Here is a 45,967-nt window from a genome sequence, read left to right as displayed (position 1 = left end):
CCAGCGCGGCCGGCCAGCCCGGCGGCACAGGCGCCGCCGGCAACGCCGGCCAGCGCTATGGCATCCGCTGGAAGGCCACGGGACGCTACAACCAGGCCACCATCAACGCCACCGGCAAGGCCGGCACGGTGTTGAGCCTGCGCGACACCCAGGATCCCTTCCCCCTGCAGGCCGATGTGCGGGTGGGCAATACCCGCGCGGTCGTGGAAGGCACGCTGACCAACCCCGCCCACCTGGGCGCGCTCGACATGCACCTGCAGCTGTCGGGCGACAGTATGGCCAAGCTGTACGCACTGACCGGCATCGTGCTGCCGAGCACCCCGCCCTACGAGACCCGTGGCCGGCTCGTTGCCACATTGCGCAAGGGCGCGTCCGTGTACCGCTACGACAAGTTTTCCGGGCGCGTCGGCGGCAGCGACCTGAACGGCTCGCTCACCTACACGCAGCGCCAGCCGCGCCCCATGCTGTCGGGCGAACTGGAATCGAACCAGCTGCGCTTCGAGGACCTGGCCCCGCTGATTGGTGCGAACGCCAAGCCCGGGCAGGCGGCCCCCGACAGCACAGTGCGCCAGCCCGCCGACAAGGCGCTGCCGGTGGCGCCGTTCCGCACCGAGCGCTGGGACAGCATCGACGCCGACGTGAAGTTCACCGGCAAGCGCATCATCCGTACCGTCGACCTGCCGATCACCGACCTCGCCACCCATCTCAAGCTCGAGGATGGCGTGCTGACGCTGGACCCGCTGAATTTTGGCGTGGCCGGCGGCAACCTGACGTCTTCCCTGCAGCTCAATGGCAAGCGCGAGCCGCTGGCGGCCACCATCGACATGAAGGCACGCCACCTCAAGCTCAAGCAGCTGTTCCCGAAATTCGAGACGATGCGCGCCAGCGTCGGCGAGGTCAACGGCAGTGCCAAGCTGAGCGCCACCGGCAACTCGGTGGCGGCCTTGCTAGGCTCGTCCAATGGCGAAGCCAAGCTGCTGGTGGAAAACGGCACGGTCAGCAAGTTCCTGCTCGAGGCGATGGGCCTGAACGTGGGCAGCGTGGTGATCTCCAAGCTGTTCGGCGACAAGCCGGTGCAGATCAATTGCGGCGTCAGCGACTTCAGCTTCACCAACGGCGTGGCGCGCTCGCGCGTCTTCGTCATCGATACGCACGACGCCGTGATCGACACCAGCGGCGCCATCGACCTTGCCAGCGAGCGGCTTGCGCTCACCGTGCGGCCGGATTCCAAGGGCCTGCGCATCTTCTCGCTGCGCTCGCCGCTTTATGTAGGCGGCACGCTGAAAAAACCCTCGGTCAGCCCGGACATCGGCGTGCTGGCATTGCGCACCGGCGGCGTGGTGGCACTGGCGCTGGCAGCGCCGGTGGCCACGGCAGTCCTGCCCTTGATCGATCTCTCCGCTGCCCCCGACAGCCAGTGCGGCAAGCTGCTGGCGGAGATTCGCACGCGCCCGACCGCCCCGCCGCCCGGGCAGACCTACCGCGACCCGAAGACCGGCAAGACCAACCAGGCGGCCGGCCCCGCACCGTCGCCAGACGCGCAATCCGCGCCTGCGGCCGCGGCGCCGGTCAAGCCCGCTGAACCGTCGCGCCCCGCCACACCCGAGCGGCCGGCGCCGGGCAACTCGCTCTATCAGGGCGGCTGAAAAGACGGCTGAACGCCACCGCGCCAGCCCGGCAGCAACCTGCGACGTTGCTTGTTTGCGACACTCATCCTTTCGACGACGCAATTTCGCAACACTTTGGTGCATTGCAACGCAAGCCATCGTTGTGTATCGCCCACGTTCGATCGCATAATTAAACGGCCATTTACAACGAAGTTTTCAATACGTGGCATGAAGCGGATGTCCGGCTCCGATGCATTTCGAGGCTGGCGTCCTTCTCAGGGTGCGGTCTCGGCCGCACTTGTTTTCCCCGATTTTCCCTTCCAGCCCCCGACCCTGCATGACGCCGCTACACGCCACCGTCCCGCCGATCAGCTGCCTGATCGCGCTAACGGTGTGCAATCATGTAGCCTTCAATGCCAGCCGCGTGGTGGTTTCGCTGTTCGCCCTCTCGCTCAAAGCCTCGACCGTCACGCTCGGCATCCTGATGTCGCTCTATGCGCTGCTGCCGATGCTGCTGGCGATCCATGCGGGCAAGCGCATCGACGAGATCGGGCCGCGCAAGCCGATGACCGCGGGCTCGCTGATGGTGGTCGCGGGCACGCTGTTGCCGGCGGTGTGGCCGGGCATCGCAGCGCTCTATCTTTCCTGCGCGCTGATCGGCGTCGGCTTCATGCTGGTGCAGGTCGCCATGCAACTGCTGATCGGACAGATTTCCACCGATGGCACGCGGCTGCGCAACTACACGCTGCACGCGCTGGGATTGTCGTTCTCCGGCACGCTGGGCCCGGTGGTGATGGGCTATGTGATCGAACACGCTGGCTACCGGCCTGCTTTCTTCGTGCTGGTGGCGGTGGCCGCGGCCGGGCTGATCGGCCTGCATTTCGTGCGCGGGCGGCTGCCGGCGCAGGGCGGGCGGGCGGCGCGCAGCGCGATCGTGGACGGCACCCGCAACTCCACCCTTGGCTTGCTTGCCCACCCGGAACTGCGCGCGGTCTTTATCGCCAGCGCGGTCCTGTCCGCGGCCTGGGACCTGCACGCCTTCCTCATTCCCATCCAGGGCACCCGGGTCGGACTCTCGCCGTCGTCGATCGGCTGGGTGCTGGGCGCCTTCGCCATTGCCACCTTCGCCATCCGCGTGGCGATGCCGCTGGTCTCGCGCCGGCTCTCGGAGTGGAAGGTGATCCGGGTCGCGCTGCTGGTCGGGGCGGTGGCCTACCTGCTCTACCCCTTCGTGACCGAATTCTGGCTGATGTGCTGCCTGGCGTTCCTGCTGGGCCTGGCGCTCGGCAGCGCCCAGCCCAATGTCATGAACATCCTGCACACGGCTTCGCCCACCGGGCGCGCCGGCGAGGCGCTGGGATTGCGCTCGGCCGTGCTCAATACCAGCCAGGTGGTGTGGCCGCTGACCTTTGGCGTGGTCGGCACGGCGCTTGGCATGCTGCCGATTTTCCTGTCGATGGCAGGGGCAATGGGCGTGGCCGGCTATTACTCGCGCGGCCAGGCCCGCAAGCTGCCCCAGCCGCCGGCCTGAGGCGCCCACGGCATCGCGCATGGGTTGCGTGCGCGCAAATGCGGTCTGCTGCGCTTTCGCTATACTCAAATCAGACAGGCCGCCGGCGCCATGCATGCTTGCCCCGCGCGCGGCCTGCTGACTCGATACCTGATCCGACATGACCCAACTCGCCGACCTCCGCCGCACCTACGTACTCGGATCGCTGTCCGAATCCGATGTGGCGTCCGATCCCATCAGCCAGTTCCAGCGCTGGTTCGATGAAGCCATCCACGCCAAGCTCCCGGAACCCAATGCCATGACGCTGGCCACCGTCGACGCCGACGGCCAGCCTTCGGCACGCATCGTGCTGCTCAAGGGCATGGACGCCCAGGGCTTTACGTTTTTCACCAACTATGAAAGCCGCAAGGGCCTGGACCTTGCCGCCAACCCGCGCGCGGCGCTGCTGTTCCACTGGGTGCAGCTGGAGCGCCAGGTACGCGTGGAAGGACACGTTGAAAAAGTGACCGATAGCGAGAGCGATGCTTACTATGCGTCGCGCCCGCTGGGCTCGCGCCTCGGGGCGTGGGCCTCGGAGCAGAGCCGCGAGGTAGCGGACCGCACGGTGCTGGAGCAGCGCGAAGCGGATTTCCGCGCCAAGTTCGGCGATAACCCGCCGCGCCCGGCGCACTGGGGCGGCTACCGGCTGGTGCCGACCCGCATCGAGTTCTGGCAGGGACGCCCGTCGCGCCTGCACGACCGGATCGCCTACCGCCTGGCGCCGGATGGCAGCTGGCAGATCGTGCGCCTGTCGCCCTGAGTACCGTGAGCGCGGTGCCGCCGGCCGCCGAGGTCGCGCACTGCACAATATTAGGAATTGTCGTAAAGTAAGTCAGGGTCGCTTTCCAGTCTTGCGAGGAAGCGGCCATCAGGAGCAGGCCCCGCCTGCCCTGTGCTGTAGTTCGAGGAGTGTGCCGCAACCATCAGGAGGGAGGCCGCATGTTTTTCAAGCAAGCACTGGACAAGCAACTGGACCACTGGATCGCCGACCTGCGCGACCGGGCCAATCTCCCCGTGAGGTTGCGGCTATGGAACGGCAACGAGTATCCGCTCGGCCGTTTCGAGCAGCCAGCGGTGACCCTGACCGTACGCGAGGCGGGCGCCCTGCCCCTGTTGCTCACGCCCAGCCTGGACAACCTCGGCGAGGCCTATGTCCAGGAGAAGATCGACCTGGACGGCAAGCTCAGCGATATCATCGCCGTGGCTTACCGCTTCTCGGCTGCCGCCAGCGCGCAAGCCGGCGGCGCACTGGCACGCGTGGCCCAGCATTTCGCCCACACCAAGGCAGCGGACAAGGCCTCGATCCAGTATCACTACGACGTATCCAACGAGTTCTACCGGCTCTGGCTGGACCCGGGCATGGTGTACTCCTGCGCCTACTTCGAGCATGGCAATGAAGACCTTGCCACGGCCCAGCGCAAGAAGATCGACCACATCCTGACCAAGATCCGGCTGCAGCCCGGACAGACCTTGCTCGACATCGGCTGCGGCTGGGGCGCGCTGGTGATCCGTGCGGCGCAGAAGTTCGGCGCGCGCTGCGTCGGCATCACGCTGTCGCAGAACCAGTTCGACCTGGCGACGGAACGCGTCAGGCAGGCGGGCCTGTCCGACCGCATCGAGATCCGCCTGCAGGATTACCGCGACACCGCCGGCACCTTCGACCGCATCACCAGCGTCGGCATGTTCGAGCACGTCGGCAAGAACAACCTCGCCGCCTATTTCGGCCGCATGCGCGAGCTGCTGGCCGATGATGGCTTTGCCATGAACCACGGCATCACATCGCCGGACCCCGACAGCGGCGCCACGCCCATGGACGGCTCCGAGTTCATGGATCGATACGTGTTCCCGCAGGGCGAGCTGCCGCACATCGGCATGGTGCTCAACACCCTGCAACGCGGCGGCCTGGAGGCCACCGATGTGGAGCTGATGCGCGGTCACTACCGGCGCACGCTGCAGCATTGGGCGGACAACTTCGAAGCGCAGGGTGATACCATCCGCGCCATGGTGGGCGAAAAGAAATACCGCATCTGGCGCGTCTACCTGGCAGGCTGCGGCCATGCCTTCGATACCGACCAGATGTCGATCTACCAGGTGGTTTGCCACAAGGCCGGCCTCTCGTCGCAGAGCTTGCCCTGGTCGCGCCGCTACATCTACGACAAATCGCTTGACTGAAAATCGGCTTGACTGAAGACCTGTTCGGCGGCTTGCTGGAGCCGCCAGGGGTGGCCGCTGCCGGCAATGCCGCACCGCTTGCCGGAGCCACCCCGACCGAAGCCGCTGCCACCAAGCCGTCGCGCGGCAAGACCGTACTAGCGCCGCCCCCGGACCCCGCCCTGCTCGCGCTGGCGCAACGCCTGCCGGCCGGCCTGCATCTCGGCACATCGTCATGGTCCTACGGCGGCTGGAACGGGCTGGTCTACCAGGGCGAGTACACCGACAGCCTGCTCTCGCGCAAAGGCCTGGCCGCCTATTCGCAGCATCCCTTGCTGCGCGCCGCCGGCATCGATCGCGGGTTCTACGCGCCGATCCCGCTTGCCGACTACGTTGCCTACGCCGCCCAGGTGCCGGCGCATTTCCGCTTCCTGGTCAAGGCGCCCGCCAGCGTGTGCGATCCGTGGCTGCGCACCTCCGAAGGCGCCGGCCGGCTGGCCAACGCCAGCTTCCTCGATGCCGAGATCGCCGCGCGCGACTTCGTCGCGCCTGCCACTGCGGGCCTTGGCGCCAAATGCGGGCCGCTGCTGTTCCAGCTCTCCCCGCTAGGCGCGATGGCCGCCGATAGCGCCGGTTTTCTGTCGAGGCTCGACGCCTTCCTCGGCGCCTTGCCACCGCTCGACGCCGCCACCACGCCCGATGCCCGCTACGCGGTGGAACTGCGCGATGCCGCCTTGCTCACGCCGCGCTTCATCAAGCTGCTGCGCGCACGCGGCGTGCGCTTCTGCCTGTCCGCGCGCGAACGCATGCCGCCGGCCGAACGACAATTGCCGGCACAGGCATTGATGGATGGGGGTGCACCAGGCCCCCTGGTGCTGCGGTGGATGCTGCATGCGGGCTTTGCCTACGAGCAGGCCGAATCCCGCTACGCGCCGTTTGACCGGCTGATCGACGAAGACCCGCATACCCGCGCGGTGATCGCCGAGCAGGTGGTACGCACGCTGCGCGCGGGCCAGCCCGCCTACGTGATCGTCAGCAACAAGGCGGAAGGCTCCGCGCCGTTGACTTGCGTACGGCTGGCCGAGGCCATTGCCGAGCAGTTGGAAGCGAGCTGAGCGCAGGCCCGGCGCGTCAACGATTCAGGTGATGCGCGAACTTCTGCCGGAACTTGGCCAGCTTGGGTGAAATCACGAACGAGCAATAGCCCTGGTTCGGGTGGTTCTGGAAGTAGTTCTGATGGCTTTCCTCCGCGCGCCAGTAAGGTTGCGTGGGCTCGACCTGCGTCACCAGCGGCGCATCGTAGAGCTTGTGCTCCGCCACCTCTCGCATCACATACTCGGCCATGGCGCGCTGCGGCTCCGTGTTGGTGAAGATCACCGAGCGATACTGCGTGCCGACATCGTTGCCCTGCCGGTTGAGGGTGGTGGGATCGTGGATGGCAAAGAAGATCTCGAGGATCTCGCGGAACTTGATCACCGTGGGATCGAAGGTCACGCGCACCACTTCGGCGTGCCCGGTGTCGCCGCCGCACACCTGCTCGTAAGTCGGATGGTTCACGTGGCCGCCGGTATAGCCCGACTCCACGGCCCGTACGCCCTTGACTTGCTGGTACACCGCTTCCAGGCACCAAAAACAACCGCCACCCAGCGTGGCTACCTCATGCTCGTTGTCCATCTTGATCTCTCCGGCTCGTGACAATAGGTAGCATACTCGTTCGGCACCCGTCCCGCCGCCAGAGTCTGTCGAGGCCGCCGCGCAGCGCAGCCGCTCCGGCTAGCGGATCGGCAAGGCGACCGGCCGGATCGGTGCTGCGTCGGCCCCGCGGAACTTCAATGAGGCGCCAATAAAGGCGAACTGATAGACGCGGTCTCGCGACAAGGCCTCCAGGTTCACCAGTTCGATGATCGGTGCGCCCTGCTGCGCCAACAGATAGGTGTGTACGGGGAGGTAATTGTCGGGCACCTCCGCCGGGAACGCCTCGAAGCTCAGGTTATCGGCCCCCACCACCATGGCGCCCCCTTCCTCGACCAGGAACCTGGCCGCATCCAGGCCCAGGCCCGGCGGGTTGGCCATATAGGCCTGGGCGTTTTCATAGTGCTGCATGCGCCCGGTGCGGATCAGCACCACGTCGCCCTGCTGCAGCGCCACGCCCTGCTTGTCCAGCGCCTCACGCAGGTCCTGCCGGGTCACGCGGTAGTTGTCGGGCAGCATGTCCAGCCCCTTGGCCGCGGCCACGTCGATCAGCACGCCGCGGGCGACGATCGGCGGCAGCTTCTCCGCGCCGGTCACTTTCCAGCCGCGATCGCCCAGGTGCTCGGCGGCGGAGTATCCGTTCCAGATCTTGCCGTTCAGGCCGAAGTGGTTCAGCGCATCGATATGGGTGCCCATGTGCGCGTACATGGAGACCGCCGAGCCGCTGTAGCTGACATGCCGGTTCATCGCCTCGCCCACCTGCATGGAGTCGGCCACCAGGTTGCCGTGCGGGGTATGGGTCATCCACATCTGGTACGGCGGATCGCCGGCGGCCTGCCAGCTCGGCATGCCGATGAAATAGTCCACCGCCAGGTCGTAGGCCTGCGTGCCGGAAACCCGCGCCATGATGGCCGCGCGCGAGGCTGGGGTAATGAGGTTGAGGCGGCCGATCTCATCCTTGGGACCCCAGGGGCTGACGCCCACCTGGGGTGCTGCGCCGGCGGCAGCGCTCAGCAGCGCGAACAGCAGCGGCATGGAAAAGGCGGCCAGGCGGCGCGTGGTGCCGGCGGTAGGGGTAAGGCGCTGGAACATGGGGGACTCCTGACTGGATTGGCGCTTTCCACAGCAACGTGGAAGGCATGCTGCCATCCTATTAGGCATCCGATGGTAGATAATCTGCGAATTCGGACAAACATATTCAACTGACAGGAAAATATATGGATCTGCTCGCGGCGATGCGCACCTTCCGGCGCGTGGTGGAACGCGATAGCTTCAGCCAGGCTGCCGCCGATCTCGGGCAGTCGACCGCCGCGGTCAGCAAGCAGGTGCGCCAGCTGGAGGCACGCTTGGGCGCGCTGCTGATCCAGCGCACCACGCGCCGCATGCGCCTGTCGGAAACCGGCCGCGCCTACTTTGCCGAATGCTGCCGCCTGCTCGACGAGCTGGATGCGCTGGAACGCGCAACAGCCGCCGGCACGGACGAGATCAGCGGCCGCCTGCGCGTGAACGCGCCGCTGTCGTTCGGGCTAAAGGTGCTTTCGCCCTTGCTGGTGAGCTTCATGGCGCGCTACCCGCTGGTGCAGGTGGAACTGACCCTGGACGACCGTTTGCTGGACGTGGTGTCGGAGGGCTTCGACGTCTCGCTGCGCATCCGCTCGGCATTGACGGACTCGTCCCTCATCGCACGGCGGCTGGGTGAGGTAGAGCAAACCATCTGCGCCGCCCCCGCCTACCTGGCGGCGCGCGGCACGCCGCGCACCGTCGAGGACCTGCGCGGCCACGACTGCCTGGCCTACCAGCTGGCCGACTATCCCGGCAGCTGGCACCTGGAGGGGCCGCAAGGCACCACCAGCATCGAGGTACCGGCGCGCTTCTCGGCCAACAACAGCCTGCTGCTCAGCGATATGCTGCTGGCCGGGCTGGGCATCGGCGCGCTGCCCTCGTTTATCGCGCTGCCGTTGCTTGCGCGTGGCGAGCTGGTCAGGGTACTGCCGGAGCATGCACTGGCCGGCCGGAGCATCTACGCGCTCTATGCCAGCCACCGGCACCTGCAACGGAAGGTGGGCGCGTTCGTGGCGTTCCTGGCCGAGGCTCTGCAGGGCCGGCAGGATGCCGCGCAGGGACATGGCCGGCCGCACGCTAGCTCAACGACGCCGCCACCATCGCCCGCAACTGGGGCTTGAGCACCTTGCCAAGCGCGCTTTTGGGCAGGCTATCCACCAGCACAACCCGCTGCGGCAGCTTGAACCGCGCAATCGACAGCGCCAGCGTTTCACGCAGCGCCTCTGGCGCGAACGCGGCACGATCCGCGCCAGAGGCAGGGACCACGACGGCAATCGGCACCTCGCCCCAGCGCGCGTCTGGCAGCCCCACCACCGCGCAATCCAGCACCCCGGGCAAGCCCAGCAGCGCGTTCTCGATCTCGGCCGGATAGATGTTCTCCCCGCCCGAGATGATCATGTCCTTGCTGCGGCCCACCACCTCGATACAGCCATCGGCATTGCGATGCGCAAGGTCGCCCGAGCGGAACCAGCCATCGCGGAAATCCGCATGGTCCGGCTGCCGCCAGTAGCCCCGCATCAGGTTGGCACCCGCGAGCCAGAGCTCTCCCACTTCGCCATCGGCCACCTCCAAGCCTTGCGCATCGGCCAGGCGTACTTGCACCTCAGGCTGGGGCCAGCCGGCATAGCCAGGCCGCGCCATGGCCTGGTCCAGGCGCAGCACGACCGATACCGGGCCGGTCTCGGTGGCGCCGTAGACCTGCCCCAGCGGAATGCCGCGCGCGTGGAAGGCATCGATATACGCGCGCGGAATGGGCGAGGAGCCAGCCATCACGCCGCGCAGCGAAGTGAGATCCGCGCTTGGCCAGCCGGGATGCTCCAGCACGGCGCGCAGCGTGGCCGGCACCATCAGCGACAACGTGGCCCGCGTCTGCGCGCATGCGTCAAGCCAGCCCTGCGGAGCGAAGCGCTGGTGCAGCGTCACCTGCGCCCCGGCCAGCAATGCCGGCAGCGTCTGGATGCACAGGCCGCCCACATGGAACAACGGCAGCACGGACAGGATATGGTCGTCCCGCGTCATGCCATGTGCCCACCAGCTCGCGCGCGCGTTGGCCAGCAAGCCGGCCTGCGTATGCAGCGCGCCCTTGGGATGGCCGGTGGAGCCAGAGGTGTAGACCAGCAGCAGCGGCGCCTCGTCGGGCGGCTGCGATGGCCGTGGCAGGGGCGTGTCCAGCGGCGCCGGCCGGTCGATCAGGCTATCGATCGGCGCCTGCGCGGCGCGCTCCGGCAAGGCGGCTGCCACCGCCGCCGCGGCCTGCGCATGCGGCGCATCGTGGAACAGCACGCGAATGCCTGCATGCGCGGCAATGGCGCTCAGCTCCGGCACCGCCAGCCGAAAGTTCAGCGGCACGAAGATGGCCCCTAGCCTTGCGCACGCAAACAGCATGGCGAGCTGCAGATCGTGGTTCAGGCACAGCGTGGCCACGCGGTCACCCGGCTGCACGCCCCAGGTGCCGGCCAGATGCGCGCAGACGCGTTCCACGCGGCACCACAGCTTGCCGTAGCCGATGGTGTAGCCGAGGCTATGCAGCGCCGGGCGCAGCGGTGCGGCGCTGGCATGCGCATGCAGCGTGCGCAGCAGCGCGCCCGGCTCCGGCGTGCCGGTGAACAGCCGGTTGGCGCGCTCGCTCATTCGTCGCGCTCGCCCGACTCGTAAAGGGTCTCGCGGCCCATGCGGTCAAGGATCAGCTCGGCGGTCCAGGGCAGCATCAGCGCGCCGCAGCGCGAATCGCGATAGAGCCGCTCCAGCGGCAGGTCCTTGAGCATGGACTGCCCGCCGCAGGTGCGGATCGCCAGCCGGGCGATATCGTTGGCGCCTTCCATCACGCTGTAGTGCGCGGCGTACAGGCGCATGCGCGCATCCTTGGACGGACTGGCGCAGGCTTCATGAATCACGCGCCAGAAGATCGAGCGCATGTTCTCCAGCTGGATGCGCATTTGCGCCACCGCGATCTGCTTGGTGGGATACATGCGGCGCTTCACCGGCGGCTGGCCCGGCACTTCGCCGCGCAGGTACTGCACGGTGAAGTCGTACGCGGCCTGCGCCACGCCGAGATAGGTCGGCGAGAGCGTGAAGAACATCGCCGGCCAGGTCTGTGCGGCCTTGTAGTACACGCCGCGTGGCATCAGTTGCTCCTGGTCGGCGACGAACACATCCTTGAGCAGCAGCGTGCGCGACACCGTGCCACGCATGCCCATCGGGTCCCACTCGCCGGTCACGGTGAGGCCGTCTGCATTGCCCGGCACCGCGATGTAGAGCGTGTCGCGCATATCGGGCGAATGGTCCGCGCACTCCTCCGTGCAGAGGATCCCGTAGTAATCCGCCGCGCCCGACAGCGAGGCAAAGATCTTGCGGCCGTTGAGCACCCAGCCGCCTTCCACCTTGCGTGCGCTGGTGCCGAACGGCGCGCGCCCGGCGGCGGCGGCCGAGCCCTCCGAGAAGGGCTGGGCGTAGATCGCGCCGTCCCTGACCACCCGCGCGAAATGCAGTTCGCGCCGGGCCTCGTGCTCGGCGCGCTGCTCAGGCGTCATGGCGATGCCGTCGGACAGCATGCCGGTCCACATGGTGGAGCAGATATGCATGTTGTAGGTCAGCGCGGTGGCGCCGCAGAAGCGGCCGATCTCCGCGCCCACCATGCAGTACGTGGCGAAGTCAGCGCCCTCGCCGCCGAACTCGCGCGGCACGCACAAGGCCAGCAGGCCGGCCTCGCGCAGATCATCGTAGTTGGCAAAGGGGAAGCTGGCCTCGCGGTCCCACTGCGCCGCGCGCGGGGCAAAGCGCTCGCGGCCGAGCCGGTTGGCGAGCGTCAGCAGGCGCTCTTGCGCCTCGGTGAAATCGGCGCTGCCGACGGCGGGGATGAAATCCAGTGGCATGTTGGTGTCTCCCGGGCATCGGCCACACGCGTGGCGATGCCTCGATGTTTTTGTGGATTCAGTGCAGCGGGAAATGCCGCCCCAGGAAGCCGAGCACGGCGGCATTGAAATCCGCCGGGCGCTCCATGCAAGCCAGGTGGCCCACCGCGGGCTGGCACAGGTACTCGGCGCCGGCGATCTTCTGCGCCATGCGCTCCATCACGGCGGGCGCCGCGTTGGCGTCGTGCTCGCCGGACAGCGCCAGCACCGGCACCGTGATGCGCGCCAGCACTTCGCGCCGGTCGAAACGCACCAGCGCCTGCAGGGCGGCGCGATAGGTGCCGGGCGGCACGGCCGCCATCACGCTGGCGGCGAACGCCACCGCGTCGGGCTCGGCCTGCGGCGCGACCATGGCGCGCACCAACCCGCCCGCCATCTGCGCCATGGTCTTGCCGGCATCGAGCGGCGCCGTGCGCGCGGCGACGAAATCGCGCTGCCACTGGCCATCGGCCTTGCCGAATGCAGGCGACGTGCCGGACAGCACCATGCCGTCGATCAGTCCCGGCATGGCAGCGTAGGCTTCCTGCGCGACCATGCCGCCCATGCTGTGGCCTAGCAGCACGACACGCCGGCCGGCGTCGCGCTCGGCCTGCAGCACCGGCCGCAAGGCTTGCGCCAGTCCGGCGAAATCGTACGGCTCGATCATGGCGCTGTCGCCGTAGCCGGGCATGTCCCAGGCCACCGCGCGATAGCCCGCCTGCGCCAGCGCATCGAGCTGCGCCGGCCACGCGGCCTTGCCGCCGCCGATGCCATGCAGCATCACCACTGCCACGGGGCCGGTGCCCTGTGCGATGGTGGACATGCCATTGGCATGGGTCTGGGTCATGCCAGGGTTCACGTTTTCGTTCATGCGCTAGCCTTGTTGTTTGTCTGGGCCACGTCGGGCATTGCCGGGCCGGCGAGCCGGCCCGCGTCCACCTCGCTCACAGCGTCGAGCATGATCGTGCAGTTGCGCAGCGGCAGGTCGAAGTGGCCCAGCGTGTGGCGGCCTGCTACCTCATTGGCGCCGGTGGAATAGAGGAAGTTGCCAGCAAAGGCGCGCAGCTCCGTGCCGTTGCAGTCGCGCTTGTCGTAGAAGGTCATGGCATCCCAGCGCGCCTGCGGGTTCAGGCCCCAGCCCACATGCGAGACCGCATAGGCGTCGCGCGTGCCTTCGCGGTCGGCCCACGCTGCGTAGTAGCCGCGCATCATGTCCGCGTCCATGCCCTGCCCTTCGATGCCGACCATGTAGTCGTCCTCGATATGGCACACGATGGTGTCGCGCAGGTAGGTCTTGAAGGTCAGGTTGACGTCGCCCGGTGCGAGCACCAGGGTGCCGTTGACCTGACCGCCGGCGGGGAAGGCCAGGCACAGGCCGCCCGGCCAGTGGGCGACCTGGCCCGGCTTGTTGCAGTAGCCCCAGACGCCGCCGATGCGTGCGCTTGCGAGCCCGACGCGCAGCTCGGTGCCGGCGGCCGAATGCACGCGCATCTCGCGCGCGCCGCGCAGCCGCTTCATGGCCGCGCGCACGGTGCCCTCCAGCGCGGGATCGGGCAGGCAGCGCTCGAGGATTTCGGGATGTTCGTTGCTGACCATCAGCAGGCGCGGCACGATGCCGTCGGCGCCTTTGAGGATCAGCGGGAGTTCGGGCGCATGCAGCAGGCCCTCCACGGTGCAATCGATCACCAGGTGGCAGCGCTGCAAGGCGGCCACAACCGGGGCGAGTTGCTGCAAGGCATCACTGGCGCCGGTGGAACGCACGGGCGCGGGCGCGGCAAGCGCCGGGGACGGCACCCGGATGCGCACGGGCGTGGCGCCCAGCGCCTGCACCGCCAGTTCCGCCAACTCCACATTGACGCGTCGGGATTGGGACTCCGTTACAATCCCAACCACTTCCTGGGCGGACAGGGCGCACAGTTCAAGGGTGCGCCGAAAAGCCGCCAGCCAGCGGTGCTCGATTTGCTCGATGAGCATAGGTCTCCTCCTGGTGCGATCTGCCGCAGTCCTGGCAGGGTCCCGGGGAGGCGGCCTTGGTGCGCCAGCCCACCGATGCCTCCCGGCGGACGCATTAGCTTTGTGCTTGTGATTCTTGTCGCTAGCGCAAATAATATATGAAATTTCATGGATCCCAGTGGAGCCCGCGCTATGGGCATGCCTGAGGCCAAGCCAAGCATCATCGGCAAGGCCGCTTCTCCCGATTTCGATACGCTGCACTTCCGGCGCACGCTGTCCCAGTTCGCCACCGGCGTGACAGTGATCACGACCCGCGCTGGCCCCGGCTCGCCGCCGGGCGCGCCGTTCGTGGGCATTACCGCCAGCTCGTTCAACTCGGTATCGCTCGATCCGCCGCTGGTGCTGTGGAGCATGGCCACGCGCGCCAACAGCCTGCCGATGTTCCGCGACGGCTCGCACTACATCATCAATGTGCTGTCGGCCTCGCAACTGGACCTGTGCCAGCGCTTCGCCACGCTCAAGGGCGACCGCTTCGCCGGCGTCGACTACCGCCTGTCCGAGAACGGCCTGCCAATCCTGGCCAACGCGCTGGCCTGGTTCGAATGCCACAACCGCAGCCGCTACGACGAGGGCGATCACGTCATCTTCGTGGGCGAGGTGGAGCGCTGCGGCGTGCACGACGACGCGGGCAACCCGCTGGTGTTCCACGACGGCCGCTTTGCCACCACCGATCCGCTGACGGACTGACCTCCGGGCACGCAGCAGCCATGACGGATTCACCCAAACCCGCTCCGGTGGCCTCAGACGCTTTTGTAGACGGCTACCTGCCCTACCTGCTGGCGCGGGCCAGCCACCTTGTGTCGGGCGAGTTCCACCGGCAAGTCGAGGCGGCCGGGTTCTCCGTGCCCGAATGGCGCGTGCTGGCCACGCTGGCCGACCGGCCCGACTGCACCATCGGCGCGCTGGCCGATATCACGCTCACCAAGCAGCCCACGCTGACCAAGCTGATCGACCGCATGGCCGCCGACGGCCTCGTCACGCGGCGCAACGGCGCCCAGGACCGCCGCCATGCGCTGGTGTCGATCACCGCACGCGGGCGCACCCGCGCCCGCGCGCTGCTCGACCAGGCCGCCGCCCACGAGCAGCAGGTGCTGGACGACTTCGGTGCTGTGCAGGCCGACCAGCTCAAGGACACCTTGCGCCGCCTGATCGCGCTGCGCTCGCCGCGCTGAGCGCTGAACGCGCTCAGGCCCGCGGCTCGCCCTTGATGACCGCCAGCGGCGAGCCATCCGTCTTGATCCTCTGCAGCACGATGTTCGAGCGGATATCCATCACGCCCGGCGTGCGGTAGAGCCGGTTGACGATGAAATCGGAGTAGTGCTTCAGGTTGCGCGCCTGCACGGTCAGGATGTAATTGCTGTCGCCTGTGATGATGTAGGCCGACACCACTTCAGGCCAGGATTGCACCGCCGCGTTGAAGGTATCGTGCCAGCCCTCGGTTTCGGGGCGCATCGACACCTGCACGATCGCCTCCAGCTCCAGGCCAAGCCGCTCGGCGTCGAACCACGCCCGGTAGCCGCCGATCACCCCGTCCTCCTCCAGCAAACGCACCCGCCGCAGGCAGGCCGAAGGCGATAGCGCCACGCGGTCGGCCAGGTCCTGGTTGCTGATGCGCCCGTTCTCCTGGAGGCATGTCAGGATGCGCAAATCGATGGGATCGAGGTTCATTTCGCAGATTCTTCCAGGATTCTCTTCACAAATGAAATTCTATGCGAAAACCATGGGAATCCACTGACCATTTCGCAAGCCTCTTGCCCGTAATATTGACTATCATGCCGTCATCTGCTCCCCGATGAGCCTTGGAACGCCGCCCCCAGGCGTCAACCCCCGATGACGAACCGCCCCACCCCCGACACTCCGCGCCAGCTCTGGGACATCAGCCCCGCGCTCTCGCCCGACACGCCGGTATGGCCGGGCGATACGCCGTTCCAGCACGAGCGCAACTGGCAGATCGACGCGCACTGCCCGGTCAATGTCGGGCGCATCACCTTGTCGCCCCACACCGGCGCCCATGCCGATGCGCCGCTGCACTACGCCGCCGACGGCGCGCCTATCGGCGCGGTGGACCTGGCGCCCTACCTCGGCCCGTGCCGGGTGATCCATTGCATCGGCGCGGCCCCGCTGGTCGAGCCTCGCCACATTGAACATGCCCTGGCAGGCACGCCGCCGCGCGTGCTGCTGCGCACTTACCGGCAAGCACCGCTGGCAACGTGGGACCCCGATTTCTGCGCGGTCGCGCCGCAGACCATCGCCTTGCTCGCGGAGCACGGCGTCATGCTGGTCGGCATCGATACGCCCTCGTTGGACCCGCAGGAATCCAAGACCATGGACGCGCACAACATGGTGCGCCGGCATCGCCTGGCCATCCTCGAAGGCCTGGTGCTCGACGCCGTGGCCGAGGCCGACTACGAACTGATTGCCCTGCCGCTGCGCTTTGCCGGACTCGACGCGAGCCCGGTGCGCGCGGTGCTGCGCAGCCTGACCTGAACGACCCGAACCGCCCAACCTCCCCCCAGGAAACCTCTCACACATGACCGCACTGACTCGCGAGCAATGCCTCGCCCTCGACCAGCAAGATCCGCTGCGCCGCCTGCGCGACCAGTTCGCGCTCCCGCAAGGCGTGATCTACCTCGACGGCAACTCGCTGGGCGCGCGCCCGCGCAGCGCCGCGGCACGTGCCGCCGAAGTGGTGAGCGAAGAATGGGGCACGGGCCTGATCCGCAGCTGGAACACGGCCGGCTGGTTTGAACTGCCCCAGCGCCTGGGCAATATGCTGGCGCCGCTGATCGGCGCCGGCGAGGACGAAGTCGTGGTGACCGACACCACCTCCGCCAACCTGTTCAAGGTGCTGGCGGCAGCGCTGCGCGTACAGCAGACCCGCGACCCGAAGCGCAAGGTGATCGTATCGGAGGCCAGCAACTTCCCCACCGACCTCTACATCGCACAGGGGCTGGCCGACTTGCTGCAGCAAGGCTACTCGCTGCGCCTGGTGAATGCGCCCGAGGAGATCGATGCGGCGGTCGACGCCGACACCGCCGTGCTGATGCTGACCCACGTCAACTACAAGACCGGCGAGATGCTCGACATGGCCGGCGTGACCGAGATGGCCCACGCCCGCGGCGCGCTCACGGTGTGGGACCTGGCCCACTCGGCCGGCGCCGTGCCCGTGGCGCTCAACGCATCGGGCGCGGACTACGCGGTCGGCTGCACTTACAAGTACCTCAACGGCGGCCCCGGCTCGCCTGCCTTCCTGTGGGTCGCGCCCTCGCTGCGCGACGCCTTCTGGCAACCGCTGTCGGGCTGGTGGGGCCATGCCGCGCCGTTCGCGATGGAACCCGGCTACCGCCCGCGCGAAGGCGTGGCGCGTTTCCTCTGCGGCACCCAGCCCATCGCCTCGCTGGCCATGGTCGAATGCGGGCTCGATATCTACGCCCAGACCGACATGGCCACGCTGCGCGCCAAGTCGCTGATGCTGACAGACCTCTTTATCGCGCTGGTGGAAGCACGCTGCGCCGCGCACCCGCTCGAACTGGTGACCCCGCGCACCCATGCGCGCCGCGGCAGCCATGTGAGCTTTGCCCATCCGGACGGCTTTGCCGTGGTGCAAGCCCTGATCGAGCGCGGCGTGATCGGCGACTACCGCGAGCCACGCATTGCGCGCTTTGGCTTCACGCCGCTGTACACCAGCTTCACCGAAGTCTGGGATGCCGTGGAAATCCTGCGCGACGTGCTCGACAGCGGCACCTACAAGGCCGAGCGTCACCAGACCCGCGGCCTGGTGACCTGAGCAGGAGCACGCCATGAGCAACCACAAGGGATGCCCGATGTCGGGCGCGGGCGCCAGCGATGGCAGCGATGCCAGCTGGCACGACGCCCAGATGGATTTCGCCAAGGACATGAGCTACGGCGACTACCTGGCGCTGGACCAGATTCTCAACGCGCAGCATCCGCTCTCGCCCGAGCACAACGAGATGCTGTTCATCGTGCAGCATCAGACCAGCGAGCTGTGGATGAAGCTGGCGCTGCACGAGCTGCGCGCCGCGCGCGAATGCGTGCGCCAGGACCAGCTGCCGCCAGCCTTCAAGATGCTCACGCGGGTCTCGCGCATCATGGAGCAGCTGGTGCAGGCGTGGAGCGTGCTGGCCACGATGACGCCGCCGGAATACTCGGCGATGCGGCCCTACCTGGGGATGTCATCGGGCTTCCAGTCCTTCCAGTACCGCGAGATCGAGTTCATCCTCGGCAACAAGAACGCGGCCATGCTGCGCCCGCATGCGCACCAGCCGCAGCACCTGGCGCTGGTGGAAGAAGCCCTGCGCACGCCGTCGCTGTATGACGAAGCGATTCGCCTGATGGCGCGGCGCGGCTTTGCCATCGATGCGGCCTGCATCGAGCGGGACTGGACCCTGCCGGCCGGCGAGAACGCCTCGGTGGAGGCGGCATGGCTGGAGGTCTATCGCCAGCCCGAGGCGCACTGGGAACTGTATGAACTGGGCGAGAAGTTCGTCGACCTGGAAGATGCCTTCCGGCAGTGGCGTTTTCGCCACGTCACCACCGTGGAGCGCGTGATCGGCTTCAAGCGCGGCACCGGCGGCACCGAAGGCGTCAGCTACCTGCGCAAGATGCTCGACGTGGTGCTGTTCCCCGAGCTGTGGAAGCTGCGCACCGATCTGTAAGCGACAGCGTTGGCGGGGCGGTGCCGGGACGGCACCGCCCCGCCAACTTCAGAGCGCCGGGTCCGACAGCCGTGCCGCCAGCGCGCGCAAGGCCGGCGCCAGCTTGTCGTGGAACACCGCTTCCTCCACCGAGCCATAGGATGCGCTGCAGCTCAGCATGTGCAGCTCCTTTTCCCCCACCGGACGGAATGCCACCGCGCACGCGTGGATGGCCGGGTGCCAGTCGCGGAACGACGCCGCATAGCCCAGGGTAGACGCCTGCGCCACCGTGGCGCGCATGGCCGCCTCCTGGGTTTTCCACTGCTCGGGATAGGCCAGGGCAAATTCCGCCAGCACGCGTTCGCGCTTGGCCGCCGGCAAGGCAGCCAGGTAGGCGCGGCCCATCGAACTCGACACCAGCGAGAGCCGCGACCCCACTCCCAGCCCCAGCATCACCCCCGCATCGTTGCGGATCGACTCAAGATAGATCACCTCCATGCGCTCGCGCTTGCCCAGCGATACCGACACGCCGTAAGCCTGGGCGAACGCCAGCATATGCGGGCGCGCCAGCGTCACCACATTGGAAGCGGACAGGTAGGAATAGCCCAGCGCCAGCACGCCGGCATCGAGCGCGTACTTGCCCAGGCTATCGTCATAGCGCAGGTAGCCCAGTTGCACCAGCGTGCCGGCCAGCCGGCTCACGGTGGCTTTGGGAAAGCCCGTGCGGCGCACGAAATCCTGGTTGCCCAGCATCGACTCGCCGGTGCGGAAGCAACGCAGCAGTTCAAGGCCGCGCGCCAGCGCAGTAACAAAATTAGGATCGCTCTCGCGCGGTGTGACGCCGGCGGCATCCGCCGCAGGCGTGGCTTGCGATTCAGTGGCCAAAAGTGATCTCCGCGGATGGGATGAAGGCAGATGAAAGCGGCGCGCCCTATTGCACGGACCGCGCATTGCGATATACTACATCATCGGAACAGAGTTCCGCAATGCGGAACCGCAAAAGCACTTCGGCGGACCGCGGAATGCGCCGATACTTGCTGAATTCAGGGTTGGCCCGCGAGGCCGCCCATCCCGACCTGCACTAGACCTGCACTACCGAAGGAGACCTACATGGCTGCCAACGCCGAATTCCACTGGGCTGACCCGCTGTTGCTGGACGACCAGCTTAGCGCCGACGAGCGCATGGTGCGCGACGCCGCCCTGGCCTACTGCCAGGACAAGCTCGCCCCGCGCGTGCTGCAATCGTTCCGCAATGAGAAGACCGACATCGAGATCTTCCGCGAAATGGGCGAGCTCGGCCTGCTGGGCCCGACCATTCCCGAGGAATACGGCGGCCCCGGCCTGAACTACGTGGCCTACGGCCTGATCGCGCGTGAAGTGGAGCGGGTGGATTCGGGCTATCGCTCGATGATGAGCGTGCAGTCGTCGCTGGTGATGGTGCCGATCCACGAATTCGGCACCGAAGCGCAAAAGCAGAAATACCTGCCCAAGCTGGCCACCGGCGAATGGATTGGCTGCTTCGGCCTGACCGAGCCGAACCACGGCTCCGACCCGGGCTCCATGATCACGCGCGCCAAGAAGGTGGCGGGTGGCTATGAGCTGTCCGGCGCCAAGATGTGGATCACCAACTCGCCAATCGCCGACGTGTTCGTGGTGTGGGGCAAGCTGGTCGGCGACGACGGCAAGGAAGCCATCCGCGGCTTCATCCTGGAAAAGGGCTGGAAGGGCCTGTCGGCACCTGCCATCCATGGCAAGGTTGGCCTGCGCACCTCGATCACCGGCGAAATCGTCATGGACCAGGTGTTCGTGCCGGAAGAGAACCTGATGCCGGGCGTATCGGGCCTGAAGGGTCCCTTCACCTGCCTGAACTCGGCCCGCTACGGCATCGCCTGGGGCGCCCTGGGCGCCGCCGAGTTCTGCTGGCATACCGCCCGCCAGTACACGCTGGACCGCAAGCAGTTCGGCCGCCCGCTGGCCGCCAACCAGCTGATCCAGAAGAAGCTGGCCGACATGCAGACCGAGATCACGCTGGGCCTGCAAGGCTGCCTGCGCCTGGGCCGCATGAAGGACGAAGGCACCGCCGCGGTGGAAATCACCTCGATCATGAAGCGCAATTCCTGCGGCAAGTCGCTGGACGTCGCCCGCATGGCGCGCGACATGCTCGGCGGCAACGGCATCTCGGACGAGTTCGGCGTGATCCGTCACGTGGTCAACCTCGAAGTGGTCAACACCTACGAAGGTACCCATGACATCCACGCGCTGATCCTGGGCCGCGCCCAGACCGGCATCCAGGCATTCTTCTAAAGCGCCGCGGTCCGCAGACCGGGCTCTCCCACTCTCCCGCTAGAAATAAAAAGGCCCGGCTGCAAAGCCGGGCCAAGCACACTACCAAGGAGAGACGACGGGCGAGCCCATCGTTGTACAACACCGGTACGCCGGCCCGGCGCTACGCGCCCCGGCCGGCTTTCTGCTTTTCAGCTTACTTGTTGGGTTGCGGCGTCAGCCGCAGGTAGGGCCGAACGGCCTTGTATCCCTTCGGAAATTTCTGCCTTATCACGTCCTCGTCCTTCAGCGAGGGCACAATCACCACTTCCTCGCCGTCCTGCCAGTTGCCCGGCGTGGCAACGTTATGGTTGTCGGTGAGTTGCAGCGAATCGATCACCCGCAGGATCTCGTTGAAATTGCGCCCGGTGCTGGCCGGGTAGGTGATGATCAGCCGGACCTGTTTTTTCGGGTCGATCACAAACAGCGAGCGAACCGTCAGGGTCTGGTTGGCATTGGGGTGAATCATGTCGTACAGCTCGGAAACCTTGCGATCGCCATCGGCGATGATGGGGAAATTGACCGTGGTACCCTGGGTCGCGTTGATGTCCTTGATCCACTCGCGATGGGACTCGACAGGATCGACCGACAGCGCGATGACCTTGACATTGCGTTTGGCAAAATCGCCCTTGAGCTTCGCCGTCAACCCCAGTTCGGTCGTGCACACCGGCGTGAAATCGGCCGGGTGCGAAAACAATACGCCCCAGCTCTCGCCAAGCCATTGATGAAAGCGAATCGGGCCTTCACTGGAATCCTGCTCGAAATCGGGTGCGATGTCGCCAAGACGTAGTGTCATAAGTGTGTCCTCAAAGGGCAAATTCGGGTTGAACCAGTGTAGTGAGATTGCGATCCAACCCAAACGAATATAAAGTCACTACAAAATCACCTTTTTGTATCAAGACCTTTGTCCTGCGTCACTGTCCTACACGCTGTGTCGGACTCGTGGTGTTGAAACCACGGCGGTTCCCCGCATATGCTAGTAAAGAGGGCGAGAAGCTGCCCGACAACGTGCGAGGAAGGCAAAATGTCACAATCCGAAACCACCGCCCGCAAACAGGAGAAACTGATGAGCGATGTCAAGACCGTTTTGTCCGATGCCGAAGAACTGCTTAAGCAAGCGGCATCGACCACCGGCGAGAAAGCTGCCGAACTGCGCGAGCGCGGCATGGGCCTGCTGAAACAAGCCAAGGAGAAGGCCCAAGACCTCCAGGACGCCGTGGTCACCAAGAGCAAGGCGGCTGCACGTGCCACCGACGACTACGTCCATGACCATCCGTGGCGCGCTGTCGGCGTTGCCGCCGGCGTCGGCCTGCTGATCGGCCTGTTGCTGAACCGCAAGTAATTCGCCAGGCTTGCCGCCTCGCGCATGAACCCGAACGCCTTGCACCTGGGCCGCCACCCGTCGCGGCGCGGTGCCGGGCAACGCCCCGCCGGCAGTCAAGCACCGCTGGCGGGGCGTCCCGTCTGCAGCAGGTGCAGCGCTTCGCCGCTGCACGCCTTCGCCGGAATTGCATGAGCGACCCCACCTCTTCCCCCAAGTTTATGGATGCCCTGCGCAGCCTGGCAGGATCATTGGTGGCGATGGTGCAGACTCGCCTTGAACTGGCCAGTGTCGAACTCGCGGAAGAACGCTCCCGGCTGATGAAGATGGCCTTGCTGGCCTGTTTCGGCCTGGTGTTCTTTGGCCTGGCCATGGTGACGCTGACCGTACTGATCGCCATCGTGTTCTGGGACACCTACCGCTGGCAGGCCCTGGGCGTGCTGGTGGCGGTCTACCTGGCCGCCTGCGCGATCTGCCTCGCGGTTGCCCGCCATCTGGTGCGCAATGCCCCGCCCCTGTTCGAAGCCACGCTGGCCGAGATCGATAAAGACCGGGAGATCCTGCGCCGATGAGCACACCGCACACACCAGGCGAGCCGGCCGATCACGCGGCCGGCACCGCATCCACCTCCAACGCGCCTCGCTCGCACCAGCGCCCCGTGCGTTTCTCGCGCGAGGTGCGCCTGCCCCTTGCCATTCGCAAGGAGCTGCTGATCACGCGCGCCGCGCTGGAGCGCTACGACTGCGCCCAGGCGCTCCATCATGTCCGAGGCAGCGCGACCCGCCTCGGCCGATTCAGCACCTGGCTGCCGCGCATGACCCGGCCCGCCTCCTGGCTCAAGCTGCTCGGACTGGCCAAGGACTACCCGATGCTCAGCACGGCCGTGTCCCTGGCGCTGCCGTTGCTACGCAAGACGCCGGTGCTGCGCTGGACCTGGAAGCTGTCCAAGTTCGGCGCACTGGCCGCAGCCGGCTACTGGGCCTACGAGACTTTCCAGAAAAGCTCCGTCCAGGCTGCCCGCAAGCCCCCGTCCGACACCGTCGACACCGGGTTCCGCGACCCGCTGGTGCGTTAGCACGGCGTTTTCGCCATGCAAGGCCGCCGCCTGCGCCGGCCTTGCCTACCGAGGCCTGCCATACGGCAATGAAGGCAATGAGCGCCACGCGCCGCGGCGAGCCGCCGTACGCCACCATGGCGGCGCGCGCTCCAACGCTTTTTCGACGCAAGGTGACAGCGCAATGACCCAACGAGCGGATATGCAGCAAAAGTCGTTCTACCTGCTGCTGGCAGTAGTCTCGGTAGCCTTTTGCTTCGTCCTGTGGCCTTTCTCCGGCGCCGTGTTCTGGGGCGCCATCCTGGCCATCATCTTCACGCCGTCCAACAACTGGCTGACCCGGCGCATGGGCGGCCGGCGCAACCTGGCCTCGCTGACCACGCTGACGCTGTGCCTGCTGATCGTGGTGCTGCCGCTGATCTTTGTCACCGGCGCCCTGATCCAGGAAGGCAGCACCGTCTACCAGCAGATCAAGTCCGGCCAGATCAATTTCGGCGCCTACTTCCAGCAAGCCGTGCACGCCCTGCCGCCGTCGGTGACAAGGGTGCTGGACCGCTTCGGGCTGACCGATATCAGCGACCTCCAGCAAAAGCTCACCACGGGGGCTACCCAGGCCAGCCAGATCATCGCCACGCAGGCATTGAGCATCGGGCAGAACACGTTCCAGTTCATGGTCAGCTTTGGCGTGATGCTGTACCTGCTGTTCTTCCTGCTGCGCGATGGCCCGCAGATTTCCAAGCTCATCATGCGGGCGATCCCGCTGAGCGAGCCGCACAAGCAGCACCTGCTGCGCAAGTTCACCACCGTGGCCCGCGCCACCGTCAAGGGCAACATCGCCGTGGCTGCGGTGCAAGGCGCACTGGGCGGCCTGATCTTCTGGTTCCTCGGCATCCAGGGCTCGCTGCTGTGGGGCGTGCTGATGGGCTTCCTGTCGCTGCTGCCGGCGGTCGGCGCGGCGCTGATCTGGGGACCGGTGGCGATCTACTTCCTGCTGACCGGCGACGTGGGCAAGGGCTCCATCCTGATCGGCTTCTGCGCGGTGGTGATCGGCGCGGTGGACAACGTGCTGCGCCCCATCCTGGTCGGCAAGGACACCCGCATGCCCGACTGGGTGGTGCTGATCTCCACGCTGGGCGGCATGGCGCTGTTCGGGCTGAGCGGCTTCGTCATCGGCCCGCTGATCGCCGCGCTGTTTATCGCCAGCTGGGACCTATCCACGTCCACGCGCGAAGAAATCGAGCGCCGCGATGCCGCGCAGGACAAGGAGCCAAAGCCACCTGCGCCACCCGAAGGCAAAACCGGGCAAGCCGCGCGTACGGATTGAGCCCTGCCGCTGCTTGCCGGGACCGAACACACCAAGGAGTGAGCATTGCGTCAAGACAACCCAACATCCGGTGCAACATCGCCGGCAAAGGTAAAGCACTACAGCGTGCGCGAGCTGTTCCGCAAGCCGGACCGCTCGCAGTTCTCGATCTCGCCGGATGGCCGCCACCTGTCCTTCCTCGCCCGGCACCAAGGGCGCCAGAACGTCTTCGTGCAGGCCATCGACGCCGACGGCAACCTGCTGGGCGAAGCCCGGCCGCTGACCCGCGAGAGCGAGCGCGACCTGCCCTTCCACAGCTGGAAGGGCAACGCACACATCCTGTATGCGAAGGACTTTGGCGGCGACGAGAACTTCCATGTGCTGTCGGTGCCGATCGACGGCGGCGAGCCCGTCGACCTGACCCCGTACCCGGGCGTGCGCGCGGAGATCATCGACGATCTCGAGGACGATGACCGCCATGTCCTGCTGTCGCACAACAAGCGCGACCCGGAGGTATTCGACGTGCTGCGCGTCGACGTCGTCACGGGCGAGTCCGTGCAGATCGCGGAGAACCCCGGCAACGTGATGAGCTGGGGCACCGACCACGCTGGCCGCCTGCGGGTGGCAAGCGCCAGCGACGGCGTGAACACCACCCTGCTCTACCGCGATACCGAGGACGAGCCCTTCCGCCCGATCCTGACCACCGACTTCCGCGAGACGGTCTCGCCGCTGTTCTTCACCTTCGACGACAAGCAGCTGTACGTGCAGTCGAATCGCGGCCGCGACAAGACGGCGATCTTCGAGTTCGATCCGCAGACGGCCCGGGAAGGCCGCCTGGTCTTCGAGCACGACGAGGTGGATGTCGGCGGCCTGTCCCACTCGCGGCGTCGCCGCGTGCTGACCGCCGCCTGGTACACCGACTGGAAGACACACCGCCATTTCTTCGACGCCCACGCCGAGCAGATCCATGCCGACCTGGAGCGGCACCTGCCGGGCTACGAGCACCACGTCACCAGTATCACGCGCGACGAGACCCGCATGATCGTCTCCGCGTCGAGCGACAAGACCACCGGCACGCGCTACCTGTACGACAGCGGCACAAAAAAACTGGTCACGCTCGGCAAGGTGCAACCCTGGCTGGATGAAGCCGACATGGCCGGCATGCAGCCGATCCGCTTCACCTCGCGCGACGGCCTGCAGATCCACGGCTACCTGACGGTGCCGGTGGCCAGCGCGGGAGAGCCTGCACCGCAGGGCCTGCCTCTGGTGGTCAACCCGCACGGCGGCCCGTGGACGCGCGACGTATGGGGCTTCAACCCCGAGGTACAACTGCTCGCCAATCGCGGCTACGCGGTGCTGCAGATCAACTTCCGCGGCTCCACCGGCTACGGCCGCGCGTTCTGGGAGGCGAGCTTCAAGCAGTGGGGCAAGACGATGCAGCACGATATCGACGACGGCGTCGACTGGCTCGTCGCGCAAGGCATCGTGGACCCCAGGCGCATCGCGATCTACGGAGCAAGCTATGGCGGCTATGCGACGCTGGCAGGCGTGGCCTTCACGCCGGACCGCTATGCCGCGGCCATCGACTATGTCGGCGTATCGAACCTGTTCACGCTGCTGGAGACCATTCCCGCGTACTGGAAGCCGATGCTCGACATGCTGTACGAGATGGTCGGCAACCCCAACGTCGAAGCCGAGCGCCAGGCCCTGCACGATGCCTCGCCGGTGTTCTTCGCCGACAGGATCCGCACGCCGCTGCTGGTGGCGCAAGGCGCCAACGATCCGCGCGTCAAGCAGGCGGAGAGCGACCAGATCGTCCAGGTGCTACGCTCGCGCGGCGTGGATGTGGAATACCTGCTCAAGGAAAACGAGGGCCACGGCTTCCACAACGAGGAAAACACCTTCGACTTCTATGAAGCCATGGAAGCGTTTCTCGCCAGGCACCTGGCCAAGAAGGGTTGATCCAGGGGGGTGATCCGCGCCGAAATACTACGAAAGCCACGCGCGGGGCATGAAACAAAAAAGGCGTAGCGGTTGCCCGCTACGCCTTCTCGCAATGCTGGTGGGTCGTGCGTGACTCGAACACGCGACCAACGGATTAAAAGTCCGCTGCTCTACCGACTGAGCTAACGACCCGGAAAAACTGAAGCCGCGATTATAGGAATATCTTGGCGCTAAAGTCAACCTTTGAACGCGAACTACTCGTGCTAGATCATGCGCTCAAGCCGCCATATCTGGTAGCGGAAGCCCAGCACCGCGCCAACCAGGATGCCGGCCAGCGCGATAAAGGAGCCAATCGCCAGCGTGGATACGCCTGACAAGCCCTGCCCGATGGTGCAGCCCAGCGCGGTCACGCCGCCCGCGCCCATCAGGATGCCGCCCACCAGATGGTTGCCAACGTCCTCGGCGCTGCCAAAGCCTTCCCAGCGGAAGGTGCGGGTCACCAGCGCATACGCGGCGGCACCAGCCACCACGCCCAACACGCTGACGATGCCGATGGTCAGCACCTTGCTCTTGTCGCTGAACATCATCAGCCAGTCAAGCGTATAGGCGTAGGGGGCGACGAAGCTCAGGCTCTCCATGCGGCCGCTGTTGCTGGCGACGAACAGTTCGTCGAGCGTATTGGGATCTTCGGCGACATAGCCCAGGTGCCCGGATACGTACCACATGGCCACGATGATCAGGCCCACGGCCAGGCCGCCCAGCAGGTTATCGAAGGTACGGAAGCCGCGTCCGGCCAGCGCCCAGATCACCAGCGCCCCGCCCAGCACCAGCGCGATGCCGAGCTGCAGGGTGGCGCGCGCCATGCCGCTGGCCTGCGCCAGCACGGAGGGCAGGTCCTGCGTGGTGGGCAGCGAGAGGGCCACGGCATCGACGGTGTTCACGCGAATCACGCCAAACAGGCCGCGCAGCGTCATATAGGCCGACAGCCCCAGGAAGGCGAACACCACCAGCGACTTCAGGTTGCCGGCGCCGATGCGCACCAGCGTCTTGCTGCCGCAGCCCGAGGCCAGCACCATGCCGAAGCCGAACATCAGCCCGCCCACCAGGGCCGAGAGCCAGCTGAGCTTGCTGGCGGCATAGATGGTCTTGGTGGGATCGATGTAGCCGCCCGCGGCCAGCGCGGCGGTGCCGATCATGGCCACGCCGATGGCCAGCCCCCACATGCGCATGCGGGTCCAGTCGCCCATGTTGACGATGTCGGAGACCGCGCCCATGGTGCAGAAGTGCGTGCGCTGGAGCACCGCCCCAAAGGCGAAGGTCAGGATGAAGGTGCTCGCCAGTACGGTACGGCTGAGCGCGGCAATATCGATTTCGGGCATGGGTGTCCGGCGGGGGAAGCGCAAACGGGTGGGTGCGCGCAAGCGCGCTTGTGGCAACGGCAACCGTCAGGCGGCGCCCTGGTAGCGGGTGGGATCGGGCACGCCAGCGGCCTCGAAGCCCGCCCGGCGGATGCGGCAGGAGTCGCACACGCCACAGGCACGGCCGTCGTCGTCGGCCTTGTAGCACGACACCGTCATGCCGTAGTCCACCCCGAGCTTGACCCCAGCGCGGATGATCTCGCCCTTGGTCATGTCGATAATGGGCGCGTGCACGCGGATGCGCTCGCCTTCCACGCCGGCCTTGGTGGCCAGGTTGGCAAGCGCCTCGTAGGCGGACACATACTCGGGCCGGCAATCCGGATAGCCGGAGTAGTCGACCGCGTTGGCGCCGAAGAACAGGTCGCGGCCGCCAATGGCCTCGGCCCAGCCCAGGGCCAGCGACAGCATGATGGTATTGCGGGCCGGCACGTAGGTGACCGGAATGCCGCCGACGGCGCCGTCGGTGGGCACCTCAAGGCTATCGTCGGTCAGCGCGGAGCCGCCGAAGCGACGCAGGTCGAGGTCGATGATCTCGTGGCGCACCGCGCCCAGGGCGGCGGCCACGCGCTTGGCGGCTTCCAGTTCCGAGGAGTGGCGCTGGCCGTAGCGCATCGACAGCGCATAGGTCTCGAAGTCCTGCGCATTGGCCATGGCAAGGACGGTGGCGGAGTCCAGGCCGCCGGAAAGCAGGACGATAGCGCGTTTTTTCATGATGGCAGGGCGCGGCGCCTGGCGGCGCCACGCAAAATTCGAGGCGAATCATATATTTTAGCGCGGCCAGGACAAAGGGCCCGCGAAAAGCGGGCCCTTTGTCTTCTGCCTACCACCTGGGCCGCATGCCAGCGCCCCACCCTCCCGGGCGCCTACTTCAGCGTCTTGAGGCGATTGCTCGCCGCCTGCGCGCCCTCGGTGCCGGGGTATTTGGCCACCACCTGCTCCAGGGTCTTGCGGGCCGCGGGCTTCTGGCCCGATTCGATCTGGTTGTTGGCGATGGCGATCAGCGCATCCGGCACCTTGGGGTGATCCGGATAGGCCTGCACCATGTTCTGCAGCACCGACGTCGAGCCGCGGTAGTCCCGCTGCGCGTACAGCGAGTTACCTAGCCAGTACTGCGCCAGCGGCACGTACGGGCTTTGCGGGTACTTCTTGATGAAAGCCGAGAATACGTTGCCCGCGCCCTTGAAGTCCCCGGTCTGGAACTGCTTGAGCGCGGCGTCATACTCCGTCTTCTCGCCCGGTTGCGACAGCCCTTCGCGACCATCCACGGTGACCTGCTGCGGCTCGAATTTCTTCAGGCGCGCATCCAGGTCAGCGTAGTAGTCTTTCTGCTGCTTTTGCAGCGTCGTCACCTCGTTCTGCAGCATCTCGTTCTGGCCGCGCAGCCGCGCCACTTCCTGGCGCAGGCCCTCGAGCTGGTTCTGCATCTCGAGCTGCGCGCGGCTGTTCTGGTCGATACGCTGCGAAGCGGTCGCCTGGAAACCGTTGAACTGGTCGCGCATGTTCACGATGGCTTTGCGCGCCTCGTCATCGTCGAACACGCCGGCCCGCGCCTGTGCCAACGGCAGCAGGCTGGCGCAGGACATCGCAGTAAGCAATACCAACTTGGAGACGCGTGCTTTCATGAGATGGCTATCCGCAGATTAGTACGTGATGTCCGCGCGGCGGTTTTCCGCCCAGGCGGCTTCGTCGTGGCCGGTTGCCTTGGGCTTTTCCTTGCCCAGGCTGACGGCTTCCATCTGGCTTTCCGGCACGCCCAGCGAGGACAGCGAGCGGCGCACGGCTTCGGCGCGCTTCTGGCCCAGTGCCAGGTTGTATTCGCTGGTACCGCGCTCGTCGGTGTTGCCCTGGATCAGGATGCGGCGGCCCTTGTTGGCACCCAGGTACTTGGAGTGATCCGACAGCATGCCCTGGTAGTCAGGCTTGACGCTATAGCTGTCGAAGTCGAAGTACACGCTGCGCTTGGCCAGCGGGCTGTTCGGATCGTTCAGCGGATCGCGCGAGACGTCCACCGGCGCCACGGCGCGAGCGTCGGTCGAAGGCGTGCCCTTGCCGGCACCGGCGTTGGCGGTATCGTCCAGCTTGACGCCGGAGCTGCAAGCGCCGAGGGCCAGCAGAGCGGCGACGGCAAGGGTTTTGGTCATCATATTGGTCATGGCTAGGAACTCCTCGTTTATTGCATGAATGGTCCCCAGGACGGCTCGCGAACCTCGCCGGACTGGAGCGACAAAACCTGCCGGGTACGCCCGTCAGTGGACACTGCCGCCAACACCGAGCGACCTCCCACCCGGGTGGCATAAAGAATGTACTTGCCGTTGGCGGCGAAGCTTGGCGCTTCGTCGTTGGCGGTGTCGGTCAGCGACGTGACATCGCCGTTGCCGAGGTCCATCAACTGCAGCTTGAAGCCGCCGCTGCGGGTGATATAGGCCAGTTGCTTGCCATCCGGGGAAATGCGCGGGCTCACGTTGTAGCTGCCCTTGAAGGTGACGCGCTGAGCTGCGCCGCCCTCTTCACCGCCGGCCGGCATGCGGTAGATCTGCGGCGCGCCGCCGCGATCGCTGGTGAAGTAGATGCTGCGGCCGTCCGGCGCGTATTGCGGCTCGGTGTCGATGGCGCTGCTGCGTGTCAGGCGCTTGAGCCCGGAGCCATCGGCGCCGACCTGGTAGATCTGGGTATTGCCGTCGCGCGACAGCGCCACCGCCAGGCGCTGGCCATCCGGCGACCACGAAGGCGCGCTGTTGTTGCCCTTCTGGTTCGACACCAGCGTGCGCTTGCCGGTCGCCAGGTCGTGCACGTAGACCACCGGCTTCTTGGCCTCGAAGGACACGTAGGCAACCTTGCTGCCGTCAGGGGACCACGAAGGCGAGATGATTGGCTCGTTGCTGGTCAGCGCCACCTGGGAGTTCTGGCCGTCGGAGTCCGAGATCAGCAGCTGGAAGCGCCCGCCCACCCGCGAGACATAGGACAGCCGCGTGGCAAACACGCCGCGCTCGCCCAGCAGCTTCTCGTAGATGTAGTCGGCGATCTTGTGGCCGGTCACGCGCAGCTGGTTGCCGCTGACGGTGAAGGCGAGGCCACCCAGGCTGGTGCCCTTGACGGTGTCGTAGAGGCGGAAGCGCACGTCATACTGGCCGTTGCCGGTGGGTGTCACGCTGCCGGCCACGAAGGCATCGGCGCCGCGCGCCTTCCAGCTGCCAAGGTCGGCATTGGCGGACTCCGCCACGGTGGCGCCGCCCGGGTCGACATTGCGGAAGCGGCCGCTGCGCTGCAGGTCGCTGCGGATGATGGCTGTGAGATTTTGGGGGGCCTGTGCTTCGCCCTGGAAGTTGGCCGTGGCGATCGGGAGCTGGCTGGCGCCAACGCCGGTGATTTCAACGTTCAATTGCGCCTGCGCGCTGCCGGCCGAACAGGCCAGCACCACTGCCAGCCCGGCAAACAGGGCGTGCGCGCGGGTGCTGTGCCGCCGCGCGGCCAGCCAAAGGGGGGCCCAAAGCTTTCGCATGCTGCTCCTCAGTCGAGATCAATATTCATATCGAACGCGGCCGGCAAAGCTGGAGCCATGGTACGGGCAGGCAGACTGAAGGCATGTCGCATGCCTGTATCGGGTGCCCCGGGCACATTTGCCGGCTGCGTCAGGCAACCTGTCATCGTAGCGGTGGGACTACCGAGCATCGACGTAGGTTGCAATATGTTGCAATTCGAATTATCCCGTGCCGTTGCCATCACCGCACCCCTTAATCCTTAGGCTTGAAGGTGATGGTGAAGCTGGCCGGTGCCTTGCCGTTTTCGTCGCGGGGCAGCGGGTCCGAGCGCTCCACCGCGCGCAGCACGGCGTTGTCCCAGCCCGAATTGCCGCTGGACCTGGACAGCCGCGCGGACATCAGCGAGCCGTCCGGCGCCAGCTGAACGGACACCACCGCGGCCGGATTGCCAGGCACGTCTTCGGTGAACACGATATTCGGCTTGACGCGGCGCCGCACGCGATCCGGGTAGCCAGGCGAGGCCTTGCCGCCGGAACCGGCGCCACTGCCTGCGCTGCTGCCGACACCACCGCCGCCGCCGACTGCCGCCCCGCCACCCGCCAGGGCCTGCAGGCGTGCCAGCTCGCTGTGGCGCTGGGCATTGGCGGCCGCGTCGCGCTTGGCCTTGGCATCGGCATCGGCCTTGGCTTTCGCGTTGGCGGCGGCCTTGGCTTCGGCGTTGGCCTTGGCCTTGGCGTCCGCGCTCGCCTTCGCCTTCGCGTCTGCCTCGGCACGCGCCTTGGCATCGGCCTCGGCGCGGCTCTTGGCTTCGGCGCGGGCCTTGGCGTCGGCTTCCTTGCGCTCGCGCTCAGCCTGCTCCTTGCGCTGCTCCTGCAAGGCGGCCTGCTTGCGCGCGTCTTCCTTGCGCTGGGCTTCCTTCTTCAGGTCGTCCTTCTTCTGTTCCTCGCGGCGCTGCTCTTCGCGGCGCAAATCGTCCTTGCGCTGGGCGTCCTTGCGGGCGGCCTCCTTGCGTGCCGCTTCCTGCCGATCGGCTTCCTGGCGCGCGCGCAGGTCGGCCTGCTGGCGCGCCTCTTCGCGGGCGGCGGCCTCGGCCTGGCGGCGCTTTTGCTGCTGGAGGGCGATCTCGGCGTCCTCTTCCGCACGGGACCTCACCGCTGGCGGGGGGGGTGCGGGCCGGGCTTGTACGATAGGCTGGGGTTCGGGCGGCGGCGGGGGCGGGCGCGGGGCGGTAGTGGCCGGGACCTCATCCCAGAGCTCGGCTTCGGCGCCGACCGGGGTGCTGCTCTGCCAGTGCACACCGAAATACAGCACGATGCCCAGCAACAAATGCATGAAAACCGCAAGCAGGAAGGAACGCAGGGTTCCCCGCTCCGGGGCCGGCTGATAAGGATAGGCGGCGGTCTTCATCGCGTGGGGCGCTGCTTACTTGGGCTTGACCATCAGGCCGACGCGCTTCACGCCGTCGGCCTTGAGCACCGACATGACGTCGAGCACGGCCTCGTACCTGACCGAGCGGTCGGCGGCGATCACCACCGGCTGGTCGGGATTCTCGTTCTGGCGCTGATGCACGAAGTCGATCAGGCCCTGCTTGTCGAGCTTGCGCTCGAAGCTGTTGCCAGCGTTATCCTTGCCGCGCGCGGTCAGTGCGCCGTCCTCATGCACGGTCACGACGATGGGAGGCGCCTTTTGCTGCTGGGTGGCGTTGGCCACGCTGGGCAGGTCAACCACGGCGGGGTTCACGATCGGTGCTGCCACCATGAAAATGACGAGCAGCACCAGCATCACGTCGATGTAAGGCACGACGTTGATGTCGGCACTGGCCCGGCGGCGCGAGCCGCCACGGCGCTGTATCGCTGCCATTGCTGGTTCTCCTTGACCGAAGACGTTGGTGGCTTCGGCGCTTTAGCGGGTCTGCCGTTGCAGGATGTTCAGGAACTCTTCCATGAAGCTCTCGAAGCGGATGGCCAGGCGATCGACTTCGGTAGCGTAGCGGTTGTAGGCAATGACCGCCGGAATCGCCGCGAACAGGCCGATGGCGGTGGCGACCAGCGCCTCCGCAATGCCGGGCGCCACTGCGGCAAGCGTTGCCTGCTGCACATTGGACAAGCCGCGGAAGGCGTTCATGATCCCCCATACGGTGCCGAACAAGCCGATGTACGGGCTGACCGAACCCACCGAGGCCAGGAACGGAAGATGCGATTCCATCACATCCATCTCGCGCTGGTAGGCCGCGCGCATGGCGCGCCGCGCGGCGTCGAGCAGCGCGCCGGCGTCGTTGTTGCGCTCGCGCGCCTTCAGGTATTCGCCCATGCCGGACTCGAAGATCCGTTCCAGCGCGCCCGTGTTGTGACGGTTGTTGGCTGCGCTCTGGTAGAGGGCCTGCAGATCACCGCCGGCCCAGAAGTCGCGCTCGAAACCCTCGGTCTGGGTGCGCGCGGCGCGCAGGGAGAAATGCTTGCGGAAGATATATGTCCACGAGAACAGGGACATCACCAGCAGCAGGGCCATGACGGCCTGTGCCAGCACACTGGCGTGCAGCACCAGCGAAATGATCGACAGGTCTTGCGTGACGGTCACGGGATTCATCGAGCGGTCTTGATGGTTGCAAGGACGGGAGCGGGAATGGGAGTCGGGCGGAATGTGCTGCGATCAACACACCCGACCCGGATGGCGCCAGTAGCCAGCAATTGCTCACCACGCCAGGCTTCCTGGGCGAATTGGACCGACGCCGGGCCAACCCGTTCAATCTGTGTCCGGATCTCAAGCAGGTCGTCCAGACGGGCGGGGGCATTGTAGTCCACCGCCGTGCTTCTGACGATGAAGACGACGCCGGACTCATCGGCCAGCGCTTGCTGTTCGATGCCAAGCGAGCGCAGCCACTCGGTACGGGCGCGCTCGAAGAATTTGAGGTAATTGGCGTAGAACACCACGCCGCCCGCGTCGGTGTCTTCCCAATACACCCGCAAGGCCCACACATTGTTGCTCATGGCCGCGATTGTAGCGGAGAGCCGGCCCGACCCGGTGTAAACCCTTGTCCGACATTACAACACTTACATTGCCTGACAGACAAGGCATTGACTTTCGGCCCCGGGGCCCGCCACACCGTCTTGCAGCGAGCCAGCGCCTCGCGTTAAACTGCCGCCAACCATTCCATCTTGCGCGACTGGCGAAGTCAGTGGGCACTACCACGAGGAAGCGCAAAGTTCTCTGGCGCGATGTTTCAAGCGCCTGCCGCTCGCCTGGGCAGCGAATGGGAAGCAGGGTGCGCCCTGCGCCGGATAGCTAACGCGTCCGACGCCGGTCGCCTGTGCCTTCCCCGCGCGCCCTACCCCGAAGCCATTCGGAATTCCCCTTTTTTCAGACGAGTTTTCGCCATGTTCGAACGCAGCCGCTATACGATCGACCAGATCGACCCTGAGATTTTTGCCGCCATCCAGAAGGAAGACCAGCGCCAGGAAGAACACATCGAGCTGATCGCCTCGGAAAACTACACCTCGCCGGCCGTGATGGCCGCGCAAGGCTCGCAACTGACCAACAAGTACGCTGAAGGCTATCCCGGCAAGCGCTACTACGGTGGCTGCGAGTACGTCGACGTCGTCGAGCAGCTCGCCATCGACCGCGTCAAGCAACTGTTCGGCGCCGAAGCCGCCAACGTGCAGCCCAACTCCGGCTCGCAAGCCAACCAGGGCGTGTTCTTTGCCGCGCTGAAGCCGGGCGACACCATCATGGGCATGAGCCTGGCCGAAGGCGGCCACCTGACCCACGGCATGGCCCTCAACATGAGCGGCAAGTGGTTCAACGTCGTCAGCTACGGCCTGGACGCCAACGAAGACATCGACTACGACGCGCTGGAAAAGCTGGCCCAGGAAAAGAAGCCCAAGCTGATCATCGCCGGCGCCTCCGCCTTCGCCCTGCGCATCGACTTCGAACGCATCGCCAAGGTAGCCAAGTCCATCGGCGCCCTGTTCATGGTCGACATGGCCCACTACGCCGGCCTGATCGCCGCCGGCGAGTATCCCAACCCGGTACCGCACGCCGACTTCGTCACCACCACCACCCACAAGAGCCTGCGCGGCCCGCGCGGCGGCGTGATCCTGATGAAGGCCGAGCATGAGAAGGCCATCAACTCGGCCATCTTCCCCGGCATCCAGGGTGGTCCCCTGATGCACGTGATCGCCGGCAAGGCAGTCGCGTTCAAGGAAGCCCTGTCGCCCGAGTTCAAGGCCTACCAGCAACAAGTGGTCAAGAACGCCCGCGTGCTGGCCGAGACCCTGATCGAGCGCGGCCTGCGCATCGTCTCCGGCCGTACCGAAAGCCACGTGATGCTGGTCGACCTGCGCGCCATGCAGATCACCGGCAAGGAAGCCGAGAAGGTCCTGGGCGAGGCACACATCACCGTCAACAAGAACGCCATCCCCAACGACCCGGAAAAGCCGTTCGTCACCTCGGGCATCCGCCTGGGCTCGCCGGCCATGACCACCCGCGGCTTCAAGGAAGAAGAAGCCCGCCTGGTGGCCAACCTGGTCGCCGACGTGCTGGAAAACCCACACGACCTGGCCAACATCGCCAGCGTGCGCGAGCAAGTGGCGGCCCTGACCAAGCGTTTCCCGGTCTACGGCTGATGCCCCCTGCGCCACCCGCCCATGCGCGGGTGGCCGGCAGCCCGCCGCGGCCCGCCAGCGCCGCCGGCGGGCCTTGCCAACCCGGCCCGGCGCGACACAAAATGACAAGACGCTGCACGCGCAGCACGCGCCCCGGCTCAAACTTCGAGGTGGTCAGGCATGAAATGCCCCTTTTGCGCCCATTCCAACACCCAGGTCCTGGACACGCGCATGTCGGAAGAAGGCGATACTGTGCGCCGCCGCCGCCGCTGCGAATCCTGCGACCGCCGCTTCACCACCTATGAGCGGATCGAGCTGTTCTTCCCCGCCATCGTCAAGAAAAACGGCTCGCGCGCGGACTACACCCGTGACAAGCTGAAGGACTCGATGCGCCTGGCATTGCGCAAGCGCCCGGTCTCGGCTGAAGCTATCGACGCCTCCATCACCCGCATCGAAGAGAAACTGCTCGCCCTCGGCGAGAAAGAAATCCCCAGCAGCCAGGTCGGGGAACTGGTCATGCGCGAGCTGCGCCGGCTCGACAAGATTGCGTATATCCGGTTTGCTTCGGTGTATCGGAGCTTTGAGGACGTGTCGGAATTCCGCGACATGCTGGATGAGTTTTCGGCGTCTACCCCACGAAAGCAGTAGAAAAAGTAACGGGGACGTTGTTTAATTCTTCCCAAACTGGGTCCTAGGTGGCAATTCTTATATCTATACTTCCACCTGGGTTGCCGTTACAAAAAATAGAACGAAGCCAAAAGAACGTAGTCTTTTCGGACGAGGGTCAAGATGGGTCAGTCAAGCTGTCGGGGGACGGCCGGCTTCACCATGCTCGAAGCATTGGTGGCAATCGTCGTGCTCGCTATCGGCGTGCTCGGCGTGGCAAATCTTCTTATCAAATCATTCCGATTCTCCCAACAAGCGTCCTATGACACGCTGGCGCTGCAGCTCGCTAGCGATATGGCAGACCGCATGCGGGCTAACAGCGCCCAAATGCTCGCCAATAACAGCAGTTACTTCTTCGACACGAGCACCGGCGCCCCGGCGGTGCCGACGGGCGCCAATTTCTTTTCCACCCCCTGCGCATCCGGCAGCCCGGTTTGCGCAGCCAACATGGTCACATTCGATTTGGCCGAATGGACGCAACGCGTCCAGACGGCGTTGCCGGGTGGGCGCGCGGTAATCTGCCGCGACTCCAACATTTATTCCACCTCCGCCGGCTACACCTGGGCGTGCAACGCCACGGCCGGCGGCACGGGCCAAGCCAGCGATAGCCCGATCGTCATCAAGATGGGCTGGGTATCGCGATTCGCCGACAAGCCGGGAGTGGATGTCGCGACCGGTACAACCATGCCAGACACGCAAGCCGCCGACGGCTCGGCAACGCCACAGATCGTGATTGTGGCCAACCCGGGGGTCAGCAATTGAAAACGCTCATGGCCGGCTCCAGACAAACAACCCGGCGTCGCCTGCGAAGCTCAGGCTTCTCCATGGTTGAGCTGATGGTTGCACTGACGCTTGGCATGCTGGTGCTAGTTGCATCAACCTCCTTTTACTTACTGACCCGCAGCACCTATAGCAGCATCAATGACAGTGCCAGCCTCGAGGAGCGCGGTCAGTTCGCGATCGGCGTCGTTTCACGAATGCTGCGTCAGATTGCCTACACGCCGCCGGCCAGCGATGGTGGTTCAATGCAGATCAGCTCGCAGATGCTGATGGGACTGGACAACTGTTCAACCCCCTCGGACAGCGAGACGCTGGCTTGCGATGCTGGCACCGCCGTCAATGCCAGCGACGTGTTGCTGACTCGATTCTTCGGCGTCGGGACGGCGGCTGACCCGACGGTGAGCGATGGGTCCATGGTGGATTGCTCCGGACAGGCCGTCGCCGCGCCGTCCAGCATCGATAGTGCCGCAAGCCAACGCGGACTCTCGATTCTCTATGTGCAGAACGGCGCCGATGGCCTGCCATATCTGATGTGCAAGTACCGGCGGCGCGCAGCCGGCAAGGAGACCTCTACCTTCGTCGCACAGCAACTTGTTCCCGGCGTAGAGAACTTGCAGGTCCTCTACGGCATCTCCACGGATGACGACGAAGTGGCAGACAAGTTCGTTCCCGCCAGCCAGGTCGGCGCAACTGAATGGGCGCGAGTCTTTGCACTGAAGGTGGCTTTGGTCGTGCGCGGCGACAATGCAAGCGCAGACAGTCCCGGGCAGCCCACGATCCGGCTCTTCGGCCCCATGTACAACGGCGCCGATGGCACGTACACGCCGGCTCAAAACCCACAATCCGCGCGCCGCATGTTCACGGCGACGGTACAAGTGCGCAACTACCTGAGTTGCATGCAGGGAGACCCTTCGTGCCTCTAATCCATCCAGCCCTGAAATATCCAGCCCGCGGCTTTGCCCTGGTCACCGCGCTGATCATGCTGCTCGTCATATCCGTGCTGGCACTGGGTGGCGCAAGATTGGCGCTGGACTCAAAACGCACGACCCGCAATCAACGCGATTTCGAGATTGCATTCCAGGCAGCTGAGGCCGCCTTGCGCGATGCCGAGATGGACATCCAGAACACAACCGGCCCCAAGAGCCGCTCGGCAATTTTCCAGCCGACAGCGGCGACGGGCTTCACAGTCGAAGGTGGTTGCAATATCGGCACGACGGTGGCCGCCCCTTACCAGGGCCTGTGCAATACATTGGCAAATATCAACGCACAGATATGGAACACCGTTAGCTGGAGCGCTTCTGCCACCAACCCGCAGACGGTGGCCTACGGCACCTTTACGGGCCGGACATTCCCGACCGGGACGGGCCTGACTCCAAGCCAGAAGCCTCGCTACATCATCGAACTGCTTCCCGACCAATCCATTGGCGGCGCCGTTGGCAACACGCGTTATATGTATCGGGTGACAGCGGTTGGCTTTGGCCCCAACAGCGCCACCCAGGCAATGGTTCAGTCGCTGTACCGCAAGACCGACAACTAGAACAGCCAGCATCGAATCGGGAACGAATTCATGAAGACACTCCGACGCCTGTTGCCTCTGTGCGCGATGCTATGGGTTACCGCGCTTTGGGCAGCAAGCACGCCAAGCGTGCCAACCGTAGCCATTGCGCAGACGCCGCTATTCGGGCAATCGCAAAACATTCACCCCAACTTGATGATGACGCTCTCGGTAGAGTTCCCGACTACGGGCACTGCCTACCGCGGCCCCCTGAATTCGAAGAGCGTCGATACATCATATAACTACAATACAACTTACCTCGGTTACTTCAATGCAGCCAAGTGCTATACGTACGACAGCACCAATGGCTATTTTGTAAGTAGCGGCAACGCTTCCGGCAATGGAGGCCATGAATGTTCCAGCGCATTTAGCGGAAACTTCATGAACTGGGCCGCCTCGTCCTCGATCGACGAACTGCGGATGGCGATGACCGGCGGAGACCGCGTGCTGGACACCGCTACCCAGACGGTCTTGCAGCGCGCGGTGCTCCGAGCGGACTTTTTCCGCAGCAACAGTTACTTTCCGGTCAAGAGCGTCACGGCTGTCAACAACATCAGCAGCGCGCCGAGTGCGGTGACGCCATACTCATACAGCACGATTTATATCGCTTCGTGTGGCAACCACATTTTCTTTTCCGATGCGGACGATAGCAGCGGCAACTGCGGGAGCCCTGGGAAATATGCCGACGTTTACAAGAGCGGCAAGCTGACGGAACGACGCAGCTTCCGTGTGCAGGTTCAGGTTTGCGATAGCAACGAGGCAACTACACGCACCGACCTCTGCTACAACTATGGCAACAATTACAAGCCCGTCGGCCAGATGCAGAGAAATGCCGATCGCGTGCGCTTTGCGGCCTTCGGCTATCTGAACGACGGTACCAACGACTCCAGCAAAACGCCAAACGAACGCTATGGTGGCGTGCTGCGGGCGCCAATGAAGTATGTCGGCACTACTGCGGTGGACTCCAGCCTGAAAACGATCGCAAATACGGCAAAGGAATGGGATCCGGCAACTGGCGTGTTCTATCGGAACCCGCTCAACCGCACAGAAGGAATCAGCGGGGTTATCAACTATCTCAACCAGTTTGGCCGCACGAGCACGCAACTCAGTGGCAAGACAATGGGCGACCTTGGTGGCCCAACAGACAACCCGCTCGGCAACTACAAGACGTATGACCCGATCAGCGAACTGTTCTACGAGAGCATCCGCTACCTGCAATTTCACAAGGACGGCCCCACCCCACAAGCCATCAGCGGCCTTCCGAATACGACCTATGCAGACAACTTCCCCGTCTACACGACCTGGGATGCGGACCCGATGCTCAACAGTTGCCAGCGCAACTACGTAGTGACGATTGGCGACATCAATACCCACGAGGATCACTACATTCCAGGAAACGTCGACAGCTCGCACGGCGACCCTGCCCGGGCAGTGGACAGCTATAGCGGATTCGATGTGCGAGCCTGGACCAACAAGGTCGGAGCACTCGAAACCAATACGCCGGCGGCAGGCAATGCCACCCCCCTGCCGTCCTCATTCACGAATCTGGGCGACATCCTGCATCCGACCTCGAACTGGTCCACCTACTACATCGCAGGGGTCGCCTACTGGGCGCATACGTCGGCCTTTCGCCCCGACATGCCCTCTGCACGCGTCACGACGTTTGGCATCGACGTCAACGAAGCCGGGAACGGAACGGTCGGAGCGACCCAGCGTCAGAGCCAGATCTTTCTTGCGGCAAAGTACGGCGGATTCAAGGACGACAAGATCGACGGCGGCAACGCGGACGGCAATCCCTTCAAGGCTGCCGGCCAGGGCGGAACAACAGTGACCAACAATACGGAGTGGGAAGCCGCACCCACAGGATCAAACGTCCCGTCGAACTGGTTTCTGGCAAGCCAACCGCAGGCCATGATCGATGCCATCAAGAAGATCTTCGTGCAGATCACGAGTTCCGCGGGCACCCTCTCGGGCATCGCGCTCACTAGCAACCGCATCGTGCAGAATGGCTTTGTCTACACGCCCGGTTTCGACCAGAAATGGAATGGCCAGTTGTCCGCCTATGCCATTTCCAAAAGCGCCGACGGCACAGCCGTCACGATCGCGCAGACCAGAACGTGGGAGGCAGGGGCCCGGCTTGCCAGCAAGAGCCCAAGCACGCGCTCCATTTTCACCCTGAACTCGACCAGCGGCGGGGGAGTTCCCTTTCAGTTCACAGGAAACGCGATCTCGTCTGCCCAGCAGGCGCTGCTCAACCTTAACCCTGACTCTGGCTTAAGTGATGGCAACGGCCAAATTCGCCTCAACTATCTTCGTGGCGACAGGACACAGGAAAGCAATGGGCAAGGCGGCGGCGGTCCGTTTAGAGCCCGCACGACGGTATTCGGCGACATCATCGGGTCGGGCCCGGTATTTGTGGGCGACCCTGCCGCAACCCGTACCGACAGCGGCTACAGCAGCTTCCTGACTACCTATGCCGGCCGCACCCCGATGGTTTATGTCGGAGCCAACGACGGCATGTTGCACGGCTTCAACGCGAATACCGGCGACGAAGTCTTTGCCTATGTGCCCAATGCCATATTCAGCGCGCTTCCGCAGCTCACATCGCCGAGCTACTCGCACCGCCCTTACGTGGATGCCACGCCGCTGGTTGCGGAGGCACAGGTCAATGGCGCCTGGAAATCCGTGCTGGCTGGCGGTTTAGGTGGCGGCGCACAGGGTATCTACGCGCTGGATGTAACCGACCCTGACGGCGGCAAGAGCGCAACCCCTTTTAGCGGGGCTAACGTCCTTTGGGAGTTCACCGACAAGGATGATGCCGACATGGGCAATGTCATGGGCCCGCCGATCGTCGCCAAGCTGCAGACCGGTACGGATACCAGCGGCAACCCGGTCTATAAATGGTTTGTCGTGGTCGGCAATGGCCTGAATTCCAACCAGAGTGACGGCTATTCGAATGCCAATTCCCCATCTGCCTTGTTCTTGCTTTCACTGGACAAGACGGCCGGTACCGCGTGGACTCTGAACAGCAACTACTTCAAGATAGTCACGCCGGCGCCCGCGACAGTGCCGCCTTACGTTACGGCGAACGGCTTGAGCACACCAGCTTCGGTTGGCGCCCCGAATGGCCGTGTCACAAGCTTCTATGCCGGAGATCTGCAGGGCAATTTGTGGAAGTTCAATGTGGCCGGCACCCCAAGCACGTGGAATGGCAACGCTACCGCCGGTGCCCTGCCGGCTTTTGGCGGAACACCTGGCAAGCCGATGTTTATCGCCACCGACTCTCAAGGGCGGCGTCAGCCGATCACGGTTCAGCCGCAGGTGGTCTACGCGCCCGGCGGATATATGGTGCTGTTCGGCACGGGCAAATACTACGAACTGTCGGACACGTCCTCCACAGTTAGCCAGACCAATTCGTTCTATGGCATTTACGACGGTGGCGGCACCAACTACGTCCCGGACCGCAGCAAGCTTAATGTAGTAACGATGCAGGCGGCTGCCGACGGAAAGTCGTACACCTTCAATTCCTCATCTTACGCACCCGGCTATGCCGCGCCTCGCAAGCCTGGCTGGGTTCTGGACTTCCTGGACTCGACGGAGAGGCAAGTCACTTCCGTGGTTGCGCAGGACGGGATCGTGTACTTCAACTCCCTCTACACAGGCACGGACTCATGCGGCACCAGCGGCGGCAGCAGGAGCTACGCGCTTGGCGCGCTGACCGGCATGCCGGGCACTGGGGTATCGGGCTATCTGTCCAGCATCGGCCTGCTCGGCGCGCCGTCTGTGATCGTCATCAACGTCAAGAACGCGGATCGCAGCTCGGTCGGCGGCATCGTCGAAACCAAGACCACCCAGGTCATCTCATTTGGCGCATCCGGCACTGCATCTGTCGGAGCCAATGGCCAGAGCGGAAACTCGACCAATTCAAACATACGCAAGGCCCGCGCCGGATGGCGCGAGATTCGAAATTTCACGCTGAATTAGGATCGGAAGGGATTCGCTATGCAACGTGCCAATAGGAAATCCCAACGCGGCTTCACGTTGATTGAAGCCGTGATCACGGTGAGTATCATCGCCATTCTTTCCGCGATTGCCTACCCGAACTACTCGAGTTACGTCACGAAGGGCAAGCGCGCCGAAGCCAAGGCCGCCCTGCTCGAAGACATGCAACTTTTTGAGCGGCATTTTTCGCAGGTAAACAGCTACTACAGCGCGGGTACGACCACGCTCTGGACTGGCTACAAGACCTGGTCCGGAGATTCTCCCACTACCGGCAGCTACCAGATCCTGGCGGCCCAATGCGGTGCATCGAATGGACAGTGCGTGGAACTGCAAGCCAGCCCGATCAAACCGGACTCAACATGCGGCACCCTGGTCTATCGCAGTACCGGCGAAAAGTACAACATGCTTTCCAGCGGCGTGTATGCAACGACCGCAGGCTGCTGGTAAGCACAATGAAAAAGCTTCGGATCCAGCCCGGCCGTGCAAACGGATTCACGCTCATCGAATTGGTGATCACGATGACGATTGCCGCCATTCTGCTTGCCATGGCGACGCCCAGCATGAGCGACTTCCTACGGCGGCAGCGCCTCGTTTCGGCGGCCGACAGCTTCGCGTCTGCCATTGCGCAGGCGCGCTCCGGCGCAGCCGCGACCAACAGCTATGTCACCGTCGCTCCCATCGGTGCGGCGTGGAACAATGGCTGGCAGGTATTCTCCGAACACAGCACGCCTGACGGTGCTTTCACGACGAGTGACACGTTGCTCTCGCAATACGATCCGATCCCCAGCGATATCACCATCACCTTCAATACCAACCCCGATGCAACGGGATATGTCGCCTTTTCGCCGGTCGGTTATTCGATCACGGCGGCTACAAGATCTCAACTCACGGCGACTGCAACATTCACGCTGGGAACGCTGCAGCGCGTGGTGGAGATCAATGCGCTCGGCAGATCGAGAGTCTGTGACCCGTCGCGAGATACGACTTGCACCGCGAGTGCGCTCGCACCTCCCTGATCCATCTGACGCGGCAACCGGATGGATCGGATTGACGCCGCCCCGCGCACCGCCGCTGCGGGCACGCACAATTAACAAGCTGCCTCACAACCTCTACAGTCTGGAACATTTTCCGGCGCGCATCCTGGCTACTCTTGGGCACAACGCTTTCCAAGGGAGCTCTTCATGCAAATGCGAGCAGGACCGCGCATCCGTCAAGCTGCCTTTCCCCCATTTTGTAGAGGCGACCGCGGCTTCATCCTCATCGAATCGCTCACCGCCCTCGCCGTCCTCGGCGTCGGCCTGCTGCCGCTTGCCGCGCTGGCGCCGGTCGCGCTAGGCACGCTGCTCAGCTATGAGGCCCTCGGCCACGCTACAAGTGCCGCAGCAGAACTAGCGGAGTTGGGGGATCCGGGCCTCGCGCTGTCGCCCCTTCAAGCGCGCGGCGTGGGCCCGAATCACCTCCGGCTGTGCCAATCGCTTGCTTCGTCGGGGGACGAGCCCGGCCTGCCCGGGTGCTCGCCGGGACCAAGGCTGGCGGTCATCGGGCCGCTGCCCCTGGCTTCATCGGGACGCGCGAGCGGAGTGCAGGATGTGGCCGTGCTGCGCGTCGTTGCCCTCTGGATCCGGCCATGAGGGCCCGTCGCGCCCAGGGCTTCTCGCTGATCGAACTGATGGTTGGCCTGGCGCTCGGCCTGCTGGTCAGCGCGCTGGCTGCGTCGGCCTTCCATGCCGTCCAACTCGCTTACCGCGCCGCCGTTGACCTCGTGCTGCTGGAAGAACGCGGCCAGCGGGCGCTCGCCATCCTCACTCACCTGATCCGGCATAGCGGCTGGCAGCCGGTCGGTCAGGCCTTGCCGGCCAATGCGCCACCGGCGCTGTCGGGGCGCGACGATTGCGGCCAGCCGGGCATTGCCGCGCTGCCTACCTGCGCTCGCGGTGGCGTCAATGGCAGCGATGCGCTGCTGGTGCGATTCGGCGGCAGCGGGCGCGCACAGGATCCGACGCTGCCGGACCAGACCATGATCGATTGCAGCGGGTATGCGTTGCCGGCGATGAGCGTTGGCGGATCGGCTGGTGGCGCGGCCCGTGCATATGCGGGGGCCAGCTTGCTCTATATCGCCACCGGCGCGGATGGAGCCGCAATTGCTATGCCGCTATGCCAGCCGCCGTGACGGGCGGGTGCTGGAGGGAAGCTGGACATCCGGCGCCCTGGTGCGCGGCGTGGAGACCATGCAGCTGCGATACGGCATCGATACCGATGGCGATGGCAAGGCCGATGCGTTCCTGCGCGCCGAGGAACTGCGCGCCAGGGGCGACGCGGCCTGGCGCGAGGTACTGGTGGTGCAGGTGGCACTGGTACTGCGTGGTGAGCGCCCACTGGCGCTGGCGGCAGCGCCGGCCGTGCTCACCTTGTTCCCACCGGGCGCCCCGGGCGCACATGGCGGCGCCGGCCTCCATGCCGACGACCTCGTCTTCTCGCCGCGTGACCGACCTGCCTTGATACGCCGGGTCTTCTCGGCATCCGTGCGCCTGCGCAATGCCCGGCCCTGCACGGAGACACTATGCTGAGCGCCGCAGCTGCGCCTTGCCTGCTGCGCCGCGACCTGGCCAAAGGGAGCACCACGCTCCTGCTGACGGCCACGATGCTGCTGCTGGTGGCCGCCACAACCCTGGCTGGCCTGCAGTTCCTGCTCGCCAGCCGGCAAGTGACCACTTACCAGCTCGAGCAGGAGATCGCCTTTCGCGCAGCGGAGACGGCATTGCTCGACGCGGAAGGGGAGCTAATGGCAGCGCTCAGCAACGGCGCGTCCGGGGTGGATGCCCGCCTTGCTGCGTGGCCACCGCCGGGCCAATGCGGCTCTGGCCCGCAGCGGGGGCTTTGCCGGCCTGCCCCGAACATGCCGC

General features: G+C 65.3%; 47 protein-coding genes, 1 tRNA gene and 1 riboswitch (1 of these 49 running past the window's edge). Of the genes, 29 read left to right on the top strand and 19 right to left on the bottom strand.

The window, feature by feature from the left end:
* The 5 genes from ACGLHR_RS08980 to ACGLHR_RS08960 form a co-directional block, all read left to right on the top strand.
* Window positions 1-1,646 (top strand): AsmA family protein (locus ACGLHR_RS08980; protein ID WP_400093308.1); only part of this gene is annotated, 1,646 nt, incomplete at its 5' end.
* Window positions 1,647-1,944: 298 nt separating this feature from the next.
* Window positions 1,945-3,138 (top strand): MFS transporter, encoded by a 1,194-nt coding sequence (locus ACGLHR_RS08975; RefSeq protein WP_400093307.1) that lies wholly within the window; start codon window positions 1,945-1,947, stop codon window positions 3,136-3,138.
* A gap of 139 nt (window positions 3,139-3,277) precedes the next feature.
* Window positions 3,278-3,916: a pyridoxamine 5'-phosphate oxidase gene (gene pdxH / locus ACGLHR_RS08970; RefSeq protein ID WP_400093305.1), complete on the top strand. Its 639-nt coding sequence runs from the start codon at window positions 3,278-3,280 to the stop codon at window positions 3,914-3,916.
* 179 nt (window positions 3,917-4,095) lie between these two features.
* Complete coding sequence (locus ACGLHR_RS08965; RefSeq protein ID WP_400093303.1) at window positions 4,096-5,328, top strand: class I SAM-dependent methyltransferase; 1,233 nt, start codon at window positions 4,096-4,098, stop codon at window positions 5,326-5,328.
* A gap of 8 nt (window positions 5,329-5,336) precedes the next feature.
* Window positions 5,337-6,422, top strand: coding sequence for a DUF72 domain-containing protein (locus ACGLHR_RS08960; RefSeq protein ID WP_400093302.1), 1,086 nt, complete (start codon window positions 5,337-5,339; stop codon window positions 6,420-6,422).
* A gap of 16 nt (window positions 6,423-6,438) precedes the next feature.
* Here ACGLHR_RS08960 and msrA read toward each other — a convergent pair whose 3' ends face one another.
* Window positions 6,439-6,981 (bottom strand): peptide-methionine (S)-S-oxide reductase MsrA, encoded by a 543-nt coding sequence (gene msrA, locus ACGLHR_RS08955; RefSeq protein WP_267603974.1) that lies wholly within the window; start codon window positions 6,979-6,981, stop codon window positions 6,439-6,441.
* 99 nt (window positions 6,982-7,080) lie between these two features.
* Complete coding sequence (locus tag ACGLHR_RS08950) at window positions 7,081-8,034, bottom strand: cyclase family protein (protein ID WP_400093314.1); 954 nt, start codon at window positions 8,032-8,034, stop codon at window positions 7,081-7,083.
* A 182-nt stretch (window positions 8,035-8,216) separates the two neighbouring features.
* Here ACGLHR_RS08950 and ACGLHR_RS08945 point away from each other — a divergent pair, with 182 nt between their 5' ends.
* Window positions 8,217-9,182: a LysR family transcriptional regulator gene (locus tag ACGLHR_RS08945; RefSeq protein WP_400093301.1), complete on the top strand. Its 966-nt coding sequence runs from the start codon at window positions 8,217-8,219 to the stop codon at window positions 9,180-9,182.
* Here ACGLHR_RS08945 and ACGLHR_RS08940 read toward each other — a convergent pair.
* Genes ACGLHR_RS08940 through ACGLHR_RS08925 form a run of 4 tightly spaced genes read right to left on the bottom strand, consistent with a single transcriptional unit; the run spans window position 9,139 to window position 13,925 of the window.
* Entirely contained in the window at window positions 9,139-10,692 is a 1,554-nt protein-coding gene (locus ACGLHR_RS08940) for a class I adenylate-forming enzyme family protein (RefSeq protein ID WP_400093299.1), read from the bottom strand. The two genes, ACGLHR_RS08945 and ACGLHR_RS08940, sit on opposite strands and share 44 nt — an antisense overlap.
* A complete protein-coding gene (locus ACGLHR_RS08935; protein WP_267603977.1) occupies window positions 10,689-11,933 on the bottom strand; it encodes an acyl-CoA dehydrogenase family protein in 1,245 nt (414 codons plus the stop codon). The genes ACGLHR_RS08940 and ACGLHR_RS08935 overlap by 4 nt, the downstream gene beginning before the upstream one ends.
* A 58-nt stretch (window positions 11,934-11,991) precedes the next feature.
* Window positions 11,992-12,822 carry an alpha/beta fold hydrolase gene (locus ACGLHR_RS08930; RefSeq protein ID WP_400093297.1) on the bottom strand — a complete coding sequence of 277 codons (831 nt, stop codon included), beginning with the start codon at window positions 12,820-12,822 and terminating at the stop codon, window positions 11,992-11,994.
* Window positions 12,819-13,925 (bottom strand): peptidase M29, encoded by a 1,107-nt coding sequence (locus tag ACGLHR_RS08925; RefSeq protein WP_400093295.1) that lies wholly within the window; start codon window positions 13,923-13,925, stop codon window positions 12,819-12,821. Before ACGLHR_RS08925 ends, ACGLHR_RS08930 begins: the two co-directional genes overlap by 4 nt.
* Window positions 13,926-14,096: 171 nt before the next feature.
* On the opposite strand from ACGLHR_RS08925, the gene ACGLHR_RS08920 reads away from it, so the two are divergent.
* Window positions 14,097-14,651, top strand: a complete 555-nt coding sequence (locus ACGLHR_RS08920) for a flavin reductase family protein (protein ID WP_318234348.1) — start codon at window positions 14,097-14,099, stop codon at window positions 14,649-14,651.
* A 20-nt stretch (window positions 14,652-14,671) separates the two neighbouring features.
* On the top strand, window positions 14,672-15,136 hold the full coding sequence (locus ACGLHR_RS08915) for a MarR family winged helix-turn-helix transcriptional regulator (protein WP_400093293.1): 465 nt from the start codon (window positions 14,672-14,674) through the stop codon (window positions 15,134-15,136).
* A 13-nt stretch (window positions 15,137-15,149) separates the two neighbouring features.
* On the opposite strand, the gene ACGLHR_RS08910 is transcribed toward ACGLHR_RS08915, so the two are convergent.
* Entirely contained in the window at window positions 15,150-15,632 is a 483-nt protein-coding gene (locus ACGLHR_RS08910) for an Lrp/AsnC family transcriptional regulator (protein ID WP_267603981.1), read from the bottom strand.
* 162 nt (window positions 15,633-15,794) lie between these two features.
* Between ACGLHR_RS08910 and kynB the strand changes: the two genes are divergently transcribed.
* The 3 genes from kynB to kynA are packed head-to-tail and all read left to right on the top strand — an operon-like array spanning window position 15,795 to window position 18,640.
* Window positions 15,795-16,451 carry an arylformamidase gene (gene kynB, locus ACGLHR_RS08905; RefSeq protein ID WP_267603982.1) on the top strand — a complete coding sequence of 219 codons (657 nt, stop codon included), beginning with the start codon at window positions 15,795-15,797 and terminating at the stop codon, window positions 16,449-16,451.
* A gap of 43 nt (window positions 16,452-16,494) precedes the next feature.
* The gene (kynU, locus tag ACGLHR_RS08900; RefSeq protein ID WP_400093290.1) at window positions 16,495-17,751 is read left to right on the top strand and encodes a kynureninase; all 1,257 of its coding nucleotides are present in this window, start codon (window positions 16,495-16,497) and stop codon (window positions 17,749-17,751) included.
* A 13-nt stretch (window positions 17,752-17,764) separates the two neighbouring features.
* On the top strand, window positions 17,765-18,640 hold the full coding sequence (gene kynA, locus ACGLHR_RS08895; protein ID WP_318234341.1) for a tryptophan 2,3-dioxygenase: 876 nt from the start codon (window positions 17,765-17,767) through the stop codon (window positions 18,638-18,640).
* Window positions 18,641-18,688: 48 nt separating this feature from the next.
* Here the strand turns inward: kynA and ACGLHR_RS08890 are convergent, their stop codons facing one another.
* Window positions 18,689-19,504 (bottom strand): IclR family transcriptional regulator, encoded by an 816-nt coding sequence (locus ACGLHR_RS08890; protein WP_400093288.1) that lies wholly within the window; start codon window positions 19,502-19,504, stop codon window positions 18,689-18,691.
* Between the two features lie 225 nt (window positions 19,505-19,729).
* Here ACGLHR_RS08890 and ACGLHR_RS08885 point away from each other — a divergent pair, with 225 nt between their 5' ends.
* Complete coding sequence (locus tag ACGLHR_RS08885; protein WP_400093286.1) at window positions 19,730-20,923, top strand: acyl-CoA dehydrogenase; 1,194 nt, start codon at window positions 19,730-19,732, stop codon at window positions 20,921-20,923.
* Window positions 20,924-21,098: 175 nt separating this feature from the next.
* Here ACGLHR_RS08885 and ACGLHR_RS08880 read toward each other — a convergent pair whose 3' ends face one another.
* Window positions 21,099-21,737: a peroxiredoxin gene (locus ACGLHR_RS08880; RefSeq protein ID WP_400093285.1), complete on the bottom strand. Its 639-nt coding sequence runs from the start codon at window positions 21,735-21,737 to the stop codon at window positions 21,099-21,101.
* Between the two features lie 228 nt (window positions 21,738-21,965).
* On the opposite strand from ACGLHR_RS08880, the gene ACGLHR_RS08875 reads away from it, so the two are divergent.
* The 5 genes from ACGLHR_RS08875 (at window position 21,966) to ACGLHR_RS08855 (ending at window position 26,581) form a co-directional block, all read left to right on the top strand.
* Entirely contained in the window at window positions 21,966-22,283 is a 318-nt protein-coding gene (locus tag ACGLHR_RS08875; protein WP_324291756.1) for a YqjD family protein, read from the top strand.
* Between the two features lie 170 nt (window positions 22,284-22,453).
* Window positions 22,454-22,834, top strand: coding sequence for a phage holin family protein (locus tag ACGLHR_RS08870; RefSeq protein ID WP_267603986.1), 381 nt, complete (start codon window positions 22,454-22,456; stop codon window positions 22,832-22,834).
* Window positions 22,831-23,337 (top strand): DUF3318 domain-containing protein, encoded by a 507-nt coding sequence (locus ACGLHR_RS08865; protein WP_318234337.1) that lies wholly within the window; start codon window positions 22,831-22,833, stop codon window positions 23,335-23,337. Before ACGLHR_RS08870 ends, ACGLHR_RS08865 begins: the two co-directional genes overlap by 4 nt.
* Window positions 23,338-23,500: 163 nt before the next feature.
* Window positions 23,501-24,640: an AI-2E family transporter gene (locus ACGLHR_RS08860; RefSeq protein WP_400093282.1), complete on the top strand. Its 1,140-nt coding sequence runs from the start codon at window positions 23,501-23,503 to the stop codon at window positions 24,638-24,640.
* Between the two features lie 45 nt (window positions 24,641-24,685).
* Window positions 24,686-26,581 (top strand): S9 family peptidase, encoded by a 1,896-nt coding sequence (locus ACGLHR_RS08855; RefSeq protein ID WP_400093280.1) that lies wholly within the window; start codon window positions 24,686-24,688, stop codon window positions 26,579-26,581.
* Window positions 26,582-26,679: 98 nt separating this feature from the next.
* On the opposite strand, the gene ACGLHR_RS08850 is transcribed toward ACGLHR_RS08855, so the two are convergent.
* From ACGLHR_RS08850 to ybgC, 10 genes are all read right to left on the bottom strand, one after another.
* Window positions 26,680-26,755: transfer RNA gene (locus ACGLHR_RS08850), tRNA-Lys, on the bottom strand.
* Window positions 26,756-26,826: 71 nt separating this feature from the next.
* A complete protein-coding gene (locus ACGLHR_RS08845; RefSeq protein ID WP_400093278.1) occupies window positions 26,827-27,942 on the bottom strand; it encodes a YeeE/YedE family protein in 1,116 nt (371 codons plus the stop codon).
* Window positions 27,943-28,008: 66 nt separating this feature from the next.
* Window positions 28,009-28,692 (bottom strand): 7-cyano-7-deazaguanine synthase QueC, encoded by a 684-nt coding sequence (gene queC / locus ACGLHR_RS08840; protein WP_267603989.1) that lies wholly within the window; start codon window positions 28,690-28,692, stop codon window positions 28,009-28,011.
* A 152-nt stretch (window positions 28,693-28,844) separates the two neighbouring features.
* Window positions 28,845-29,603 (bottom strand): tol-pal system protein YbgF, encoded by a 759-nt coding sequence (ybgF, locus tag ACGLHR_RS08835; protein WP_400093276.1) that lies wholly within the window; start codon window positions 29,601-29,603, stop codon window positions 28,845-28,847.
* Window positions 29,604-29,621: 18 nt separating this feature from the next.
* Window positions 29,622-30,134 (bottom strand): peptidoglycan-associated lipoprotein Pal, encoded by a 513-nt coding sequence (pal, locus tag ACGLHR_RS08830; RefSeq protein WP_318234333.1) that lies wholly within the window; start codon window positions 30,132-30,134, stop codon window positions 29,622-29,624.
* Between the two features lie 17 nt (window positions 30,135-30,151).
* Window positions 30,152-31,480, bottom strand: coding sequence for a Tol-Pal system beta propeller repeat protein TolB (tolB, locus tag ACGLHR_RS08825; protein WP_318234332.1), 1,329 nt, complete (start codon window positions 31,478-31,480; stop codon window positions 30,152-30,154).
* A gap of 232 nt (window positions 31,481-31,712) precedes the next feature.
* Window positions 31,713-32,867, bottom strand: coding sequence for a cell envelope integrity protein TolA (gene tolA, locus ACGLHR_RS08820; protein WP_400093273.1), 1,155 nt, complete (start codon window positions 32,865-32,867; stop codon window positions 31,713-31,715).
* Window positions 32,868-32,882: 15 nt separating this feature from the next.
* Complete coding sequence (gene tolR / locus ACGLHR_RS08815; protein WP_267603992.1) at window positions 32,883-33,320, bottom strand: protein TolR; 438 nt, start codon at window positions 33,318-33,320, stop codon at window positions 32,883-32,885.
* Window positions 33,321-33,362: 42 nt separating this feature from the next.
* A complete protein-coding gene (gene tolQ / locus ACGLHR_RS08810; RefSeq protein ID WP_043348531.1) occupies window positions 33,363-34,046 on the bottom strand; it encodes a protein TolQ in 684 nt (227 codons plus the stop codon).
* A complete protein-coding gene (gene ybgC, locus ACGLHR_RS08805) occupies window positions 34,043-34,447 on the bottom strand; it encodes a tol-pal system-associated acyl-CoA thioesterase (RefSeq protein ID WP_043352192.1) in 405 nt (134 codons plus the stop codon). The genes tolQ and ybgC overlap by 4 nt, the downstream gene beginning before the upstream one ends.
* A gap of 162 nt (window positions 34,448-34,609) precedes the next feature.
* Window positions 34,610-34,712, top strand: a riboswitch (ZMP/ZTP riboswitch).
* A gap of 122 nt (window positions 34,713-34,834) precedes the next feature.
* Between ybgC and glyA the strand changes: the two genes are divergently transcribed.
* From glyA to ACGLHR_RS08745, 12 genes are all read left to right on the top strand, one after another.
* A complete protein-coding gene (gene glyA, locus ACGLHR_RS08800) occupies window positions 34,835-36,082 on the top strand; it encodes a serine hydroxymethyltransferase (RefSeq protein ID WP_267603993.1) in 1,248 nt (415 codons plus the stop codon).
* A gap of 159 nt (window positions 36,083-36,241) precedes the next feature.
* Window positions 36,242-36,709 (top strand): transcriptional regulator NrdR, encoded by a 468-nt coding sequence (gene nrdR / locus ACGLHR_RS08795; protein WP_006162931.1) that lies wholly within the window; start codon window positions 36,242-36,244, stop codon window positions 36,707-36,709.
* A 141-nt stretch (window positions 36,710-36,850) separates the two neighbouring features.
* Window positions 36,851-37,489, top strand: a complete 639-nt coding sequence (pilV, locus tag ACGLHR_RS08790) for a type IV pilus modification protein PilV (RefSeq protein ID WP_318234328.1) — start codon at window positions 36,851-36,853, stop codon at window positions 37,487-37,489.
* Window positions 37,490-37,497: 8 nt separating this feature from the next.
* Window positions 37,498-38,430, top strand: a complete 933-nt coding sequence (locus tag ACGLHR_RS08785) for a PilW family protein (RefSeq protein WP_400093269.1) — start codon at window positions 37,498-37,500, stop codon at window positions 38,428-38,430.
* Window positions 38,421-39,044 carry a pilus assembly protein gene (locus ACGLHR_RS08780; RefSeq protein ID WP_318234326.1) on the top strand — a complete coding sequence of 208 codons (624 nt, stop codon included), beginning with the start codon at window positions 38,421-38,423 and terminating at the stop codon, window positions 39,042-39,044. The genes ACGLHR_RS08785 and ACGLHR_RS08780 overlap by 10 nt, the downstream gene beginning before the upstream one ends.
* A 30-nt stretch (window positions 39,045-39,074) precedes the next feature.
* The gene (locus ACGLHR_RS08775) at window positions 39,075-43,046 is read left to right on the top strand and encodes a pilus assembly protein (RefSeq protein WP_400093267.1); all 3,972 of its coding nucleotides are present in this window, start codon (window positions 39,075-39,077) and stop codon (window positions 43,044-43,046) included.
* Window positions 43,047-43,064: 18 nt separating this feature from the next.
* A complete protein-coding gene (locus tag ACGLHR_RS08770; protein ID WP_318234324.1) occupies window positions 43,065-43,511 on the top strand; it encodes a type IV pilin protein in 447 nt (148 codons plus the stop codon).
* A gap of 5 nt (window positions 43,512-43,516) precedes the next feature.
* On the top strand, window positions 43,517-44,080 hold the full coding sequence (locus ACGLHR_RS08765) for a GspH/FimT family pseudopilin (protein WP_318234323.1): 564 nt from the start codon (window positions 43,517-43,519) through the stop codon (window positions 44,078-44,080).
* A 165-nt stretch (window positions 44,081-44,245) separates the two neighbouring features.
* Window positions 44,246-44,695, top strand: coding sequence for a hypothetical protein (locus ACGLHR_RS08760; protein WP_400093265.1), 450 nt, complete (start codon window positions 44,246-44,248; stop codon window positions 44,693-44,695).
* Window positions 44,692-45,234 carry a PilW family protein gene (locus ACGLHR_RS08755; RefSeq protein WP_400093263.1) on the top strand — a complete coding sequence of 181 codons (543 nt, stop codon included), beginning with the start codon at window positions 44,692-44,694 and terminating at the stop codon, window positions 45,232-45,234. The genes ACGLHR_RS08760 and ACGLHR_RS08755 overlap by 4 nt, the downstream gene beginning before the upstream one ends.
* Complete coding sequence (locus ACGLHR_RS08750; RefSeq protein ID WP_400093261.1) at window positions 45,206-45,631, top strand: PilW family protein; 426 nt, start codon at window positions 45,206-45,208, stop codon at window positions 45,629-45,631. Before ACGLHR_RS08755 ends, ACGLHR_RS08750 begins: the two co-directional genes overlap by 29 nt.
* Window positions 45,625-45,967, top strand: partial view of a pilus assembly protein gene (locus ACGLHR_RS08745; RefSeq protein ID WP_400093260.1) — the 5' portion only. 287 nt of this gene lie beyond the right edge of the window; only the first 343 of its 630 coding nucleotides appear in the window; the start codon lies at window positions 45,625-45,627; its stop codon lies beyond the right edge, outside the window. Before ACGLHR_RS08750 ends, ACGLHR_RS08745 begins: the two co-directional genes overlap by 7 nt.

This window comes from Cupriavidus sp. CuC1 (assembly GCF_044627735.1).
GTDB lineage: Bacteria > Pseudomonadota > Gammaproteobacteria > Burkholderiales > Burkholderiaceae > Cupriavidus > Cupriavidus ulmosensis.
Note: the sequence above shows the minus strand (reverse complement) of the source record. Positions and strands in the feature narration are given on the sequence as shown.

Excerpts from the sequence above, each read along its gene's own strand:
- ACGLHR_RS08765 (WP_318234323.1), top strand. The coding sequence starts at position 43,517 with ATGAAAAAGCTTCGGATCCAGCCCGGCCGTGCAAACGGATTCACGCTC.
- glyA (WP_267603993.1), top strand. The coding sequence starts at position 34,835 with ATGTTCGAACGCAGCCGCTATACGATCGACCAGATCGACCCTGAGATT.
- ybgF (WP_400093276.1), bottom strand. The coding sequence starts at position 29,603 with ATGAAAGCACGCGTCTCCAAGTTGGTATTGCTTACTGCGATGTCCTGC.
- ACGLHR_RS08965 (WP_400093303.1), top strand. The coding sequence starts at position 4,096 with ATGTTTTTCAAGCAAGCACTGGACAAGCAACTGGACCACTGGATCGCC.
- ACGLHR_RS08770 (WP_318234324.1), top strand. The coding sequence starts at position 43,065 with ATGCAACGTGCCAATAGGAAATCCCAACGCGGCTTCACGTTGATTGAA.
- ACGLHR_RS08910 (WP_267603981.1), bottom strand. The coding sequence starts at position 15,632 with ATGAACCTCGATCCCATCGATTTGCGCATCCTGACATGCCTCCAGGAG.
- kynU (WP_400093290.1), top strand. The coding sequence starts at position 16,495 with ATGACCGCACTGACTCGCGAGCAATGCCTCGCCCTCGACCAGCAAGAT.
- kynA (WP_318234341.1), top strand. The coding sequence starts at position 17,765 with ATGAGCAACCACAAGGGATGCCCGATGTCGGGCGCGGGCGCCAGCGAT.
- ybgC (WP_043352192.1), bottom strand. The coding sequence starts at position 34,447 with ATGAGCAACAATGTGTGGGCCTTGCGGGTGTATTGGGAAGACACCGAC.
- ACGLHR_RS08875 (WP_324291756.1), top strand. The coding sequence starts at position 21,966 with ATGTCACAATCCGAAACCACCGCCCGCAAACAGGAGAAACTGATGAGC.
- pal (WP_318234333.1), bottom strand. The coding sequence starts at position 30,134 with ATGACCAATATGATGACCAAAACCCTTGCCGTCGCCGCTCTGCTGGCC.
- kynB (WP_267603982.1), top strand. The coding sequence starts at position 15,795 with ATGACGAACCGCCCCACCCCCGACACTCCGCGCCAGCTCTGGGACATC.
- ACGLHR_RS08915 (WP_400093293.1), top strand. The coding sequence starts at position 14,672 with ATGACGGATTCACCCAAACCCGCTCCGGTGGCCTCAGACGCTTTTGTA.
- ACGLHR_RS08775 (WP_400093267.1), top strand. The coding sequence starts at position 39,075 with ATGAAGACACTCCGACGCCTGTTGCCTCTGTGCGCGATGCTATGGGTT.
- ACGLHR_RS08885 (WP_400093286.1), top strand. The coding sequence starts at position 19,730 with ATGGCTGCCAACGCCGAATTCCACTGGGCTGACCCGCTGTTGCTGGAC.
- tolR (WP_267603992.1), bottom strand. The coding sequence starts at position 33,320 with ATGGCAGCGATACAGCGCCGTGGCGGCTCGCGCCGCCGGGCCAGTGCC.
- ACGLHR_RS08880 (WP_400093285.1), bottom strand. The coding sequence starts at position 21,737 with ATGACACTACGTCTTGGCGACATCGCACCCGATTTCGAGCAGGATTCC.
- ACGLHR_RS08755 (WP_400093263.1), top strand. The coding sequence starts at position 44,692 with ATGAGGGCCCGTCGCGCCCAGGGCTTCTCGCTGATCGAACTGATGGTT.
- ACGLHR_RS08760 (WP_400093265.1), top strand. The coding sequence starts at position 44,246 with ATGCAAATGCGAGCAGGACCGCGCATCCGTCAAGCTGCCTTTCCCCCA.
- tolB (WP_318234332.1), bottom strand. The coding sequence starts at position 31,480 with ATGCGAAAGCTTTGGGCCCCCCTTTGGCTGGCCGCGCGGCGGCACAGC.
- pilV (WP_318234328.1), top strand. The coding sequence starts at position 36,851 with ATGGGTCAGTCAAGCTGTCGGGGGACGGCCGGCTTCACCATGCTCGAA.
- ACGLHR_RS08925 (WP_400093295.1), bottom strand. The coding sequence starts at position 13,925 with ATGCTCATCGAGCAAATCGAGCACCGCTGGCTGGCGGCTTTTCGGCGC.
- ACGLHR_RS08930 (WP_400093297.1), bottom strand. The coding sequence starts at position 12,822 with ATGAACGAAAACGTGAACCCTGGCATGACCCAGACCCATGCCAATGGC.
- tolA (WP_400093273.1), bottom strand. The coding sequence starts at position 32,867 with ATGAAGACCGCCGCCTATCCTTATCAGCCGGCCCCGGAGCGGGGAACC.
- queC (WP_267603989.1), bottom strand. The coding sequence starts at position 28,692 with ATGAAAAAACGCGCTATCGTCCTGCTTTCCGGCGGCCTGGACTCCGCC.
- ACGLHR_RS08860 (WP_400093282.1), top strand. The coding sequence starts at position 23,501 with ATGACCCAACGAGCGGATATGCAGCAAAAGTCGTTCTACCTGCTGCTG.
- ACGLHR_RS08945 (WP_400093301.1), top strand. The coding sequence starts at position 8,217 with ATGGATCTGCTCGCGGCGATGCGCACCTTCCGGCGCGTGGTGGAACGC.
- tolQ (WP_043348531.1), bottom strand. The coding sequence starts at position 34,046 with ATGAATCCCGTGACCGTCACGCAAGACCTGTCGATCATTTCGCTGGTG.
- ACGLHR_RS08940 (WP_400093299.1), bottom strand. The coding sequence starts at position 10,692 with ATGAGCGAGCGCGCCAACCGGCTGTTCACCGGCACGCCGGAGCCGGGC.
- ACGLHR_RS08975 (WP_400093307.1), top strand. The coding sequence starts at position 1,945 with ATGACGCCGCTACACGCCACCGTCCCGCCGATCAGCTGCCTGATCGCG.
- pdxH (WP_400093305.1), top strand. The coding sequence starts at position 3,278 with ATGACCCAACTCGCCGACCTCCGCCGCACCTACGTACTCGGATCGCTG.
- ACGLHR_RS08935 (WP_267603977.1), bottom strand. The coding sequence starts at position 11,933 with ATGCCACTGGATTTCATCCCCGCCGTCGGCAGCGCCGATTTCACCGAG.
- nrdR (WP_006162931.1), top strand. The coding sequence starts at position 36,242 with ATGAAATGCCCCTTTTGCGCCCATTCCAACACCCAGGTCCTGGACACG.
- ACGLHR_RS08920 (WP_318234348.1), top strand. The coding sequence starts at position 14,097 with ATGGGCATGCCTGAGGCCAAGCCAAGCATCATCGGCAAGGCCGCTTCT.
- msrA (WP_267603974.1), bottom strand. The coding sequence starts at position 6,981 with ATGGACAACGAGCATGAGGTAGCCACGCTGGGTGGCGGTTGTTTTTGG.
- ACGLHR_RS08865 (WP_318234337.1), top strand. The coding sequence starts at position 22,831 with ATGAGCACACCGCACACACCAGGCGAGCCGGCCGATCACGCGGCCGGC.
- ACGLHR_RS08950 (WP_400093314.1), bottom strand. The coding sequence starts at position 8,034 with ATGCCGCTGCTGTTCGCGCTGCTGAGCGCTGCCGCCGGCGCAGCACCC.
- ACGLHR_RS08785 (WP_400093269.1), top strand. The coding sequence starts at position 37,498 with ATGGCCGGCTCCAGACAAACAACCCGGCGTCGCCTGCGAAGCTCAGGC.
- ACGLHR_RS08845 (WP_400093278.1), bottom strand. The coding sequence starts at position 27,942 with ATGCCCGAAATCGATATTGCCGCGCTCAGCCGTACCGTACTGGCGAGC.
- ACGLHR_RS08870 (WP_267603986.1), top strand. The coding sequence starts at position 22,454 with ATGAGCGACCCCACCTCTTCCCCCAAGTTTATGGATGCCCTGCGCAGC.